Source organism: Hydrogenophaga taeniospiralis, from assembly GCF_020510445.1.
Lineage (GTDB): Bacteria > Pseudomonadota > Gammaproteobacteria > Burkholderiales > Burkholderiaceae_C > Hydrogenophaga.
On record NZ_JAHBAG010000001.1, the window covers coordinates 1 to 57,671 of the forward strand.

The 57,671-nt window shown below is 69.3% G+C and carries 43 protein-coding genes and 1 pseudogene (1 of these 44 running past the window's edge); 19 read left to right on the forward strand and 25 right to left on the reverse strand.

Annotated elements, in window-relative coordinates:
• Positions 1 to 172 (forward strand): annotated as a pseudogene (locus KIH07_RS00005) (aldolase); the annotation flags it as partial.
• Between the two features lie 176 nt (positions 173 to 348).
• Positions 349 to 5,028 (forward strand): Ig-like domain-containing protein, encoded by a 4,680-nt coding sequence (locus KIH07_RS00010; RefSeq protein WP_226490013.1) that lies wholly within the window; start codon positions 349 to 351, stop codon positions 5,026 to 5,028.
• Positions 5,029 to 5,107: 79 nt separating this feature from the next.
• On the opposite strand, the gene KIH07_RS00015 is transcribed toward KIH07_RS00010, so the two are convergent.
• The gene (locus KIH07_RS00015) at positions 5,108 to 8,788 is read right to left on the reverse strand and encodes a hypothetical protein (RefSeq protein WP_226490014.1); all 3,681 of its coding nucleotides are present in this window, start codon (positions 8,786 to 8,788) and stop codon (positions 5,108 to 5,110) included.
• A gap of 41 nt (positions 8,789 to 8,829) precedes the next feature.
• The gene (locus KIH07_RS00020; RefSeq protein WP_226490015.1) at positions 8,830 to 15,591 is read right to left on the reverse strand and encodes a beta strand repeat-containing protein; all 6,762 of its coding nucleotides are present in this window, start codon (positions 15,589 to 15,591) and stop codon (positions 8,830 to 8,832) included.
• 494 nt (positions 15,592 to 16,085) lie between these two features.
• Between KIH07_RS00020 and KIH07_RS00025 the strand changes: the two genes are divergently transcribed.
• From KIH07_RS00025 to KIH07_RS00040, 4 genes are read left to right on the forward strand one after another with little or no spacing between them, the layout of a single operon-like run.
• Positions 16,086 to 16,631, forward strand: coding sequence for a phage tail protein (locus KIH07_RS00025; protein ID WP_319004767.1), 546 nt, complete (start codon positions 16,086 to 16,088; stop codon positions 16,629 to 16,631).
• Between the two features lie 46 nt (positions 16,632 to 16,677).
• Positions 16,678 to 17,208 carry a phage tail protein gene (locus KIH07_RS00030; protein ID WP_226490016.1) on the forward strand — a complete coding sequence of 177 codons (531 nt, stop codon included), beginning with the start codon at positions 16,678 to 16,680 and terminating at the stop codon, positions 17,206 to 17,208.
• A gap of 31 nt (positions 17,209 to 17,239) precedes the next feature.
• Complete coding sequence (locus KIH07_RS00035) at positions 17,240 to 17,779, forward strand: phage tail protein (protein WP_226490017.1); 540 nt, start codon at positions 17,240 to 17,242, stop codon at positions 17,777 to 17,779.
• Between the two features lies 1 nt (position 17,780).
• Positions 17,781 to 18,353 carry a GNAT family N-acetyltransferase gene (locus KIH07_RS00040; protein WP_226490018.1) on the forward strand — a complete coding sequence of 191 codons (573 nt, stop codon included), beginning with the start codon at positions 17,781 to 17,783 and terminating at the stop codon, positions 18,351 to 18,353.
• Here KIH07_RS00040 and KIH07_RS00045 read toward each other — a convergent pair.
• From KIH07_RS00045 to KIH07_RS00100, 12 genes are all read right to left on the reverse strand, one after another.
• Complete coding sequence (locus KIH07_RS00045) at positions 18,346 to 18,636, reverse strand: DUF6916 family protein (protein WP_226490019.1); 291 nt, start codon at positions 18,634 to 18,636, stop codon at positions 18,346 to 18,348. The genes KIH07_RS00040 and KIH07_RS00045 overlap by 8 nt on opposite strands.
• Positions 18,637 to 18,742: 106 nt before the next feature.
• Positions 18,743 to 19,225, reverse strand: coding sequence for a DUF2147 domain-containing protein (locus KIH07_RS00050; protein WP_226490020.1), 483 nt, complete (start codon positions 19,223 to 19,225; stop codon positions 18,743 to 18,745).
• Between the two features lie 16 nt (positions 19,226 to 19,241).
• On the reverse strand, positions 19,242 to 20,678 hold the full coding sequence (locus KIH07_RS00055) for an aldehyde dehydrogenase family protein (RefSeq protein WP_264181774.1): 1,437 nt from the start codon (positions 20,676 to 20,678) through the stop codon (positions 19,242 to 19,244).
• Positions 20,679 to 20,689: 11 nt separating this feature from the next.
• Positions 20,690 to 21,490, reverse strand: coding sequence for an SDR family NAD(P)-dependent oxidoreductase (locus KIH07_RS00060; RefSeq protein ID WP_226490022.1), 801 nt, complete (start codon positions 21,488 to 21,490; stop codon positions 20,690 to 20,692).
• Between the two features lie 12 nt (positions 21,491 to 21,502).
• Entirely contained in the window at positions 21,503 to 22,558 is a 1,056-nt protein-coding gene (locus tag KIH07_RS00065; protein WP_226494595.1) for an NAD-dependent epimerase/dehydratase family protein, read from the reverse strand.
• The gene (locus KIH07_RS00070; RefSeq protein ID WP_226490023.1) at positions 22,555 to 23,724 is read right to left on the reverse strand and encodes an MFS transporter; all 1,170 of its coding nucleotides are present in this window, start codon (positions 23,722 to 23,724) and stop codon (positions 22,555 to 22,557) included. The genes KIH07_RS00065 and KIH07_RS00070 overlap by 4 nt, the downstream gene beginning before the upstream one ends.
• Before the next feature lie 21 nt (positions 23,725 to 23,745).
• Positions 23,746 to 24,378 (reverse strand): hypothetical protein, encoded by a 633-nt coding sequence (locus tag KIH07_RS00075; protein WP_226490024.1) that lies wholly within the window; start codon positions 24,376 to 24,378, stop codon positions 23,746 to 23,748.
• A 4-nt stretch (positions 24,379 to 24,382) separates the two neighbouring features.
• Positions 24,383 to 25,873, reverse strand: coding sequence for an aspartate aminotransferase family protein (locus KIH07_RS00080; protein WP_226490025.1), 1,491 nt, complete (start codon positions 25,871 to 25,873; stop codon positions 24,383 to 24,385).
• A gap of 27 nt (positions 25,874 to 25,900) precedes the next feature.
• The gene (locus KIH07_RS00085) at positions 25,901 to 26,542 is read right to left on the reverse strand and encodes a class II aldolase/adducin family protein (protein ID WP_226490026.1); all 642 of its coding nucleotides are present in this window, start codon (positions 26,540 to 26,542) and stop codon (positions 25,901 to 25,903) included.
• On the reverse strand, positions 26,539 to 28,158 hold the full coding sequence (locus KIH07_RS00090) for a xylulokinase (RefSeq protein WP_226490027.1): 1,620 nt from the start codon (positions 28,156 to 28,158) through the stop codon (positions 26,539 to 26,541). The genes KIH07_RS00085 and KIH07_RS00090 overlap by 4 nt, the downstream gene beginning before the upstream one ends.
• A 139-nt stretch (positions 28,159 to 28,297) precedes the next feature.
• Positions 28,298 to 29,176, reverse strand: a complete 879-nt coding sequence (locus KIH07_RS00095; protein WP_226490028.1) for a TorF family putative porin — start codon at positions 29,174 to 29,176, stop codon at positions 28,298 to 28,300.
• 67 nt (positions 29,177 to 29,243) lie between these two features.
• Positions 29,244 to 29,666: a DUF2147 domain-containing protein gene (locus KIH07_RS00100; RefSeq protein ID WP_226490029.1), complete on the reverse strand. Its 423-nt coding sequence runs from the start codon at positions 29,664 to 29,666 to the stop codon at positions 29,244 to 29,246.
• 106 nt (positions 29,667 to 29,772) lie between these two features.
• Between KIH07_RS00100 and KIH07_RS00105 the strand changes: the two genes are divergently transcribed.
• Complete coding sequence (locus KIH07_RS00105; RefSeq protein WP_226490030.1) at positions 29,773 to 30,480, forward strand: TetR/AcrR family transcriptional regulator; 708 nt, start codon at positions 29,773 to 29,775, stop codon at positions 30,478 to 30,480.
• Between the two features lie 15 nt (positions 30,481 to 30,495).
• Here the strand turns inward: KIH07_RS00105 and KIH07_RS00110 are convergent, their stop codons facing one another.
• Together KIH07_RS00110 and KIH07_RS00115 are read right to left on the reverse strand one after the other, a co-directional pair.
• Positions 30,496 to 31,380, reverse strand: a complete 885-nt coding sequence (locus KIH07_RS00110; protein ID WP_226490031.1) for an SDR family NAD(P)-dependent oxidoreductase — start codon at positions 31,378 to 31,380, stop codon at positions 30,496 to 30,498.
• Positions 31,373 to 32,788 (reverse strand): flavin-containing monooxygenase, encoded by a 1,416-nt coding sequence (locus tag KIH07_RS00115; RefSeq protein WP_226490032.1) that lies wholly within the window; start codon positions 32,786 to 32,788, stop codon positions 31,373 to 31,375. Before KIH07_RS00115 ends, KIH07_RS00110 begins: the two co-directional genes overlap by 8 nt.
• A 173-nt stretch (positions 32,789 to 32,961) precedes the next feature.
• On the opposite strand from KIH07_RS00115, the gene KIH07_RS00120 reads away from it, so the two are divergent.
• Entirely contained in the window at positions 32,962 to 34,011 is a 1,050-nt protein-coding gene (locus KIH07_RS00120; protein ID WP_226490033.1) for an AraC family transcriptional regulator, read from the forward strand.
• A 22-nt stretch (positions 34,012 to 34,033) separates the two neighbouring features.
• Here KIH07_RS00120 and KIH07_RS00125 read toward each other — a convergent pair whose 3' ends face one another.
• The gene (locus KIH07_RS00125) at positions 34,034 to 35,425 is read right to left on the reverse strand and encodes a TolC family protein (RefSeq protein ID WP_226490034.1); all 1,392 of its coding nucleotides are present in this window, start codon (positions 35,423 to 35,425) and stop codon (positions 34,034 to 34,036) included.
• Between the two features lie 79 nt (positions 35,426 to 35,504).
• On the opposite strand from KIH07_RS00125, the gene KIH07_RS00130 reads away from it, so the two are divergent.
• The 5 genes from KIH07_RS00130 (at position 35,505) to KIH07_RS00150 (ending at position 42,302) form a co-directional block, all read left to right on the forward strand.
• Positions 35,505 to 36,059 (forward strand): TetR/AcrR family transcriptional regulator, encoded by a 555-nt coding sequence (locus tag KIH07_RS00130; protein ID WP_226490035.1) that lies wholly within the window; start codon positions 35,505 to 35,507, stop codon positions 36,057 to 36,059.
• 42 nt (positions 36,060 to 36,101) lie between these two features.
• The gene (locus KIH07_RS00135) at positions 36,102 to 37,223 is read left to right on the forward strand and encodes an efflux RND transporter periplasmic adaptor subunit (RefSeq protein WP_226490036.1); all 1,122 of its coding nucleotides are present in this window, start codon (positions 36,102 to 36,104) and stop codon (positions 37,221 to 37,223) included.
• The gene (locus KIH07_RS00140; RefSeq protein ID WP_226490037.1) at positions 37,220 to 40,342 is read left to right on the forward strand and encodes an efflux RND transporter permease subunit; all 3,123 of its coding nucleotides are present in this window, start codon (positions 37,220 to 37,222) and stop codon (positions 40,340 to 40,342) included. The genes KIH07_RS00135 and KIH07_RS00140 overlap by 4 nt, the downstream gene beginning before the upstream one ends.
• A gap of 184 nt (positions 40,343 to 40,526) precedes the next feature.
• Positions 40,527 to 41,546 carry a tRNA 2-thiocytidine(32) synthetase TtcA gene (ttcA, locus tag KIH07_RS00145; protein WP_226490038.1) on the forward strand — a complete coding sequence of 340 codons (1,020 nt, stop codon included), beginning with the start codon at positions 40,527 to 40,529 and terminating at the stop codon, positions 41,544 to 41,546.
• 48 nt (positions 41,547 to 41,594) lie between these two features.
• Positions 41,595 to 42,302, forward strand: coding sequence for a hypothetical protein (locus KIH07_RS00150; RefSeq protein ID WP_226490039.1), 708 nt, complete (start codon positions 41,595 to 41,597; stop codon positions 42,300 to 42,302).
• A 120-nt stretch (positions 42,303 to 42,422) separates the two neighbouring features.
• Here the strand turns inward: KIH07_RS00150 and KIH07_RS00155 are convergent, their stop codons facing one another.
• The gene (locus KIH07_RS00155) at positions 42,423 to 44,783 is read right to left on the reverse strand and encodes a PAS domain-containing protein (protein ID WP_226490040.1); all 2,361 of its coding nucleotides are present in this window, start codon (positions 44,781 to 44,783) and stop codon (positions 42,423 to 42,425) included.
• A gap of 137 nt (positions 44,784 to 44,920) precedes the next feature.
• Here KIH07_RS00155 and KIH07_RS00160 point away from each other — a divergent pair, with 137 nt between their 5' ends.
• Positions 44,921 to 45,571: a histidine phosphatase family protein gene (locus KIH07_RS00160; protein ID WP_226490041.1), complete on the forward strand. Its 651-nt coding sequence runs from the start codon at positions 44,921 to 44,923 to the stop codon at positions 45,569 to 45,571.
• A gap of 9 nt (positions 45,572 to 45,580) precedes the next feature.
• Positions 45,581 to 46,750 carry a DSD1 family PLP-dependent enzyme gene (locus tag KIH07_RS00165; protein WP_226490042.1) on the forward strand — a complete coding sequence of 390 codons (1,170 nt, stop codon included), beginning with the start codon at positions 45,581 to 45,583 and terminating at the stop codon, positions 46,748 to 46,750.
• A 63-nt stretch (positions 46,751 to 46,813) separates the two neighbouring features.
• Here KIH07_RS00165 and KIH07_RS00170 read toward each other — a convergent pair whose 3' ends face one another.
• Positions 46,814 to 47,899, reverse strand: coding sequence for an SPOR domain-containing protein (locus KIH07_RS00170; protein WP_226490043.1), 1,086 nt, complete (start codon positions 47,897 to 47,899; stop codon positions 46,814 to 46,816).
• 104 nt (positions 47,900 to 48,003) lie between these two features.
• Between KIH07_RS00170 and KIH07_RS00175 the strand changes: the two genes are divergently transcribed.
• Positions 48,004 to 49,737 (forward strand): lysoplasmalogenase family protein, encoded by a 1,734-nt coding sequence (locus tag KIH07_RS00175; RefSeq protein ID WP_226490044.1) that lies wholly within the window; start codon positions 48,004 to 48,006, stop codon positions 49,735 to 49,737.
• Here the strand turns inward: KIH07_RS00175 and ruvB are convergent.
• Entirely contained in the window at positions 49,727 to 50,779 is a 1,053-nt protein-coding gene (gene ruvB, locus KIH07_RS00180; RefSeq protein ID WP_226490045.1) for a Holliday junction branch migration DNA helicase RuvB, read from the reverse strand. The genes KIH07_RS00175 and ruvB overlap by 11 nt on opposite strands.
• Before the next feature lie 7 nt (positions 50,780 to 50,786).
• On the reverse strand, positions 50,787 to 51,365 hold the full coding sequence (gene ruvA / locus KIH07_RS00185; protein WP_226490046.1) for a Holliday junction branch migration protein RuvA: 579 nt from the start codon (positions 51,363 to 51,365) through the stop codon (positions 50,787 to 50,789).
• 89 nt (positions 51,366 to 51,454) lie between these two features.
• On the opposite strand from ruvA, the gene KIH07_RS00190 reads away from it, so the two are divergent.
• Both KIH07_RS00190 and ybeY read left to right on the forward strand, forming a co-directional pair.
• A complete protein-coding gene (locus KIH07_RS00190) occupies positions 51,455 to 52,432 on the forward strand; it encodes a PhoH family protein (protein ID WP_226490047.1) in 978 nt (325 codons plus the stop codon).
• A gap of 14 nt (positions 52,433 to 52,446) precedes the next feature.
• Positions 52,447 to 52,908, forward strand: coding sequence for an rRNA maturation RNase YbeY (gene ybeY, locus KIH07_RS00195; protein ID WP_226490048.1), 462 nt, complete (start codon positions 52,447 to 52,449; stop codon positions 52,906 to 52,908).
• Between the two features lie 126 nt (positions 52,909 to 53,034).
• On the opposite strand, the gene KIH07_RS00200 is transcribed toward ybeY, so the two are convergent.
• From KIH07_RS00200 to tyrS, 4 genes are all read right to left on the reverse strand, one after another.
• Entirely contained in the window at positions 53,035 to 54,018 is a 984-nt protein-coding gene (locus KIH07_RS00200; protein WP_226490049.1) for a hypothetical protein, read from the reverse strand.
• A gap of 4 nt (positions 54,019 to 54,022) precedes the next feature.
• Positions 54,023 to 54,484 carry a D-aminoacyl-tRNA deacylase gene (gene dtd, locus KIH07_RS00205; RefSeq protein WP_226490050.1) on the reverse strand — a complete coding sequence of 154 codons (462 nt, stop codon included), beginning with the start codon at positions 54,482 to 54,484 and terminating at the stop codon, positions 54,023 to 54,025.
• Positions 54,481 to 55,401 (reverse strand): cation diffusion facilitator family transporter, encoded by a 921-nt coding sequence (locus KIH07_RS00210; protein ID WP_226490051.1) that lies wholly within the window; start codon positions 55,399 to 55,401, stop codon positions 54,481 to 54,483. The genes dtd and KIH07_RS00210 overlap by 4 nt, the downstream gene beginning before the upstream one ends.
• Positions 55,402 to 55,515: 114 nt before the next feature.
• Entirely contained in the window at positions 55,516 to 56,778 is a 1,263-nt protein-coding gene (gene tyrS / locus KIH07_RS00215; RefSeq protein ID WP_226490052.1) for a tyrosine--tRNA ligase, read from the reverse strand.
• A gap of 201 nt (positions 56,779 to 56,979) precedes the next feature.
• Here tyrS and KIH07_RS00220 point away from each other — a divergent pair, with 201 nt between their 5' ends.
• Positions 56,980 to 57,671, forward strand: the 5' portion of a protein-coding gene (locus KIH07_RS00220) for a M23 family metallopeptidase (RefSeq protein ID WP_226490053.1). The gene runs 670 nt beyond the window's last position; 692 of the gene's 1,362 nt are visible here — the first part of the coding sequence; the start codon lies at positions 56,980 to 56,982; the stop codon falls past the right edge of the window.

Below are 57,671 nucleotides of genomic sequence, written 5' to 3' on the forward strand. Positions count from 1 at the left end.
GCAGGTGTTCGCCCGCTCGCGTGTGCTGATGGACCAGGGCGCCTCGGGCATGGTCTATGGCCGCAACGTGTACCAGCACGCCAACCCCTCGGCGGTGGTGAATGCGCTGATGGCCATGATCCACCGCGGCGCGAGCGCATCCGAGGCCTGGGACATCTACGCGGGAACCTGATCCCGTTCACACGGGGTACGGCGAAAAAAGAAGGAGCGAGGGAGAAAGAGAGAAAGAGCACTGCGGTCGGTGGCGCGAGCCACCGGCTGGGCGTGCCTGCGCGCCCGTGACGGCGGCCTGTCGGACAGATCGAGGAAGAAGGTTCCGAGTGAACCACCCACAACCTGGAGGCGACGATGAAAGTTCGGTATTACCTGATGGCGCTCTTGCTGCCGTTCGTCACGCTGCTGACGCACGCGGCGATCACGGGGATCAGCCCCATGACCACCCTATCAACCATGGCGGATGCGGTCACGCAGGCCGCGGAGGACCCGCTCCCGCTGCAGGGACCGGGTCTGGGCAACCTCACCTATTCCTCGACCGAGCTGTTCAAGCCGGTCTCCATGATCACCCGTGAATCGGGCGACGTGCCGGCCACCTACCCCGGGCGCAAGGCCTACGGGCTGAACGTGGGCATCATGATCAACGGCTACTTCCTGACCTCCTTCGCCCCCGACAGCGGCCTGGGCCCGGGCGGCTTCCTGCTGTACGACGTGTCCGACCCGCGCGCCATCCGGCTCGTCAAGAAGATCTACGAGCCCGAGGGCCGCACCCAGGAGTTCCGAGAGGCGCACGCCTTCGGCGCCGCGAAGATCGGTGGCCGCCAGTACGTGGTGGTGCCCAGCATCAAGGGCGTCGAGTTCTGGGACTTCACCGACATCAACGACATCCAGCAGGTCAAGAAACTGGCGCTGCCCACCGTCAACGGCGGCGACTACGCCAACGTGGCGTGGCAGCTGTGGTGGCAGGCGCCCTACCTGTACGTGGCCTCGGCCAACGACGGCGTCTACATCGTGGACGCGAGCGACCCGGCCAACGCCGTGATCGCCAACCGCGGCGCCGGCAGGCCCAACCCGGTGCCCACCGGTGAGCTCGGGGGCTTTCGCGTCGGGCCCATCTTCACCATGGGCAACCAGATGGTGCTGACCTCGATGGACAACAGCGACGGATTCGCCAGCCTGGACATCTCCGACCCGCTCAACCCCAAGGTGCTGGACACCGTGGGTTCCAACACCTTCTATTACGCCACCTGCTACGACGGCAAGAGCCTGCACGCCTCGGCCCGCGGCGGCGGCGCCAAGATGTACAGCTACAACCTGAGCGACCGCACCCAGTTCGTCGCCGAGGACAACCGGCTGGTCATCGACGAGCAGCTGTACTGCGGCACGCAGGACCAGTACGTGTTCCAGGGCGCGCAGACCAAGGTGCACAAGGTGGACGTGAGCAACCCGCTCAACCATGTCGAAGTGGGCCAGGGCAGCCTGTTCGCGGCCGACGACCCCGAACTCTCGCACTCCGACCACGGCCAGGTCGCACCCTTCGGCAACCTGGTGTTCATCGGCAACGACCACGGCTCGGGCAGTGGCTTCATCGTGCACCAGACGGCGCGCGACACCACGCCACCAGCGGTCAAGCAGACCTCGCCGGCCAACGGCGCCAAACAGCAGGCCCTGAGCTCGCGCATCGGTATAGGCCTCTCGGACAGCATCCTGCCCGAGAGCGTCAACGCCAGCACCTTCGTCGTGCGACCGGTGAACGGCAACACGCTGGCCGGCACCTACAGCGTGCAACTGGGCATCATCAACTTCCACCCCGCTCAGCCCCTGGAGGCCGGCACCAGCTACGAGATCCTGCTGACGGCCGGCGGCGTGAAGGACTATGCGGGCAACGGCATTGCCACCGAGTACCGCGCCGTCTTCACCACCGGCACCGCCAGCGACATCGGCCTGATGAACCACTGGCCCCTGGCGAGCGGGCTGTCCGATGAGATCGGTGCCAACAACGGCACGGCCTCGGCGGCCGACCAGTTCGACAGCATCAGCCTGAACTTCGCGCAGCGCAGCGGCGGCGTGACGCTCAAGAACGACAGCGTGGCCAGCACGCTGGGCGGCACCGCCTCGCTCGCCTTCTACATGAAGACCACACAGGCCGGCTCGGCCAACGCCTGGACGGCCCCCGGCCTCTTCGGGCGCGACCAGGTGGGCGGTGCGGACGATGTGTTCTGGGGCTGGATCGACAACACCGGCCGCCTCAACCTGTCGGTGGGCAACGCGGCGACCAACAACCCCGGCACCCGCTCCACCGCCCCGGTGAACGACGGCAACTGGCACCATGTGGTGATGACGCGCGACGCCGCCACGGGCGCGCAGACGCTGACCGTCGACGGCGTCAAGACCAGCTCCACCGGCCTCACGGGCACCAAGGGCCTGTTCAACCGGTTCACCCTGCTCGGGCAGATGCAGGGCAACGCGGACTTCTTCCGTGGCAGCCTGGCCGACGTGCGGGTCTACGGCCGCGTGCTGAGCGACGCGGAGGTCACGCAGCTCCGGGAACAGCCCCTCATCGGAGACGTGGGTCTGAGCGACGGCCCGCAGATGGTCAACGGGCAACTGACGTTCAACCCGGCCCAGCTGGGCGGCAGCAGCGGCGCCACCTACCGCTGGAACTTCGGCAACGGCACACAGACGGCGTTTTCGACCCAGCTGGGCACCACCTACAGCTACAACCGCCCCGGCCACTACACCGTGACCCTCACGGTGCGCGATGCCTCGGGCCGGGAAACCTACTACACCTACAACGTGACCGTGACCTTCCCGGTGACCGCCACGCCGCCCACGCATTCGAGCAACATCGTGGGCGATGCCAACACCGTCTACGCGGTGAACCCCGACAGCGGCACCGTAGCCGCCATCGACGCCCAGGCGCTGACCAAGCGCTGGGAGGTGCGTGTGGGCGACGAGCCCAAGACCCTCGCGCGCGGCCCCGACGGCCGCATCTGGGTCACGGTGCAGGGTGAGGACAAGCTCGTGGCCCTGAACCCGGCCGATGGCAGCATCTCCGCCACGGTGGCGCTGGCCTACGGCAGCGGCCCCTACGGCGTGGCCTTCACGCCCAACGGTGCCAAGGGCCTGCTGACGCTGGAGAGCAAGTCCACGCTGATCACCTTCGATCCCGCCAGCGGCACCACCACGGGCACACTGGCCCTGGAGGGCGACCTGCGCGGCATCGCGGTGGCGGCCGACTCGCAGACGGCCTACATCACGCGCTTCAAGTCCAAGATGACGGGTGGGCAGCTGCACAAGGTGAGCCTCAACAGCATGGCCCTGGTGTCCACCATCGCTCTGCCGGTGGACACCACCACGGTGGACACAGAGAACAGCGCGCGCGGCGTGGCCAACTACCTGAGCCAGGTGGTGATCTCCCCCGATGGTGGCCGCGCGGTGCTGCCGGGCAAGAAGGACAACATCGTGCGCGGGCGCTTCCGCGATGGCAGCGACCTGGAGCATGACCAGACGGTGCGCTCCATCCTGTCGCAGGTCGAGCTGGCGCAGGGCACGCACCTGCTGGACGAGCAGATCGACTTCGATGACCGGGCCCCGGCACGCGCCGCCCTGTTCTCACCGGCCGGCGACTACCTGTTCGTGGCGCAGATGGAAGGCAACAACATCGCCATCGTCGACGCCTACAGCCACGCCGTGCGCGGCGAGATCAACGCCAGCAGCGCGCCGCACGGCCTGTACCTGGACGCCTCGCGCAAGCGCCTGTTCGTCAACAACTTCCTGGCGCGCTCGGTCACGGCGCACGACGTGGCCGACGTGCTGGCCTCCCGCAGCGCGGCCGCCGTCTTCCTGCAGCACATCTCCACGGTGGCGCAGGAGCCGATGGCGGCCGCGGCGCTGCGCGGCAAGCTGGTGTTCTACAACGCGGCCGACCGGCGCATGAGCAAGGACAACTACATGTCCTGCGCCAGCTGCCACGCCGACGGCGGGGACGACGGCATGGTGTGGGACTTCACCCAGCGCGGCGAGGGCCTGCGCCGCACCATCAGCCTGCAGGGCCGGGCCGGCCTGGGCCACGGCAAGCTGCACTGGAGCGCCAACTTCGACGAGGTGCAGGACTTCGAGAACGACATGCGCAACGCCTTCGGCGGCACCGGCTTCCTGAGCGACGCGGACTTCGCCGCCACGGCCGACCCACTGGGCGCGCCCAAGGCCGGACGCAGCGCGCAGCTCGACGACATGGCCGCCTACCTGAGCTCGCTGACCAAGTACATCCGCAGCCCGGCGCGCGCCGCCGATGGCACCCTCACGGTGGAGGCGGCGCGCGGGCAGACCCTGTTCGCCAGCGCCAACTGCGCGAGTTGCCATACCGGAGGCACCCTGCGCGACGGTCTGCGGCACGACGTGGGCACGATCCAGCCGTCCTCCGGCCTGGGCATGAACCAGCCGCTGGCCGGCGTGGGCTTCGACACGCCCACGCTGATCGGCAGCTGGGCCGCGAAGTCCTACATGCACAACGGCCAGAAGGCCAGCGTGCTGGACGTGATCGCGGGCGGCCATGGCAATGCCTCGGGCCTGCCCGCGGCCGACCAGCAGGCCATCGCCGCGTACGTGCGCTCGCAGGACACCGCCTCGGAGGTCAGCACGCGCCTGCGCTCCAACCACAGCTCGCTGTGCGTCAACATCCGGGGGGTCTCGCAGGCCAGCGGCACGGTCGCCATCCAGTGGCCTTGCGGCACCGCCAGCAACGAGACCTTCGCGGTGCGCAACGTCGCCGATGGCTACGTGCAACTGGTCGCCCAGCACAGCAACCTGTGCCTGGCGCAGGACAGCGCCGTGACCAGCGGCGCCGGGGTGGTGCAGCTGGCCTGCAACACCGGCAACACGGCGCAGTGGAGTCTGGTCGGCTCGACCATCCGCAACCGGGCGTCGGGCGCCTGCCTGGACGTGCCGAACAACTCGACGGCGCAGGACATCCCGCTGATCACCTGGACCTGTCACAGCGGCAACAACCAGAACTGGACCCAGGTGCGCTGAAGAAGAGGCGCTGAAACCAGAGGGCCCGCCGTCGCGGTTAGCGACGGCGGGCCCTGTGCCATGGGGGCCACCCGCCCCCTCAATAGACGCCCACGGCGTTGAGGTACCAGCCCTTGAAGCGGTAGTCGGTGTGGCGCAGGTCGTCGCTGAAGCTGGTGAAGTTGTAGCCCACCCCCAGACGGAAATAGGGGGTGATCTGCTTGTCCACGCCCACCAGCCAGCCCGACTGCGTGTTCTTGTCCTGCACCGTCTTCAGCCAGCGGTGTTCGACCAGGGCGTCCCAGGACTGGAGCATGTGCATGCGCACCTGGCCGGCGGCGAAGTGCCGGGTGTTCTGGTACCAGGCGCCGGTGTTGCGGCCTTCGCGCAACTCGCCGCGGCGGTAGGCGTACTTGCCGCCCACCTCCCACAGCGGGTTGATGCGGTAGAGCAGCTCGTTGGCGAGGATGTGCGCGCGCTGGTCCACCTCGTTGTTGGCCACGCCCGAGGTGGGCGAGACCTGCGTCAGCGCGCCCAGGTCGTACACATAGGTGTACTTGCCCAGCCAGGCCCAGCGGTTGTTGCCCGCGGGGCGGTAGGCCAGGCCGAAATTGGCTTCGGTGAAGCGCGCTTCGTCCACGCTGGAGAGCTTGTCCTGGGTGAGCGAGGTCCTGAGGCGGACCGCCGTGCGCCAGTCTTCGCTGAACTTGTGCTTCAGGCCCACGCTGAGCAGGTACTGGTCGCGCGACTGCGCCCCCCGGTCGCGCCGGACCTCGAAGCGCGGCGTGAAGCTGGTGCGGTTGTCGTTGTAGCTGGCCAGCACGGTGCCAGAGCGGCGCGTGGTCTCGCCCCCCGCGGCGTGCTCGATCCGGCTTTGCGCGTAGCGGAAGCCCAGTTGCCAGTGCCGCGCGACGTTGTAGTCCAGACCCAGGTTCTGGCCCCGCCCGTCTTCATTGGCCCGGTGGCTCAGCTGCGCCTCCTGGAACAGACTCAGGCCGCCGCCCGCGTTCCAGCGCTGCCCCACCGAGAAGGTGCGACCGGCCCCGTCCTCCAGGAACTCGCTGCCGAAGATGTCGCCGGGCTGGTGGGCGTAGGTGTAGCGCGAGTACAGGTTGTAGTCGGGCGTGAGGTAGTAGCTGCCTTCGAGCTTTCCGGCCAGCCCCAGCGTGCCGGTGGAGACCTCGCCGGTGGCGGACGAGCGCTCGCCAAAGCGCCGGGTCGCCCCCACGCCGTAGCGGTCGTTCTTCAGCCCTTCGTCGCTTTGCAGCGTGCTCTGCACAAAGCCATACGCCTCGGTGCGGCCGCTGAGCTTGCGCTTGTAGCGCAGCCCCGCATAGGTCGCGGTGCCCACGCCGGCGCCGGCCTGCGCGTCGGGGTCGGCAAACTCGCCGCTGGCCTCGGAGCTGCGAACCTGGCGCAGCTCCAGGCCCAGGCTCTGTTTGTCGTCCAGGTACCAGTTGCTCACCAGCTGGACCTGGTCGATCCGGTTCTGCCCCTCGACTTCGCGGCGGCTCAGGCGTGCCCCGACGTCCAGATCGGTGCCCACCTCGGCCATCGTCTCGACCCCGGACTCACGGCTGCGCAGCCCACCCGTTTCGGCCCGCGCCGTGGAGTAGCCGGCCTCGCGGTCCTTGTACCAGGCACCGGCGCTCACGTTTTCCCGCGTCCAGCCCAGTTCGTTGAGGTTGACCCTGGCCTCGACCCCCACGGCCTGGCCGGAGCGCGGCCCGGTTTCCAGCTCGGCGGTCCGGTCGGTGTAGGTCAGGCCCCCGTTGTCGGAATAGTGCACGCTGGCCTGGGTCGATTCGCTCTGCGCCACCTCGGCCTTGAGGTAGGTGCCGCGCCCGGCGCGCAAGGTGAGGTCCACCCCATGGAGCTGGTAGTCGTCACCGGCGCGCTCTTCCGACACGTAGGTGCCGCCCACGGCCACGTGGTCGCCGGCCCAGACCTGGCCCCGCCCGCCCGCGACCAGGTTTTCCGAGCCCTCGGGCACGTACTCGTAGTCCACCAGCAGGTGGTTTTCGTAATCGCCGTCGGCGCTCAGGCGCACGATGCCGAAGCCGCTGTCCAATTCGCTGCGCCCCAGCGGGCGACTCAGGATGATGCGGCCCTGGATGTAGTCGATTTCGTAGTCGGTGCCGTACGCCAGGCGACCGCGCTGAACGACCTGACCGGTGACCCGGTCGCGCACCTCGATGCGCAGCTGTTCGGAGCCGCGCAGGATGTCGGTGTGCTTGAGGTAGTACAGGCTGCCCCCGGTGCCCAGCAGCTCGCTGTAGCCCTTGGCGGTCTGGGACTCGGAGGCGAAAACGCTGAGCTGCGACCTGGGGTCGTCGTACGGCGTGGTCTCGTTGCTGCGCCACCTGAGCGCACCGCCATAGAGGGTGCGGTTGTACTGGTTGAACTCGCCACCGCTGATGCCGGTGTTGAAGTTGCCCCACACCGCCTGGTTCTTGTCCCAGTCCAGGCGCAGGTAGAGCTTGCCCTCGCTGTCGGCGTCGCGGTAGCTGGTGGAGTCATCGCCATACACCGGGTAATACTGATCGGGGTCGAGGCGGCGGAAGATGTCCTGCGGCGTGGCCTTGAAGAAGTCGTGGAACAGGTTGTTGAGTTCCTGGTCTTCGGTGTCGGCCTGCGCCGTGAAGAGGTACTTGCCCTGGATCTTGCCCTTCAGGTAGAAGGCCAGGCGCCCTTCCTTGAGCAGCTCCTGGTCGAAGCCATCTTCCGCGGCCGCGGGCACGATGTTGCCCGTGACCTGGGATTTGGAGAGGTAGAAGTCGGCCATGCCGACCATGAAGAAGTACTCGCCACTGATGTTCACGTCGAGATGGCGCGTGAAGACCGGCTGGCCCGGCAGGCCGTTGACGTCGATCGTCAGCGCATGCGCGCCGATCGGGAGCAGGAACTCGGAGACGAAGCGCTGGTTGACGTCGATGGCGGCGCTCTTGCCGTTGATCTTGATGCTGGACTGGTCGGGCATGTCCTGGCCAAAGATGCGCACGATCGACCCCGACAGCGGGATGTTCTGCTTCACCAGGCCGTTGACCAGTTGCGCCTCGCGCGCCAGGCGCTGGTCCAGCGTGAAGCCATCGGCCAGCTCATTGCTCTGGCTGATCAGCTGCTCCCGGGCGACACGCCACTCTTCCTCGGTGTACAGGCGCACCGTGCGCGCCTGGGTTTCGTCGGCCTGTCCACCCCGGCCATAGGCCCGCACCAGATAGACCAGGGTGTCGCCCGGCCGCAGCCGGTGGCCCGCGGGCAACTGGCCGTCCCACTGGATCACCCCTTCCCCGCTCACCGGCACGGGCAGCCGCACCAGCGGCTTGACCAGATCGGTGTCGCGCCCGCTGTAGATGAGCAGCTCCATGCGTTCGATGAAACTGGCGTAGTTGTTGCTAACGTTGAAGCTCAGCCCTTCGACCAGTCGGTCGTCTCGAAGACCCGCGATGCTCTGGCCCGAGACGTTCATCTGCGGACTGAGGTTGGCCGGGTCTTCGGTCGCCCACACCCGGCCTCCGCCGGGCAGGGACAGGACCTGCCCGGGCCTGACCACCGGCTTGGCCGTGGTGGTTGCGGCCACGTCCTGCGGTTGCCCCGCCCCGTGCGCCCCTGCCGCCTGCGCCAGGGGCGCACGCTCCACCGCCTGGGCGCTCGCGGCCAGCGGCGTCAACGCGAAGAGCGCGCCCAGCGGAACCAGGGCGAGGCCATGGAGCCAGCCCGTACCCTGGCTTTGGCTGCGTGCGCACAACAGACGTTCGATGTGATTGGATTGGGTGTTCATCTTGCGGTCATCCGTACTGGGGGCTGCGGGTTTCGGCGCCATCACTTGGCCGCGGGGGCAACGGCAGGCGTCTGCGTGCCGAACCCGACGCCAAAGTCAAAGCGCACCATCAGGCCCCCCGTGAGGCGGCGCACCAGGGGATTCGCCGTGGTTACCCGGGCGCCCGGCGGCAGGCTGACCGGATCGACCTTGAGCACGAAGTTGCGCCCGTGGGCACGTTCCCCAACATCGATGTCTTCCAGGTGGAATCGCCCGTAGCTGTCCGTCTGCACCACCAGGCCTTCGGGGCTGGCCAGACGCACACCGGGAATACCCACTTCGGAGACCCCGTGGTTGGTGATGACGTAGTCGACACGGTGTTTGCCCTCCAGCGGCGTGACCGTGCGCTGCACGCGCAGGTCCTGGAGGTTCAGGCCGGCGGCCACATCGCCCGAGTGTTCGTAGCGCACTTCACCGCTGGGCCTCACGACGATTCGGGTTCCGTCTCCACTGGTGATCACGCTGTCACCGCTGAACACCGGTTCCGTCATCCACTGGCTGATCACCACCCGGCGCAGTGGCACCGTCTCGTCGTCGCCCTCGCGCCCACGGACCGTGCCGATGCGGATGCCGTGCAACAGCGGCGCGTTCGCTTCCGGTTCGGGCTGCGCGCCCTGCCCGCGGTCCACCGTGGTGGAGCCGGCCACGTACACCGCCGGATCGATGCCGCCCTGGATGCGCACATCCTGCGCGTCGGCGCTGTCCTGCCAGCCATCGCCGTCCTGGTCGATGAACACCTTGCCGATGATGGAGGTCTCATCGGCATCGGCGTCAGCGATCACCACCACCACGGCCTTGGCCGTGTTGCCGACCTTCCCGCCCTCGGGATCGGCCGTTCTGCCGGCCTTCCCGCCCACGAGGAATGGATCGGCCGTGTTGACGGCCTCGCCCCGGCGCGCGTTGGCGCCCACCCGCATCAGGTAGCTGATGTACGCCCGGCCGTTGCCCGCCAGGTCGATCTGGCCCAGGGTGATCGGGCCGGTCCCGTCGACCGAGCCGTGCGTGTCCTCGTCCTGGAAGCGCACGCTGCCCGGCACCAGGCTGAAGCCCTGTGGCGGCGTGTCCACGATCCGCAGGCCGTCCACCTCGCCGTCGTTCTCGGTGAGGTTGTCCACCTGCAGGGTGTAGGACACGAAGTCGCCCACGCGGACCTGCTTCGTCTGCGCCGTCTTGATGACCCGGACCTGCACTTGGCACTGCTTGACCGTCACCACGATCCGGGCGCTGTCGCAGTTGTTCGACACGCTGCGCTGGCAGATCCTGTATCCGATGACGTAGGTGCCCCCTGGCGTACCGCCCGGCACCTTCACCTCACCCGTGGCCGTGTTGAGCACAGGCACAGGCTTGCCCGGCTTGGCGGGCTTGGCCGCGGAGGTCACCGTGCCCAGCACGTCGGCGGCACGGATGGGGCGGCCGTTCAGGGTGTCGTTCTTGTAGGCGTTGCCCACCACCACATCCGATTTCGGGCACATGACCTCGCCGAAGTCATCGTCCTTGGCCCGTATCACGGCGGGGACCACCTCCGTCGTCAGCGTGACGCGGCACTGGGCTTCCTGGCTGCCCGAGGCGCACATGTTGTCCGTGACCGTGGCCACGTTCACCACCCGGCGCGCCCGCACGTCCGCCGCGGTGACCGTGTAGGTGCCCTGGAGCACACAGTTCTGGCCCGGCAGCACGCTGGCACAGACCACATTGCCGGGGTTGATCAACGGATCGCTGATCACCACGTCGGTGAGCGCCACGAAGCCCGAGTTGCCCACGGTGATGCGGTAGGTCAGGGTGTCGTTCATCGACACCTGGCCGTTGCCGTCCTGGTCCGCGTTGCTCACCAGCTCTTTCACCAGGGTCTGGCTCGGGTTCGCCGTGACCGCCATGGCAAAGCTGCGACTCGACACCTGGCTGTTGGCGTCGGTGGCGGCCACGGTGAAGTTGAAGGCACCCACCTGCGTGGCGGTGCCCGACAGCAGGCCGGCGGCGCTCAGGCTCAGGCCCGCGGGCAGCGCGCCCCCGGTCAGCGCGAAGCTGTACGGCGCCACGCCGCCGGTGGCGGTGATGAGCTGGCTGTAGGCCTCACCGGCCACCGGCTCAGGCAGCGTGGCCGGCGCCATCACGATGGTCGGCACGGCCACTTCCACCACGTAGTTCTGCGCGACCGCGAAGGGCGACCCCACGCCGGTCAGCACACTGTCGGTCGACGTGATCGTGACCGGATAGCTCCCCGGTGCGGTCGGCGTGCCCGACAGCGTGCTGCCGCTGAAGTTCAGGCCCGTTGGCAGAGCGCCGGTCAGCACGTAGGTATGCGGGCCCGGGCTGCCGCTGGTGGTGAAGCTCTGCGTGTAGGCGCTGCCATAAGGGGCCGTCAGCGTGCCGGCGGCTGGGGACACCGCCAGCGTCGGTGCGCCGACGACCAGGGTGTAGGCACGGCTGCCGACCTGGCTGAAGTTGTCGGTCGTGGTGATCGTGAAGTTGAAGCTGCCGACCTCGGTCGGCGTGCCGGTGAGCCCGCCGCCGCTGCCCAGGGTGAGGCCCGCGGGCAGGCTGCCGCTGGAGAGGGCGAAGCTGTAGGGCGCAATGCCCCCGCTGGCCGTGAGGGTCTGGCTGTAGGCCACACCTGGGGTGGGATTCGGCAGCGTCGCCGGGTTGACCACGACGGTCGGCGCGGCCACCTCGATGGTGTAGTTCTGCGTGATCGAGAACGGCGCGCCGGTGCCGGTCAGGCCAGAGTCGACCATCATGATGCTGATGTTGAAGCTGCCCAACTGCGTCGGCGTGCCCGAGATCGTGTAGCCGCTGATGGTCAGGCCCGTCGGCAGCGAGCCGATCATCACCCGGTTGTACGGGCCCGGGCTGCCGCTGACGACGAAGGTCTGGCTGAAGGGCACGCCGTAGGGGGCGCTGAGCGTGCCCGGGGGCGGCGTCATGGTCAGTGTGGGCGGGTTCACCACCAGGGTGTAGGCGCGGCTGCCGGTCTGGCCGTTGGCGTCCGTCGCGGTCACGGTGATCGAAAAACTGCCGGCCTCGGTCGGCGTGCCGCTCAGCGCGCCCCCCGTGCTCAGGGTCAGGCCGGTGGGCAGGCTGCCGGCGCTCAGGGAGAAGCTGTAGGCGGCCACGCCACCGCTGGCGCTGAGGGTCTGGCTGTAGGCCGTGCCGGCGGTGGCATCCGGCAGGGTCGCCGGACTCACCACGATGGCCGCTGCGGCGACGATCAGCGTGTAGTTCTGCGCGATCGAGAACGGCGCGCCGGTGCCGGTGGAGCCGGTGTCGGTGGCCGTGATGGTGAAGTTGAAGCTGCCCGGCACGGTGGGCGTGCCCGAGACGGTGTTGCCCGAGAAGCTCACGCCGGTCGGCAGGGAGCCCGTCAACGCGTAGCTGTACGGACCGGTGCCGCCACTGGCCGTGAAGCTCTGGCTGTAGGCCGCGGCATAGGGCGTGTTGAAGGTTGTGGCAGCTGGGGTCAGCGCCAGACCGGGCGCCGCCACGCTCAGCACGAAGGCCTGGCCGACCGTGTAGGGGCCGTTGCCGGTGCTGCTGTCGGTGGCCGAGACGTTGAGCGTGAAGCTGCCGGCCTGGGTCGGGGTGCCGGAGACGGTGACGCTGTTGGCCGTGCTGCCGGTGATCGACAGGCCCGCCGGCAGGTTGGTCACCTGGAAGCCGCTCCAGGGCTGGGCGCCGCCGTTCCAGGTGAAGGTCTGGGTGTACGGCGCGCCGACCGTGGCCGCGAAACCGCCGCTGGCGGTGATGGTGATGACCGGGTCGTTCACCGTGACGGTGACCGTGGCCGGCGCCGAGGTGCCGCCGCTGTTGGTCGCGGTGTAGGTGAAGCTGTCCGGGCCGGCGTAGCCGGTGGTCGGCTGGTAGGTGATGCTGGTGCCGCCGGCGATGGCCGTGCCATGGCTCGGAGCGGTGCCCACGGCCACCGAGGTCGGCGCACCGCCGGTGACGTTCAGCGTGACCGGCGTGGCGGCCGCGTTGTAGGCCACGGTGAGCGACACCGCGTTGGCCACCGGCGGAATGTCGATCACGGTGATCGCATACGCCTGGGTCGCGGTGTAGGGGCCGGTGCCGGTGCTGCTGTCGCTCGCGGTGATGCTGAAGTTGAAGGTGCCCGGTGCGCTGGGGGTGCCGGTGATGGCGCCGCTCGCGGCGTTGAGGCTCAGGCCGCCCGGCAGCGCCCCGGCGGTGACCGCGTAGCTGTAGGGTGCCGTGCCGCCCGAGGCCACCGTGATGCCGTCTGCGTAGGCCGTGCCGACCGTGCCACCGGCCAGACTGGTCGCCGGCAGGACGATGGTGGGCGGGGTCACCACGAGCGTGTAGGCGCGACTGCCCGCGAACGGGCCCGGGAAGGGGCTGCTGTCGGTGGCGGTGGCGGTGAAGTTGAAAGTGCCGCCGGCCGTCGGCGTGCCGCTGAGCACGCCCCCCGAGGACAGGCTCAGACCCGCGGGCAAGGCGCCGGCCGTCACCGCGAAGCTGTACGGCGACACGCCGCCGCTGGCGGTGAGGGTCTGGCTGTAGGCCACGGTGACCGCGCCGTTGGGCAGTGTGCTCGGGCTGACGGTCACCGGCACGTCGTCGTTGGTGATGGTGCCGACGCCCTGGTTGTCGGCGATGGTGGCGTTGGTCGCGCCACTGAGGTTGACGAAGAAGGTTTCGTTGGCCTCGGGCACGGTTTCGCCCGCCACCGGCACCGTGATGGTCTGCGTGGTCTGGCCCGGGGTGAAGGTCAGCGTGCCGCTGGCGCTGGTGTAGTCGGCCGGCTGTGTGGCGGTGCCGTCGGCGGTGGCGTAGTTGACGCTGACGGTCTGGCCACTGGCCGCACTCAGGGTGACGGTGAAGACGGCATTGGTGGTGCCGCTGTTGCCCTCGACCACGGTGACATCGTTGATGGACAGGCTCGGCAGGGGATCGTCGTTGACGATGGTGCCCAGGCCCTGGGCGTCCGCGACGACGGCGTTGACCACGTTGGTCACGTTGACGAAGAAGGTCTCGCTGGGTTCGTTGAGCGTGTCGCCGTTGATCAGCACGGTGAAGGTGTAGGTGCTGCTACCGGCGGGGATGGTCTGGCCGGTCAGGCTGTTGGCGACGTAATCCACGCCCGCTGTGGCGGTGCCATTGGCGGTGGCGATGTCGAAGGTCACGCCGCCCGGGCCGGCCGGCTCGCTGAGGCTGACGGTGAAGGTGGCGTTGGTGGTGCCCGCGTTGCCTTCGGCCAGCGTCACGTCGTTGATGGTCAGTGTCGGCAGGTCGTCGTTGAGAATCGTGCCGGTGGCGCTGGTCGGCACGCCGACCGTGTAGCCCGTGCCGGCCGCCAGGGTGATGCTCACCGTCTCGTCGGTTTCGATGGTGGCGTCGGCGGTCGGGTTGACCGTGATGGTGCCGGTGGTGTTGCCCGCCGGGATGACCAGCGGCGAGGTCACGGCCGCGTAATCGGTGCCGGAGGTGGCGGTGCCGCCCACGGTGTAGTTGACCGACAGCGAGGAGAGCGACGCCTGGTCCAGGGTGACGGTGTAGACGAGGTTGGTCGCCCCGTCTTCGGCCACGCTGGCCGGCGAGACCGCGATCGACGCGGTCGGCACGTCGTCGTTGAGGAGGGTGCCGGTGGCGCTGGCCGGCGCACCCACGGTGTAGCCGGTGCCGGCGGCGACGGTCAGGGTGACGGATTCATCGGCCTCGACCGTGCCGTCGACCGTGGGGTTGATGGTGATGGTGGCCGTGGTCGCGCCGCCGGGGATGCTGACGGTGGCGACACCGCCGGTGTAGTCCACGCCCGAGGTGGCGGTGCCACTGGTGGTGATGTTGACCACCGTCGCCGAGGCCAGGTTCAGACTGCGGGTGACGGTGTAGACGAGGTTGGTCGCGCCGTCTTCGGACACGCTGGCCGGGGAAACCGCGATCGACACCGACGGCGGCGGGCTGACGTTGAGCGTGAAGGATTCAAGCTCGAAATAGCTGCCCGGGCCGGTGCTGGCGTCGGTGACGCGCAGCGTGACCGGGTAGGCGCCGGTCGCGGCGGCCGTGGTGCCGCTGATCACGCCAGCACTGGAGATGGAGATGCCCGCCGGGAAGCTGCCGGTTTCGAGCAGGTAGGAATGGGGTGCGACGCCACCGATGGCGGTCAGGGTCTGGGAGAACGCCACGCTCTGGATGGCGGTGGCGCTGGTCGGCGTGATGGACAGCGTCGGGTTCTCCACCGTGCCGGTGTAGCCCTTGTCCACGAAATCGGCGACGCTGTCGGTGGAGCGGACGGTGAAGCTGTAGCTGCCGCGCTCGGTCGGCGTGCCGCTGAGCACCCCGGCACCAGACAGGCTGAGGCCGACCGGCAAGGTGCCGGATTGCAAGGTGTAGGTGTAAGGCGCGGTGCCGCCACTGGAGGTGAGGGTCTGCGAGAACGGCGTGCCGGCGGTCAGGGTCGGCAGCGACGCCGGGGACACCACGATGGCCGAGGCTGGCGGGCTGATGGTGACGTTGAAGGTGAGCAAGTCACCGTTTTCATCTTCCAGCTTGAAGGTATCGGTGGTGGTCGCGCTGCCATTGTGGGTGTAGGTGACCGTTTGATTGCCAGGCCCGGATTGCGGGCCAAGAATCGCGGTGCCATTCACCGGCAGGTCGGGCGCGAAAGGCCCACCCATCCCGAAATTGAACGGACCATCACAATTGATCAGATCGATCGAGGTCACCGACCCGCCATTGCTCACCGAGAGGTTTTGCGTAGGGCAGTAGGGCGACACCCCCTGGGCCATCGCCAGACTCGGCAGGCACAACGCCATGGAAAGCCAGATCCATCGCGTCAGTGACAGCGACCGCGTGCGCAAGCGACACACCCACGAAGACACACCCAGATCCGAAAACCCTGCTGGCATTTTTGCCCTCCCTCGCGGTCGTTTCGACCTGAGCTGTTAACTTGATCAGCGCGCAAAAACGGCCAATAAGGCTGGTCAGTATATTTACAACGGGCTACATAAAAGTTGCAGATTGGCCACGGACCTGCCTGTTTTGCTTTTTTCTTTGGCCGGTTTTCGTGAACATTTTGACGAAAAGACGACCCGGCCGAACAGCCGGCAAGAGGCCATTCACGGGGCGCCGCCCACGGCAGGGGCGCCCTGAACACCTGGAATTCCAGCCCCAGTGGCTCCGGGCAATCCCCTTGGCCCACGCAAACATGGGCCTGGTGCGCGGCCTTGCCTCGACCACTCAAAGCACACAGAATGTAACAAGGCGGTGCCACATCCGCACCGCCGCCAACCACCCAGGGAGGATCGAAGTGAGTGACTTCTTCATTGGCCAGGTCATGATGACCGGCTTCAATTTCGCGCCGAAATTCTGGGCGCAATGCAACGGCCAGTTGCTGCCGATCAGCCAGAACCAGGCGCTGTTCTCCCTGCTGGGAACGCAGTTCGGGGGCAACGGCACCACCAACTTCGCCCTGCCCGACCTGCGCGGACGCTCACCCGTGGGTTATGCCAGCTCGGTGGACCCGAGCTGGCAGCCTCCGGCGGTGCAGATGGGCCAGACGGGCGGCGTCGAGAACGTCACGCTGCTGTCGAGCAACCTGCCGGCGCACACCCACACCATGGCGGCGTCGACCGCAGCGGGCGACAACCGCACCCCCGTGAACGGTCTGCTGGCCACCAGCACCAACTCCGCGACGGCGGCCAACCTGTACGCCCCCTCGAACGGTGCGCTGGTGGCGATGAACACCCAGTCGGTGGCCACGGCCGGCGGCAACCAGCCGCACCCGAACCTGCAGCCCTACACCGCGATCAATTTCTGCATCGCGCTCAGCGGCATCTTCCCCTCGCGCGACTAACGGCCCGACCCCAGGGCACCAGACTGATCATTCGGAGCACCGTTTCATGTCCACACCTTATATCGGCGAAATTCGCATGTTCGGCTTCGGCCGCACCCCCATCGGCTGGCAGGCCTGCGACGGCAGCCTGCTGCCGATTTCCCTCTACGAAACCCTGTTCGTCCTCATCGGCACCACCTACGGCGGCGATGGCCAGAGCACCTTCGCCGTGCCCGACCTGCGCGGCCGCCTGCCCATCCACCAGGGCCAGGGCCCGGGGCTGAGCAACTACGTCATTGGTCAGATGGCCGGCACCGAAAGCGTGACGCTGCTGACAACCCAGATGCCAACGCACACGCACACGATGGTCGTGACCACGGGCGCGGCCACCGCGCTGACACCGGGCAACAACCTGCTGCCTGGCTCGGTCAGCGGCGACGTCTTCTACGCCACCGACGTCACCGGTGCCACACCCGCCCCGATGTCCGCGCAATCCACCACCATCGCTGGCGGCTCGCAACCGCACGAAAACACCATGCCCACACTGACGGTGCAGTACTGCATCGCCACCGAAGGCATCTTCCCGCAGCAGGCCTGAACGCAGAACAACCCCACGAAGGAATCAGATCATGAGCGAACCCTTTATCGGCGAAATCCAGATGTTCGGCTTCTACTTCAACCCGCGCAACTGGGCGTACTGCAACGGCGCCACGCTGCCGATCTCGCAGAACACCGCGCTGTTCGCCCTCATCGGCACCATCTACGGCGGCAACGGGACGACCACGTTCCAGTTGCCCAATTTCGCGGCCCGCGCCGGCTGTGAACAAGGCCAGAGTCCGGGGCTCAGCGAACGCGTGCTGGGCGAGACCTTCGGCGTCAACACGGTCACCCTCATCAGCACCGAGATCCCGGTGCACAACCACGGCGTCAACGCGTTCGCCCAATCCGATCGCGCCAAAAAGAGTGGCACGCCTGGCAACAACAGCGCGCTCTCCACGCTGGGCAGCAATACCGCGAGACCGTTCAATGATGCGTCCCCCAGCACCACCTTTGCCCCGAACATGATCTCGCCGAACCAGGGCGGTGGTTTCCCGCATGAAAACCAGCAACCGTATCTCGGCGTGAATTTCTGCATCGCGCTGCAGGGCGTCTTCCCCTCCTTCCCCTGACGTGGCAACGGCCGCCCTGCAAGGCTTGGCGCCGTTCCCGCCGGAACGTGCCGAACACCGGCCCGAGCCCGCGCTCTTCACCGAGCGCGGGTTTTCTTTGCGCGCACTGCGCGATGCGGACCTGCCCTGGCTATGCGATCTCTATGCCAGCACGCGCAGCGACGAGATGGCCCTGGTGCCGTGGCCGGACCCGGTCAAACGACAGTTCATCGAACAGCAGTTCACGCTGCAGCACAGGCACTATCTGGCGCACTACCCCGAGGCCTGTTTCTGGGCCATCGAACACCGGCACAGCGGTGTGGTGGGCAACTGCTACCTGCTGCGCACACCGCCCGAGCACCTGATCATTCACATCAGCCTGTTTCCGGACGCGCGCAATGGCGGGCTGGGCTCGGCGCTGATCCGGCAATGCCAGGCCGATGCGGCGGCCGTGGGATGTGGTGTGCGCCTGCACGTGCTGCAGACCAACACCGGCGCCCGCCAGCTCTACGAACGCCTGGGGTTTGTCGCCGAAGACGGCGAGGGCTCGCACCTGCTGATGCGCTGGACGCCCCGAGAGACGCCGCTCAGTTGAACACCGCCTGGTACAGGAAGCCGGCCTTCTCGTACGCGATGGGCACCAGAAAGATGCCCACCTCGCCCACCCGCGGGTGGTGCATCGGGTAGATTTTCTGCGGGAACACCACGGCGGCGGTGTTGCGGAACAGCAGGGAAAACGGCTGGCGCACCGGGTGGGGCGCACCGTTCCCCAGGGGCCTGGCTTCGACCAGCACGAACTCCAGGTTCACATCGTCCAGCCGGGTGGCGAAAGGCTCGTTCACGCAGCCCGAAAAGTGTTCCAGCGTCAGCAGTTCCATGAAGTGAGGCTCCCTGCCCCACACACAGAGCAGCCGTTCATTATCGCCGCAGGGCACACCCGTCACTGGCGCCGAGACGCGCGTGGCACGGACCGCCAACCGCGGTTCACCGCCCCGCGCCGTTGACCGATATGGACTCGGGTTTGCGGTCCGCGCAGCCAGGGGGAACCTCTGCCACGCGGGTGAAGATCTCCGTCTCGCCATTGATCTCGCTGCCCACATAGGCGCGCACATGCAGATTGCCGCCTTTCAGGCGCAGTTTGGCGCTGTAGAACTTGCGCTTGCGGGTGTCGAAGGCCCAGCCCTCGCGCCAGACACCGCCGTCGAACTTCGACGCCTCGAAGACCTTGCGGTTGCAGTCCAGCGAGGTGCTGCGCTGGGGGTTGTTGACTTCGGCGTCCCACACGATCACACCGCACAGCGCCGTCGGCGGGGCGTTCTTGTACAGCGGGCAGCGCTGCAACTGAACGATGCCTTCGCCCTGGGCCGTCTTCCAGTAGCCCACGAAGTCGTCCGCACTGTCCTGCGCCTGCGCATGGCCCACGCTGGCGCCGATCAACATCCCTGCGAAAACGGTGCTCATCTTCATGGTGTGTTCCTTCTCGTCAGACCCAGCGCAGCGCCCGCAGCAGCGCCGCGCTGAGCCGGTTCTTGCGCGCGGTGTAAGGCGGGTAGAACAGGCTCAGCACCATCCAGCGGCCTGAAGCGAGGCAGGCGCGCTCGTGCGAAAACGCCTTGAAGCCGAACACGCCGTGCGCACTGCCAATGCCCGAGTGGTTGACGCCGCCAAACGGCAGGCCGCCGTGGGCGTACTGCTGCACACAGTGGTTGAGGCAGATGCCGCCCGAGCTGGTCTGCGCGGTCACTTTCGCCTGGGTCGGCCGGTGGTGGCTGAACAGGTAGAGTGCCAGCGGTTTGGGCTGGGCGTTGATGCGGCGGACCACGTCGTCGATCGCATCGAAGGCCTCGACCGGCAGCACCGGGCCGAAGATTTCCTCGGCGCCGATGCGCGCGTCGGCCGGCACGTCGGCCAGCAGCGTCGGCGCCACATAGCGCGCCGCGGCGTCGTGGCGTCCGCCGGCCAGCAGCCTGGCGCCGCGCGCCAGCGCGTCGTCGATCAGCGCGCCCAGGCGCTCGGTGTGGCGGCGCGTGATCATGCGCGCCAGGTCGGGGCTGGTCGCGACAGCGGCGTCGGTTGCGCCGTAGCGCGCCGCGATCAGTTCCTGGCACAGCCGCACGAAGCGGTCTTTGACACTGCGGTGCACGAACACGTGGTCGGGCGCAACGCAGGTCTGGCCGGCGTTGGTGAACTTGCCCCACAGGATCAGCTCGGCCGCGCGCTGCAGGTCGGCGGTCTCGTCCACGATCACCGGCGACTTGCCGCCCAGCTCCAGCGTCACCGAGGTCAGGTGCTGCGCGGCCGCGCCCATCACGATCTTGCCCACCGCCGGCGAGCCGGTGAAGAACACATGGTCAAAGGGCAGTGCCAGCAGCTGCTGTGCGGTGGCCACCCCGCCCTCCACGAGCGTGATTTCGGCCGGGTCGAACAGCTCGGCGACCAGTTCGGCGACGAGTGCGTTGACATGGGGCGTGAATTCCGAAGGCTTCAGGATCACCGTGTTGCCCGCCGCGATGGCCGACACCAGCGGGCCGAGCAAGGTGTTCACCGGGTAGTTCCAGGGGCCGATGATCAGGCAGCGCCCGCGCGGCTGGACCAGCACCCGCGCGCGCGTGCCCAGCGTGGTGAGCGTGGGCCACACCCGTTGCGGTCGCATCCAGCGCGCCAGGTGCGCGATGGCGTGGCGCGCTTCGTCCACCACCGGGAGCAGCTCGGTCAGGTCGACCTCCAGCGGCGGCTTGCGCAGGTCGGCCGCAAAGGCGGTGTACCAGGCCTCGCGGCGCTTGAGCAGCGCGTCGCGCAGCCGACGGAGTTTGGCCACCCGATCACGGGCGGTGGAGCAGCGCAGCGCCAGCGCGGTGGGGGCCTGCTGCGCAAACAGCGCCGCGATGACGGCCGGGTCTGCGTCGTGGGTGGTGTGCATGGCCAGGGCCTTCATGTGGTGGGCGGGCTACCCGCTGCATGGGCGGGCAGCGCCGGCAGCTCCCTGCGCAGGATGTGTGTGGTCCAGCGCTTGGGCAGCAACAACGCCAGCCGCACCAGCCAACGCATGGTGAAGGGGAACAGGTAATCCAGGGGCTCGCGGCGCAGAGCGTGCACGATGTGCTCGACGGCCTGCGCCTCCGACAACGCCAGCGGCGCGGGCATGCCGTCATTGGCGGTGGCCTCGGTGGCCACGAAGCCGGGGTAGATGGAGACGAAACGGACGCCCAACGGACCGAACTCGATGCGACAGGTGTCGATCAGCAAGCGCAGCGCACCCTTGGCCGCCGAGTACGGGCCTTGCAGCGGCACCCCCAGCCAGCCGGCCAGCGAGTTGGTCACCGCCACCAGACCGTGCCCCTGGCGCACCATCTGGTGCAGCACCGGGAACAGGACGTTCACCGCCACGTCGTAGTTGGAACGCATGCAGGCGGTGACTTCGCGGGCACCCATGGTGCGCATGTCCAGGGCGGGCGCGCCACCGGCGTTGAGCACCACCAGGTCGATGCGGCCGAACCGGCGCACCACCTCTTTCACCACCTGCTCGGCAGCGTCCGGGTCCTGGGCGTCCGCGGCCAGCGCCAGCCCCAGGTCGCCGCGTTGCGCCATCTCGTCCACCAGGGCATCGAGCCGCTCCTGGCGCCGGGCGGTGACGGTCACGACCGCGCCCTCGCCGGCCAGCCGCAGCGCCAGCACCCGGCCGATCCCGGACGACGCACCGACGATCAGGACCACCTTGTTCTTGAATTCCACCGTGACGCTCCCTCACGTTGCCGAGGCGCTGCGGCGCTGGCGCAGCCACTCGATCGCATGCTCGGTCAGGGTCTCACGGATCGGCCGGTAGGTGATGCCCAGCTCCTCGATGCTGCGCCGGTTGTCGACCGGGAACCGGATGCCCAGGTGGTTGCGGATGTACTCGGGCGTGAGGCCGAACGCGGGACCGATCAGCCGGACCAGCCAGTCGGGGATGGTGTGGCGCGGCAGCAGCCAGGGCCGGGGGTGCACGCTGCGCAGGATCTTCGAGATCTCGACGAAGGAGATCATCTCCTTCTCGGCCAGGATGTAGCGCCCGTGCGCTTCCTGCCGCTCGGCCGCGCGGAGATGGGCCAGGGCGACCTCGCGCACGTCCACCGTGGTCAGGCTCAGGTCGGGCATGCCGTAGAACAGCACGCCGCGCAGCATCTCGTCGAGCAGGAACAGGCTGCCGGACACCGATTCGGGTGTGAGTGAGGGGCCGAGGATCAGGCCGGGGTTGATCGTCACCAGGCTCCAGCGCTGCTGCTGCCCGTGCAGCCGCCAGGCCTCCTTTTCGGCCTCGACCTTGGACAGGTGGTAGGGGTTGTTCTCCAGCGTGCTGCTGGTGTTGAAGTAGGCCTCGGAGAGCACACCGCCCTTCATCTGCCGCACGTCGATGTAGTCGCCGAAGATCGCGCCGACGGTCGAGGTCATCACCACGCGCTGCACACTGGGGGTGCGCTCGACGCTGCCCAGCACGTTGCGCGTGCCCTGCAGCGCCGGTTCGAGCATCTGGCGGCGCCCGTCGGTGATCTTCTCCGGCAGCAGGAACGGCGAGGCCACGTGGTGCACCACCGAGCAGCCCGCCATCGCCTCGTCGAACGAACCGGGTTTGAGCAGGTCCGCCTCGAACAGGACCAGGCGCCCCGGGAACTGCTGCTGCAGGGCGTGCAGGGGGCGCAGCTTGGCCGCGTGGCCCAGGCTGCGCACCGTGGCGTGCACGGTGTACCCGGCTTCCAGCAGCAGGCGCGTGAGGTGCGCGGCGACAAAACCGCTGGCACCCGTGACCAGGTGAATGGTGTTCAAGGCAAGATCCTCACAGGTTGCGCGCCGCGGCGCGTTCGGGTCAGCAGCGCCAGTGTGGCCGCAGCCATGGCAAACGCCACGCTGAGCAGGGGAACGGCGCTGGCGTCGTTCCCCTCGACCATGAACGAGGCCGTGAGCGGCCCCAGGGCGCTGCCCAGCAGCTGCGCCGCCGGCACCAGGCCCGCCAGGCGGCCGCTGGGGTCGGCGCGGAACGCCAGGCCGATGTGGAACGGCAGCATGAACAGCCACACAAAACCGAACGCCGCACAGGCGATGGAGAAGCTGCGCACGCCGCCTGCGGGCAGCTGGTGGACGGTGGCGGTGACCGCGGCCAGCGCCATCGAACAGAACACCAGGGTGGGCACCAGCGGCAGGCGGCGCACCGCCAGCGCCGCCACGATGCCGCCCACCACCTGCATCACCAGCACCGCGGCGACCAGAGTCTGCGCGGCGCGTGCGTCCAGCCCCACGGCCTGGCCCAGCGGCTCCAGGTAGGCCCAGAACGAGCCCAGCGCCGCCAGCTGCAGGAACACCACGGCCAGGGGCTGCAGGGTGGCGGCCGACCATCGGAAGCCCGAGATGGCGGGCGGGGCCAGGGGCGACAGGCGCGCGGGCTGCACGAACGCCAGCAGACAGGGCAGCAGCGCCAGCAGGCCCAGCGCCGCGAAGCCGCCCGGCCAGCCCCAGCGCGGAATGATGGCGTTGGCCAGCGCCAGCCCCAGCAGGGCCTGGGCAATGGTCTGCAGCACGAAGAACACGCCGCCGATGCGCGCCGGCTGGGCCGTGCGCACGATCACGCCGGTGGTGCCCCAGATCAGTACTCCCTCGGCCAGGCCCGCGCCCGCCCGCACGGCCGCCATGCCGCCGTCGCCCACGGCCTGCAGGGTGAGCAGGTCCAGCGCCGCGGCGCACAGCGCGGCGAGGATGGTGATCAGCCGCAGCCGCGCGACGGGCAGCAGGGTGTCGCCGAGCACCACGCCCAGCCCCAGCATGATGATCTCGGCCATGGCCACGATGCCCACACCCTCCAGGCTGACGTGGCCGGCCTCGACCAGGGCACCGAGCAGGATGGGCTGCACGCCCACCATGAGCACGGCGATGGTGCCGATGGCCAGCGCACCGGCCAGCTGCACAAGGGAAACGCTCGTATCGGGTCGGGATGACATGGCAGGCCCCTCCAGGGTGGGTCAGTAACCGTTGCTCTCTTCGGGCAGGTGCCCTTGCACAAACCGCGCCGCCGCGCGCTGGCGGTCTTTCGCCAGGCGCCGGTTGGCCACCAGGCGAACGATCCAGGGCAGCGGGCGCACGCGCCCGTTGCCGGCCACGGCCAGCACATAGGCCTTGGCGCACTTCTCGAACAGCTCTGCGTTGAGCGCCAGGCGCAGCGCGGTCATGCCCAGGCAAACCGGTCGACCCCGCAGCAGCAGCACATTGCCGCCTTGCCGCAGCACCGCCGGGACATCGCCCACGCTCGCGCTCGGCGGCCCCATCGGTCCCAGATGGCGCGCCTGCTCGTCAAACACCTGCGGCATCGCCCCCCCGAAATCCGCCAGGCAGCGCCCGAAGCGGCCACCGCCTTGGGCGATGACGCCCACATCGCTCCGCGCGGCGTAGACCGCGGCATGCGCCTCTGCGTCACGGTGTGCCGCACGCCAGACCAGTCGCTGCGGTACGCTGTCGTGGGCGAGCCCGAACCACATCGCCTCGGTACCAGGGATGCGCAAGGACAGGCTGGCGTCCTCGCCTTCGAGCAGGCGCTTGGCCTGCAGCCGGTCGCGCAGCCCGGGCCATTGCGCGCGCAGGTCTTGTTCGTTGTTCATGGGTTCAGACCAGCTTGAAGACGTCTTCGAAGCGGTTGAGCGCATCGTCGATCACCTCGTCGGTGTCGGCCAGACTCGTGTAGATGCGGCTGCCCGCCAGCGTGATCAGGCCGTGGGCCGTGTAGGCCGCGCCCATCTCTTCCATCATGTGCTTGCGGCGCTTGGCTTCGTCCTTCACCTTGAACAGCTTCCACAGGCTGCTGGTGTCCAGCAGCAGCACGCCCGAGGTCTGCAGGTGCACGATGGAGCCCATGTTGTAGGTCACATAGGGCAGGCCCAGGCGGTTGATGATGCCCTCCAGCCCCTGGCGCAGCCGGTCGCCCGCGCGGCCCGCCACACCGGCGGCGTCGGTGCGCTGGGCCTCCAGCAGCGCGTAATACCCGGCCACGCACGAGAGCGGATTGGCCGAGAGCGTGCCGCCCACGAAGGCGCGCTTGGTGGTGGCACCGATGCCACCCACCAGCATCATCATGATGTCCTTGCGCCCGCCAATGGCCCCCGCCATGGGGTAGCCGCCGGTGAGGCACTTGCCGAGCACGGTGAGGTCGGGCGTGACGCCGAAGTAGGCCTGCGCGCCGCCCATGCCAACGCGGAAACCCGTGACCACCTCGTCGAAGATCAGCAGCGCACCGAACTCGTCGCACAGCGCCCGCACCTGGCGGTTGTAGTCGGGGTGCACCGGGCGGGTGCCGCTCTCGGGGCCCAGGGGCTCCAGCAGCACCGCCGCCGTGCCACCGCGCAGGCGGTTCCAGCGCAGCTGGCTGCGCAGCGCGTCCAGGTCGTTGGGGTTGCACTCCTGCGTGTTGCCGGTGGCGCCAGTCGGAATGCCCACTGCCTCCATGCGGCCGGTCTTGGGCAGGCGCATGCCGTACACCAGCTGGTCGCTCCAGCCGTGGTAGGCGCCGCCCACCTTGATGATGCGTTTCTTGCCGGTGTAGGCGCGCGCCAGGCGCACGGCGCCCATCACCGCCTCGGTGCCCGAACCCAGCAGGCGCACCATGTCCACGCCGGGCATGCTCTGGCACACCAGCTCGGCCAGCTTGACCTCGTACTCGTGCAGCAGGCCGGTGACGGGGCCGCACGTGTCCAGCACCTCGTTCACCTTCTGCCGCACCACCGGATGGTTGGAGCCCAGCAGCGTGGGGCCACCGGCCTGCAGGAAGTCGATGTAGCGGTTGCCGTCCACATCGGTCATGTGGGCGCCGTCGGCCTGGGTGATGGCCAGCGGGAACGGGTGGTTGAAGGCCAGGTTGTGCTGCACACCGCCGGGGATCACGGCCTTGGCGCGCTCGGACAGGCGCTTGGAGCCCTGGCAGCGCTCGTCGAAGTAGCGCATCACCTGCGGCATCTTGTCGCTGCGGATGGGCCGCATGGGCTGCTTCACCAGGTCGGCGAAGCGGCGGTAGAGGCTGTCCACATCGGGCCAGGCCGAGATGGCGGGACGGGGGGCGGTGGTGGCCGCGGCGGCGGTGTGAACGGAGGACAGGTTGCTCATGGTGGGTGGGCCGGGAACAGGGAGGGATCAGGCGGTGAGCGCGTCGGCCACGCGCCGCAGGGCCGCCTGCATGAAGGGCTCCCGCTCGCCGCGCGCCGCGATGCGCTGCAGCAGCAGGGATTTGCACAGGGTTTCGAGGTCTTCCACCGCCTGCAGGGCTGCGTCGGACGTGGCGCCGCAGCAGAGCACGCCGTGGTTGAGCATCAGGTAGGCGTTGGTGTCCGGGCGCAACTGGCGGGCCAGTTTGGACGACAGCCAGCCGCTGCCCGAGGGGGCGTAGCCCGCCACGGGAATGCGCTCGCCCAGCAGCCTTCGCAGGGGGCCGGGCGGCACCTCCAGCGGCCGGCCCAGCAGGGCGCAGGCGCTGGCCACGGGCTGGTGCGTGTGCACGCTGGCCTGCACGTCGGGCCGGGCGCGCAGCACCTGCGCGTGCAGGCCGCTCTCGACCGACGGCGACTTGCTCCCTTCGACCTGCCGCAGGTCGGCCAGACGCAGCACGCACACGTCGGCCGCGGTCATCGTCAGGTAATCGGTGGCCGAGGGTGTGACGGCGATGTGCTCCGCATCGATGCGCAGCGCGATGTTGCCGCCGGTGCCCGAGAAGTGGCCCCGGTGCGAGAGTTCGATGCACAGCTCGACCACGGTCTGGCGGATGTTCTGCGTGTTCATGCGGCGGCCCCCTGCGGTGCGTTGATGCGGTGGTACAGCGGCGCCAGGCGGGTGCGCACTTCCTTGAAGGTTTCGAACTGGTCGCCGTACAGGCGGCGCAGCGCGCTGGAAGGCTCGTAGACGGCCCGCGTGCGCCGCAGGTGACCCAGGTCGGCAAACGACAGCGCGCCCATGCCCACCCCGGCGATGAAGGTGGCGCCGATCGCATTGGTCTGGATCGGGTTCTCCAGCTGGCGGATCGGCTGGCCGGTCACGTCGGCCATGATCTGGCACCACACGTCCGACTGTGCACCGCCGCCCACGGCGGTGATGGTGCCGGCGTTGCGCCCCAGCAAGCGCGCAAAGGGTTCGAGCATCCAGCGTGTGTTCAGCGCCACGCCTTCCAGGAAGGCCCGGAAGATGTCCTCGCGGGTGTGCTCCAGCGACATGTTGAGCAGGCCGGCACGCAGGCGCGGGTCGTCCACCGGCGTGCGCTCGCCGAGCAGCCACGGCGTGTAGATCAGGCCGCGTGCACCCGGCGGCACGCGCGCGGCGATTCGGTTGAGCACCTCGTAGACGGCGGGGTGTTCCTCGTCGCTGGCGAGTTCGTCGGGGTGGTAGAGGATGCGGTCGCGCAGGAACGAGAGGTTGGCCCCGGCCGTGGACTGCAGCGCCATCGCGAGGTAGCGCCCGTCCACCGCGCTGGGCACGGCGGCGATCTTGTGGCGCACGTCGGTCTTCATGAACGGCACGTGCGCGCCCAGCCAGGACGAGGTGCCCAGGTACAGATGGGTTTCGAAGTCGCCCACGGCCGCGCCCACGGCAACGGCGGAGTTGTCCACGGCGCCGGCGACCACCACCGTCTTCGGGGCCAGGCCCAGGGCCTGCGCGACGCCAGGCAACAGCGGCCCCAGCACGTCGGTGGAGTGCACGATCTCCGGCAGCTTGGCTGCATCGATGCCCAGCATGCGGATCAGGCTTGCGTCATAGCGGATCCGGTGCGGGTCCCGGTTGTTGGTCACCCAGGAGGTGACGGTTGAATCCTGCGTGGCGCAGAAGCGGCCGGACAGGCGCAGGTTCAGGTAGTCCAGCACGTTGAGGAACTTGTGGGTGCGCTCGTAGCGCTCGGGCTCTTCGTCGCGGAGGTAGGCCATGTGCCCGGCCGAGTCGCGCCCCGAGAGCGACGGCGCACCGCCGGTCAGCCGCAGCCAGCGCCACAGCTTGATCGGCCCGTAGCCTTCGATGCTCAGGCCGCGCCCGCGCACGCGGCGCGCCATCGCCGCCGCGCCGCGCGAGTCGAGCCAGGTCAGCGCCCGCCCGATCGCCTGACCGTTGCGATCGACGCACACCGTGCCTTCGGTCTGTGTCGAGCAACACACCGCGACCACGCGGCTGCGCAGGCCAGCATCGGCCCCGAGGATCTCGCCCGCGCTGTCGATAAAGGCCGACCACCAGTCCTGCGGCTCCTGCTCGGCCAGGGAGCCCTGCACGTGCAGCTTCACCGCCCGGAAAGCCCATGCGAGCACGGCGCCATCGAGCGACACCAGGGCGCACTTGCAGCCCGAGGTGCCCAGGTCGACGGCGAGCACGAGGCGCGTGTCGGCCTGGCCGATGGGTTTGTCGAGCAATGGGGGCATTTCAGTGGCTCCACCGCACGGCGCGCAATCCGCGATGCATGAAACGGTCCAACCGGGGACACCGCCGGGCCGGCTTCGCCGGACGGCTGGTGTCGCCCCCTTGGGGGTAGCGCGAAGCGCTGCGGGGGTATTCCATCTTTCAGAAGCTGCGTGCGACCGAGACGACGAGGCGGCTGTTGTCCGTGGCGCGTGCCTTGTCACCATCGAGCGCGATGTAGAGCTCGCGCACCTTGGTGCGGGTGGTCATCCATTCGGCGCTCCAGTTGAAGCCCCAGCGCTTGTGCGTGATGCCCACCGAGTAGTCGGCGAAGTTCGCTTCCTTGAAGTTGGCGATCTTCTGGTAGCCGCCGTGCAGGTTCAGCGCGGTGGTCGGGTTCAGATCGATCTTGTAGCCCAGGTCGAACAGCCAGCTGCCGCGCGAGCCGTGGTCGCCGCGCGCATAGCAGGCCAGGCCCGGCATGGGGTCGGCCATCAGCGAGAGCATGGTGCCGCACACACCGCCGGTGTTGGCGCCGCGGTAGGTCTTGGAGATCACGTTCATGGCGCGCGCTTCCAGTGCGCCGTAGCCGATCTCGGCGACGGCGAACGCGCTGTCGTACTTGGTGCTGCGCCAGTCCGTGGGCGTGCCGGTGCTCATGTCGAAGCCGTGGGGCGCTTCAAACTGCGCGCCCGGGAACAGCTCGGTGGCCAGGCCCACGCCGTAATGCCAGCCCTCGGGGTCGCCAAAACGGTAGCCGCCAGCGAGCGTGACGCCCAGGCCTTCGCCGCCGAGGAACTGCTTCTTGCTGACCGTGGCGAACTCCGCCAGGCCGACGAAGCCGCTTTCGTGCGCGGCCTGCACGCTGAGCTTCGCACCCGGCCGGTTGAACGAGTCGGAGACGCCGCGACTGCGCTGGTCGGAGGTGACTTTCAGCTCCGTGGTCACGGCGAAACTGGCCGTTTCCTGGGCGAACGAGGGCACGGCCGCGCCGGCCAGCAAGCTGGCGATGGCGACCGACAGGGGGCGGATCGGATTCATGGGGGACTCTCCTTGGGCGGTGGTTGGGAGGGGGGACGGGGGGGGGGGGGGAACGCAGGGGACGGGATCAGGATTTGCAGACCGGCGTGGCGGGCAAGGTGGCCACGCGCTTGAGCTGTTCGGTCTGGCCGAGGATTTCCACGCCCACGAAGGCCCGGATGCGCAGTTCGTCGGCCTTGGCGCGCACGGCGCCCTTGTATTTCTTGCCGTCGCGCGGGTCGTAGACCCAGCCGTCGCGCCAGGCGTCCTTGTCGTAGCGCGCGAGCTGCGCGATGCGCACACCGCAGGTGTCGACCGGGGTGCCGGCGTCCTTGTCCCAGACGATGGTTCCGCACAACGCGCCGGGCAGCTCGGCGCAGGGCGCGAAGCGGATCACCGCGTCGTTCTCCGCGGTCATCCACAAGCCTTGGGCGTCCTCGGGTCCGGCGGCTTGCGCCGACATGGCCAGCGACCAGCAGACAACGGCGATCAGGCGGGTCAGGGTCTTCATGGCGTGCACCTTTCTTGCGTTAGGACAAGGAATATTTAGATAGTGATGACTAGTATATAGTGATGACTATTGTTTTTGGTGAAAAAAATTACTGGGAGAATCCCTGATGCCAACCCTGCTCCGCCCCATGCCACCGACGCGCAAACCCCAGCCTTCCCTGGTCACCAAGAAGCAGCCCGCACAGCAGCGCGCCACCGAGACCTACGAGCGCATCCTGGAAGTGACGGCGCAGACGCTGGCCGACGTGGGGATCGAGCGGCTGTCGACCAACCTGGTGTGCGAGCGCGCCGGGCTCACACCGCCGGCGCTCTACCGCTACTTCCCCAACAAGTACGCGCTGCTGTCCGAACTGGGGCAGCGCCTGATGCAGGCCCAGAACGAGCGCGTGGACCGCTGGATCACGCTGGAGGTGTTCAACGGGGGCGTCGAGAGCCTGGAGCGGGCGGTCGAGGGGCTGATCATCGACACCTACGAAGCCACGGTGCAGACCGTGGGCGGGGTCTGGATCATGCGGGCCCTGCGCGCCGTGCCCGCCCTGCAGCAGGTGCGGCTGGCCTCGCACACCGCCGTCACGCAAGAGCAAACCCGGCTGCTCGCGATGGCCCTGCCCGAGGCCGACGCGGCCGAGTTGCAGCTCGTCAGCCGCATCGTGGTGGAGCTGATCTACGCCACCGTCGAGATGATTTTTGACGAGCCGCTGGACGTGAAGGCCGTGGCCCGCACCGTGGCCGGCATGATCGCCAGCCACCTGACCCGCGTGCGGCCGGACGCCGCACCGCCGCGCAAGGCTGCCGGCAAGTCCGCGGCCCGCTGACGCCAGAGGCCACCCTCACGGACCCGGCGGCGGCCCGAGCTGCCAGACGCCGTCCTGCTGGCGGATCATGCCGCGCCGTTCCAGTGAGGCCAGGTAGCGGCGGTGCCCCGCATCGCCCTGGCGCCGGAACAGCGGAATCAGCCGCCCGAGCAGGTTGGGCACCAGCATGGCCAGCCGCACGGTCCAGGACTCGCTGGGCCGCACATACCGTTCGAGGCAGGGATCGTCCAGCATGCGCAGCACCTGCAGCGCCACCTCGTCTGGCTGCTGAGGCGGGTCGATGAACTGCAGCTTGTTGCCGCCGTCGATGGCCTCGCGCATCAGCATGGGCGTCTCGGTCGCCGACGGGTTGATGATCCCGAACTTCACGCCCAGGCGCGGCCCGTCCAGGCCCAGGCAGAGCATGGCGCCGCGCAGGCCGAACTTGGTGGCCGAATAGACGCTGGTCTCGGGCAGCGGGAAGATGCCGCCGAGCGAGACGATGGAGATCACCCGGGCGTCCACCGCCTGGCGCAGCTGCGGCAGCAGGCTGTGCGTGAGCAGCACCGGCGCCAGCAGGTTGATGCTGAACTCGCCCCGGATGGACGCCAGGCTGCGCTGCTCGAACGGCTGCGTGTCCGCCACCGCGGCGTTGTTCACCAGGATGTCGAGCCGCCCGATGCCGTCGCGCACATGGGCCACCAGGCGCTGCACCGCGTCGGCGTCGGTCAGGTCGGCCACATGCGCCGTGGCCAGCGGCCCGAGCGCGCGCACCGCCTGCTCCAGGCCGGCCGCGTTCACGTCCACCAGTAGGCAGCGCACGCCGCGCTGAATCAGCCGCGCGGCGATGGCCCGGCCCAGACCGCCCGCGCCGCCGGTGATCAGCGCCACCCAGCCGGAACAGGACAGCGGCTCAGCCATGGGACACCACCTCCCGCACGGGCGCCTGCAAGCCGGGAACGGCGGCCGAGGACGCGACCCGCACGCGGTCGTAGAACGCCTCGCTCAGTTCGTTCCAGCCCATGCGGGCGCGCAGCTTGCGCAGGTAAGTCTTGAAGGAATGCGCGTCGATGTAGACCTGGTGGCGCGGCGAGTCGACGAAGCGGATGCCACCCGAGAGGTCGGGCTGGTCGCGCTGGATCAGTTGCTCGAAGCGGGCCGCGCTGGCGTCGTGGTCCCGTTGCGCCTTCAGGTAGGCGGCGATCATGAAGGCCTGGGTGTCGAACAGCTTGTAGGCGCTGGAGTTGTTCTCCAGGTAGCCGATGCCGAACAGGTTGCGGTGGTCGCGGCTGAACATCGAGAGGTAGAGCTGCGGGCGCCCGCCCCGCCACTCGAAGTACTCGGCCGCGTAGCGGCAGCTCCAGCGGTAGCCGGTGGCGCACAGCACGAGGTCGACCTCTTCGCGCGAGCCGTCCTTGAACACCACGGCGTGGCCGTCCAGGTGCGAGATGTCGGGCTTGACCGCGATGTTGCCGTGCTGCAGGTGGTGCAGCAGCTGCGAGTTCATCAGCGGGTGGCTTTCGAACAGGCGGTGGTCAGGCCGGGGCAGACCGAAGCGGGTGAGGTCGCCGGTCATCAGGCGCAGCAGCCCGGTCATGATGGGCCGGGCCAGCCACAGCGGCAGGTGCGGCCCCGACTCGCCGAACTCGTCCGCCGGCATGCCGAAGATGTGCTTGGGGATGAAGTGGTAGCCGCGCCGCACGCTGATGAAGGCCTGGTCCGCGTGGGTGGCTGCGTCGCAGGCGATGTCGGCCCCCGAGTTGCCCGCCCCCACCACCAGCACCCGCTTGCCGCGGAATTCGTCGCCGGACCGGTAGGTGACCGAGTGGCGGAGTTCGCCGCTGAACCGGCCTTCAAATTTCGGCAGGTTCGGGTCCCAGTTGCAGCCGGTGGCGCAGATGACGGCCTTGTAGCGTCGGCGCGTGCCGTCGCTCAGTTCAACCACCCAGTGGCCCGCCGCATCCTTGCGCACCTGGTTCACGCCGGTGCCCAGTCGGATCGCTGCGCGCAAACCGTAGGCGTCGGCAAAGCTGCGCACGTAGGACAGGATCTGCCGGTGCGAGGGATAGTCCGGGAAGTGTTTGGGCATCGGAAAACCCATGAACCCGGACAGGTCGCGCGACGAGATGAAATGCGCCGACTCGTAGATGGGCGAGCCCGGGTTGTCCATGTCCCAGAGGCCGCCCACGTCGTGGTGGCGCTCGAACTGTTCGTAGGGCAGCCCCTGGGCCTTGAGCGCCCGGGCCGCGCTCAGGCCGCCGGGGCCGGCGCCGATGATGCAGGTGGCCTCGCCGCAGTCGACGACGCCGGGTTCGGTGGTGGGGGTCATGGTGTCTCCTTCGTGGCTGGATGGGGTGTCTGGTGCCGGGGCTGGTGCGAAACAGCTGGCGTGAATCTAGAGGCGACCCCGCCTTCGACCGGAGACCCATCCGGCCAGACAGGGGACCATTGCGGCCACGCATCGGTCACACTCCGGTCACGCCACGGCCTCCTCCAAACCCCATGACCCCACCACGCCCAGCCCCCGCACCCAGCGGCGACGCCCACCACCTCACCGACGCCACGGTGGTGCCCAACATCGCGCGCTCCCTGCTCGGCCTGCTGCGCGAGCGCGGGCTGCCGCCCGGGCGGGTCTGCCGGGGGCTGGGTTTTGGCTACCGCGACCTGTTCGACCTCGGCATGCGGCTGTCGTACCGGCAGACCCGGCTGCTCATCGTGCGCAGCTACCAGGCCCTGCAAGACCCGGCGCTCGGCCTGTCCGCCGGGGCGCGGCAGACCCCGGTGTCCTGGGGGCTGCCGGGGCTGGCCATGCTGACCTGCGAAACCCTGGGCGAGGCCATCGCATACGGTCTGGCGCACCAGGGCGACGTGGGCGCCCTGCTGGAGCATCACTCGTCCATCCAGCGCGACGAGACGGTGCTGGAGGTCCGGCCCAAGCAGTTCGACGTCGCCATCGAACCCTTTCTGGTGGAAGAGGCGTTTTCCAGCGCTGTGGCCGTGGTGCGTTGCCTGGTCGGCACCGGCTTCAGCCCGCGCCGGGTGGAACTGGCCTACGCCCGGCCCGCCCACGCCCGCGCCTACACCCAGTTCTTCCGCGGCCCGGTGCACTTTGGCGCCGGGGCGAACCGGCTGGTCAGCGATGTGAAGTGGCTGGGCAGCCCGCTGCCCGGCTACGACGAGATCACCTGCGCGCCGTTGCGCGCCCAGCTCGACGGCTTTCTGCGGCGACCGGAGCGCCGCAGCGATCTGGTCGAGTCCATCGCCAGCCGTCTGCGCGCCCACCTGGACCAGCCCCAACCCCTGCACACCGTGGCGCAGGAGCTGAACATGAGCGAACGCACGCTGCGACGCCGCCTGACCGAACAGCGGCTGTCCTACCAGGGCCTGCTGGACGACATCCGGCACGAGCGTGCACGCGACCTGCTGCAGCACGCGGGCCTGCCCGTGGCCGAGGTGGCCCTGGCCTGCGGGTTCTCCGACGCCCGCAGCTTCCGGCGCGCATTCAAGCGCTGGTCGGGTGCGCTGCCCGGCGAGCACCGCAACGCGCCATGAGTCGCGGCGTTCGCGGGCCGGCTCACACCCGGCCGGCAAACGCGCGGCGCACCGACACGCCCGCCACCCACTGGGCGCCGCGCGCCTGCAGCAGGGCATCCTGCGCGCGCAGGTGGCTGCGCCGCACGTCCAGCACGGTGTCCAGGCCCACCAGGCCGGCCTCGTACAGCCGCTGGCTGCGCGCGGCTGCTTCGGCCGCCGCGCGCTGTGCCCGTTCCAGCTCGGCCACGGTGGTCTCGGCCGCGGCCAGTTGCACCAGTGCGGTTTCGGCATCGGCCAGCGCGCCGATCATGGCCTTTTCGTAGCCGGCCATGGCCTCCTGGGTGCGCGCCTCGTGCACGGCGATGTTGGCGCGGATGCGGCCACCGTCGAAGACCGGCAGCGCCAGCGACACCCCGTAGCCGACCACCAGCGTGGGCGATGCGCTCGCCCCGCCCACGCTCAGGCGCTCCTTGCGGCCGGCCCAGTCCAGCTGGATGCGCGGGTAGAGGTCGCGCCGTGCCACGCCCAGCCGCGCGGCGGCGGCCTCCAGCGCCCGGGCCTGCAGCTGCACGTCGGGACGGCGCTCCAGCAGCTCCGCCGGCAGCAGCCCGGCCGGTGCGGCGATGCCAGCCGCGCCGGTGTCCGCGAAAACCAGCGCGGGGTCGGGCTGTGCGGCGCCGGTGAGCACCGCCAGCTGGCGCTGGCGCGCGCGTTGCGCGCCCTGCAACTGCGCGAGGGCGGCCCGCTCCTGCCCCCGTTCGGCCAGCAGGCGGTCCACGTCCAGCGCGCTCGACTGGCCCGCGCCGAAGCGCCGTCGGGCCACCTCAATCTGGCGCTCCAGGGTGGTCAGTGCGTCGCGCGCCACGGCCTCGCGGCGGCGCAGCGCCTGGATCTCGAACCAGGCCGTGCCCACGTCGGCCGCGATGGCCACCCGCATCGCCTGTTGCGCCAGCTCGGCACCTTGTGCGTCGACGGTCGCCGCCTGGCTGGCCAGGCCCTGCGCGCCGAACAGGTCGGGTTCCCAGCTCGCGCGCAGGCCGCCCGACACCACACTGGCCTTGGGGTTGGCGCTGGAATCGCGCCCCCGCTGCGCGCCGGCCGCCAGGCCCAGTTGCGGCAGCTGTTGGGCATCGACCGCCTCGACACCGGCGCGCGCCTGCAGCACGCGGGCCGCGGCAATGTGCAGGTCGCGGTTGGCGCGCAGCGCCGCCTCCACCAGCGCGTTGAGTTCGGCACTGCCGGCCGACGCCCACCAGGCATCGGACGCCGGTGCAGCCGCCTGGGCGGTGGGCGCCGCCAGGGGGGCGTCCGCACTCCAGCCAGCGGGAGCCTTCCAGGAAGCGGTGGGTGCGGCCACCGGCGCAGCGCAGCCCGCCAGCGCCAACAGCGCGGCGGTGGCCAGGGCCAGACGGGCCGTGGAAAAACAGGACATGAACGATCTCCTTGTTGACAGACGGTGTTCGTAACTTTACTATACGTGCAGTATAGTTTCAACCACTTCAGGAGCCCCCATGGCCAACCCACCCGGACGCAGCAGTTCACGCGAGAAGCTGCTGGACGCCGCCGCCGAACTGATCGCCACCCACAGTGTTCAGGAGCTGACGCTGGAGGGCGTGGCCGCCGCCGCCGGCGTCACCAAGGCCGGCCTGATCTACCACTTCAAGACCAAGGACGATCTGCTCGGCGCCCTGGTCGAGCGCATGAGTCTGGAACTCGACCAGCGCAGCCGGGCCAAGGCCGCACAGCGCGGCGCCACCACCAGCGCCCGGCTGATGGCCCTGGTGGACGACACCTTCGACATGCCGCCCGGCGAAAAACGCCTGCAGGCCAACCTGCTGGCCGCGGCCACCAGCTACCCGCACCTGCTGGGTCCGGTGCAGCAGCTCTTTGACCGCACCTACGGCGAGCTGTCCGGCGCCGGGCCCGAGGCGGGCCTGGCACTGGTGGTGGCCGCCGCCCTGGACGGCATCTCGCTGTTGGAGCTGCTGAACCTGCACCCCTTCAGCCCGCAACAGCACGCCGCCATGCGCGAGGCCTTGCAGCAGCTCGCCCAGCGCTTCGACTGACTTCCCCGCTTTCCCATTCCCCCTGAACCGGACACCCTGCCCATGCCCTCGCCCCGTCGCAAGACCATCGCCACCGCCACCCTGCTGGCCGCGCTGCTCGCCGGCTGCACCGAAGCGCCACCGCCCGCCGCCACCGCGCCCCGCCCCGTCAAGCTGGAACGTGTGACCGCTGCCGCAGCCAACACCACACAAACCTTCATCGGCACCCTGCGCGCGCGCCAGCGCGCCGAACTGGGCTTTGAACAGCCAGGGCGCATCGCCGCCATCCTGGTGGACGTGGGCGACCGCGTGCGCGCCGGCCAGGTGCTGGCCCGGCTGGACGCGGCGCCCGCGCAGTGGCGGCTGGACAAGGCACAGGCCGACCGCAGCGCCGCGGCCGCCGCGCTGGCCGAGCGCACGACCCAGCTGCAGCAGCACGATGCCCTGGCCAGGGACCAGATCATCTCGGCCACCGCGCTGGAAGCGGTCCAGACGCAACACCGCCTCGCACTCAGCCAGCTGCAGGCCGCCGACGCCGCGCGGGCCATGGCGCGCCGCGATCTGGCGCTCGCGGACATCAAGGCGCCCTTCGACGGCGAAATCGTCGCCCGCGCCACCCAGCCCCACAGCGACGTGGGCGCCGGCCAGACGGTTCTGCAGATCGAGGCCGGACAGGCGCTGGAGGTGGTGAGCATGCTGCCCGAGGCGACCGCCGCGCACCTGCAGCCTGGGCAAACCGCGACCGCCCGCCTCGGCAACACCGCTGGGGATGCCGGCACCCGGCCGCTGAGGCTGGAACGGCTGTCCACGCACAGCGACAACGGCTCCCTGGTGCAGGCGGTGTTCCGCCTGGAAGGCGCCGCGCCCGGCCTGCGCAGCGGCTCGGTGGTGTCGGTGGAACTGCCGCAGCCCCGGGCCGCCGGCGTGACCGTGCCCGCCCCCGCCCTGCTGCCGGCCTCCGCGCCCGGCGCGGCCAGCGTGTTCCTGTTCGACGCGACCCGGGGCACGCTCGTGCGCCGCGCGGTGCAGATCGGCAACGAAGTCCTGCCCGGCGGCCGCATTCCCGTCGCCTCGGGGCTGCAGGCGGGTGACCAGGTGGTGGTCGCGGGCGCCGCCTTCCTCACCGAAGGCCAGGCCGCCGTGCCCCACGCGCCGACCACCTTGCTGCACGGAGCGCAACCATGAAGCTGACGGAATCCGCGCTCGGCTCCAACCGACTCACCTTCTTCGTGGCCGCGCTGGTGCTGCTGGCCGGTGTGTTCGCGTTCCTGAAGTTCCCCTCGCAGGAAGAGCCGTCCACCACCATCCGCGACGCGATGATCTTCGTCGCCAACCCCGGCCTGCCGGTGGAGCGCATGGAACAGCTGATTGCGCGCCCGCTGGAGGAGCGGCTGCGTGAGCTGCCCGAAATCAAGCACGTGGTCAGCACCGTGCGCACCGGCTTGTCCATCGTGCAGGTCACGGTCCATGAGAACCAGGCCGACCTGCAGCCGATCTGGCAGAAGGTGCGCGCCAAGGTGGCCGAGGTCTCGCCGCAGTTCCCCGACGGCACGCTGCCGGTGCAGGTGAACGACGACTTCGGGCGCGTCGCGGTGGCCTCCATCGCCGTCACCGCGCCGGGCTTTGCCATGAGCGAGATGCGCGAACCGCTCAAGCGCCTGCGCGACCGGCTCTACGAACTGCCCGGCGTGCAAAGCGTGAGCTTCCACGGCCTGCAAGACGAGCGCGTCTACATCGAGTTCGACCGCGCGCGCCTGGCCGGCCTGGGCCTGGGCGCCCCGGCCGTGCTGCAGCAGCTGCAGCAGCAAAACGTGGTGCTTTCGGGCGGTCAGGTGGTGCTCGGCGGGCTCAACAGCGCCCTGGTCTCCTCCGGCGAAATCGTCTCGCTGGAGGCGCTGCGGCAGTTCGTGCTCAGCGTGCCGCAGCGCAGCGGCAGCACCGATGCCACCGTGCGCCTGGGTGACATCGCGCGCATCCAGGTGCTGCCCGCCGACCCGCCGGATTCGGCCGCCATCTACCAGGGCGAGCCGGCGGTGGTGCTGGGCGTGTCCATGCGCGCCGGCCAGAACATCGAGGCGTTTGGCGAGTCCCTGAAAGCGCGCGTGGCCGAACTGCAGCAGCAGTTGCCGGCCGGCTTCGCGCTCGACTACGTGACCTTCCAGGCCGACGTGGTGGACCGCGAAATGGGCAAGATGAACCGCGTGATGGGCGAGACCATCGTCATCGTGATGGCGGTCGTCGTGCTGTTCCTGGGCTGGCGCGCCGGCCTCGTGGTCGGCAGCATCGTGCCGCTGACCATTCTGGGCACGCTGATCGCGATGCAGATGTTGTCGATCGAGCTGCACAACGTGTCGATGGCCGCCATCATCATTGCGCTGGGCCTGCTGGTGGACAACGGCATCGTGATCGCCGAAGACATCGAACGCAGACTGGCTGACGGGGAAGACCGCCGCGACGCCTGCATCCGCGCCGGCCAGACGCTGGCGATTCCGCTGCTCACCTCGTCGCTGGTGATCATCTTCGCGTTCTCGCCCTTCTTCTTCGGCAACACCTCCATCAACGAGTACCTGCGCCCGCTGGTGATCGTGCTCGCGCTGGCGCTGCTGGGTTCGTGGCTGTTCTGCCTGACGGTGACGCCGCTGCTGTGCTACTACTTCCTCAAGCCGTCGCAGCACGCCGCGCAGCCCGATCCCAACGCCGAGTCGAGGTTCTACCGCACCTACCGGCGCGCCATCGGCACGGTGCTCGACCACAAGGCGATCTTCCTCGGGGCGATGGCGCTGCTGTTCACGCTGGCGATGCTGCTGCTGTCGAGCGTGCCGGCGGGCTTTCTGCCGCCGTCGGACCGGCCGCAGTACCAGATCACCCTCGAACTGCAGCCCGGCAGCGACTCGCGCGCCACGCTGTCCACGGTGCAGGCCGTCAGCCGCTGGCTGAGCGACAAGGAAGCCAACCCCGAGGTGACGACCAGCATCGGCTACGTGGCCGACGGCGGGCCGCGCATCATCCTCGGGCTCAACCCGCCGCTGCCGGCGTCGCACATCGGCTATTTCACCGTGGGCGTGAACGACAAGGACGCACTCGACCCGATGATCGAGCGCACCCGCGCCTGGCTGGCCAGCCACCACCCCGAGCTGCGCGCCGACGTGAAGCGCTTCTCGCTGGGCGCGACCGACTCCGGCACCGTGGCCTACCGCATTGCAGGCCCCGACGAAGGCGAGCTGCGCCGCCTGGGTGAGCAGCTGCAAACCGCCCTGCGCGGCGTGCCCGGCGTGGTGGGTGTGCGCGACGACTGGGACGGCCGCGTGCCGCGCCTCGACGTGCAGATCGACCAGCGCAAGGCACGCCGCCTGGGCATCACCAGCGAAGACGTGGCCACCTCGCTGGGTGCGCGCTTCAGCGGCCTCATCGTCTCTGCACTGCGCGATGGCGACACGCTGGTGCCGCTGGTCGTGCGCGGTTCGTTGGCCGAGCGCCAGCAGCCCGAGGACGTGGCGAACAGCCTGATCTACCCGGCCACCGGCGCCGCGCCGGTGCCGCTGTCGGCGGTGGCGACGGTCTCGGTGAACTCGGAGCCTTCGGTCATCCGCCGCCGCGACCTGTCGCGCACGCTGACCGTGCAGGGCCGCAGCGAAACGCAGACCGCGCAGCAGGTGGTGGACCAGCTCGCCCCGGCCGTGGCGGCGCTGGCGTTGCCACCGGGCTACCGCATCGAGCTCGGTGCCGAGATCGAAGAGGCGGCCGAGGCCAACGCGGCGCTCAGCGAGTACCTGCCGCACGCGGCGGTGGCGATGCTGATCCTTTTCGTCTGGCAGTTCGGTTCGTTCCGCAAGCTGGCGCTGATCCTTGCCATCATCCCGTTCGCGTTGATCGGCGTGGCCCCCGCGCTGAAGATCGCCGGCGAGCCGCTGGGCTTCATGGCCAACTTCGGCCTGCTGTCGCTGGCCGGCATCATCGTCAACAACGCCGTGCTGCTGCTCGAGCGCATCGAGGCCGAGCTGCATGCCGGCCGGCCGCTGCGCGAAGCGGTGGTGGTTTCGGCGGTGCAGCGGCTGCGCCCGATCGTCATGACCAAACTCACCTGCGTCGCGGGCCTGGTGCCGCTGCTGCTGTTCGGCGGGCCGCTGTGGTCAGGCATGGCGGTCACCATCATCGGCGGCCTCGCGCTGGGCACGCTGGTCACGCTCGGGCTGGTGCCGGTGCTGTACGAGTTGCTGTTCGGCGGGCGGCTGGCGCGCTGGTTGGCGCGGACGTCCACCTCCCGGCGGGGTGGGCATGTCTGCATGAGACAAACGCGTTCATGATCTGAGGCGCTCAATCCTCGCGCAGGGGCGTTCATGGGCACACCGACCGCAACTGCACAGCCCCGCCCGTACCCGGTACGATTCGCGGTACCGCATTCGCCACCGGGCGCGGGCGCCGGCCACTGCGGCCCGCCCACACCGGCCCCCCGTTTTTCCCGCCAGCCCCAGGGCTGGCCACCACACCATGAACCACACGCTCCAACCCGCCGGCTGGGTCGAACCCCTCATCGACGACAGCGCGGCCCCGGCCCCGGTGGCCGAACACGGCGCCGCCGGCAGACAGCTGCGCGAGAACCACAAACTGGAAAAACGCCTGTGCCGCGAAGTCGGCCGCGCCATCGTGGACTACAACATGATTGAGGAAGGCGACCGCGTGATGGTCTGCCTCTCGGGCGGCAAGGACAGCTACGGCATGCTCGACATCCTGCAGAAACTGCAGGCGCGCGCGCCGGTGCGCTTCGAGCTGATCGTGGTCAACCTCGACCAGAAGCAGCCCGGTTTCCCCGACCACATCCTGCCGGCCTACCTGACCAAACTCGGCGTGAAGTTCCACATCGAGAACCAGGACACGTACTCCATCGTCAAGCGCGTGATCCCCGAGGGCAAGACCATGTGCAGCCTGTGCAGCCGGCTGCGCCGCGGCATCCTGTACCGCGTGGCCAGCGAACTGGGCGCGACCAAGATCGCGCTCGGCCACCACCGCGACGACATCCTGCAGACCCTGCTGCTCAACATGTTCTTCGGCGCCAAGCTCAAGGGCATGCCGCCCAAGCTGGTGAGCGACGACGGGCAGCACGTGGTGATCCGCCCCATGGCCTACGTGGCCGAAAAGGACCTGACCCGCTGGGCCGAGGTGCGGCAGTTCCCCATCATTCCCTGCACGCTGTGCGGCAGCCAGGAAAACCTGCAGCGCAAGCAGGTCGGTAACTTGTTGAAAGAGTGGGAAAAGAAGTTTCCGGGCCGCGTCGAGAACATGGCCTCGGCGCTGCAGAACGTGGTGCCCAGCCACCTGATGGACCGCGCGCTCTTCCCCTTCCAGACCATCCGCGCCACCGGCCAGGCCAGCGAAGACGGCGACAAGGCGTTCGACGACGAACCCCTGCCCATGCCCGCCGCCCCACCGGCGGACGCCTGGCCCGAAGCCGAGGCCGCCGGGAACGCGGCGGTGGGCAAAGCGGTCATACCGATTGCGTCGGCGCACTGACCCAACCCGGTCCACCGCCGGACCGCGCCGCCCCCCGCAGGAGACCCCATGACCGTTCGACCTTCGACCACCCGAACCACCGCATCACGCCCCGGCCTCGCTCGTGGCCTGCGCAGCGCCCTGGTCGCGCTCACGCTGCTGGCCCTGAGCGGCTGCGCCAGCGTGTACCTGGTGGACAACCAGGTGCAGAGCTTCGCGCGCTGGGGCGACCGGCCCGCCGCGGCCCCGGCGCCCGCCGCCGTGCCCCAGGCACCGCAAAACTACCGCTTCGAGCGCCTGCCTTCGCAGCGCGAGGGCCGGTCCGCCGCCGCACAGGACGAGCTGGAGAATCTGGCCCGCCCGGCCCTGTCGCGGCTCGGCTGGTCACCGGCCGAGACGGCCTCGTCGGCCCCCTGGACGGTGCAGGTCGCCGCGGACACCCTGCGCCTGTCCCGCTCGCCCTGGGACGACCCATGGCACGGACCCTGGGGCGGCTTTGGCCTGTCGGGGCATCGCGGCCACGTGGTCAACGTCCATGGCCAGATCGTCTGGGCGCCGATGTTCATGCACCTGGACCCGCCCTACTACAAGCGCGAGGTGTCGCTGGTGATCCGCCACGCGGCCAGCGGCCAGGTGGTGTACGAAACCCACGCCGCCCACGAAGGCCCCTGGAACAGCACGCCCGGGCTGTGGTCGGCCATGATCGACGCGGCGCTGCGCGATTTCCCGACCCCACCCAGCGGCGTGCGGCAGGTCAACATCGAAGTCCCGCGCTAACGTGACCCGCCACGCATGAAGCTGCGCAACCCAGAGACACCGAGGAACCGGCTTTGCCGGGCCTCTGGTGTCGCCCCCCTTCCAGGGGGGAGGCGCCGAAGGCGACGCAGGGGGTAGCCTTCAGTCCAGGAACGCCCGGATCGCGTCGCCCAGCGCGTCCATGCTGTCCTGCTTGCCCATCACGTCGCACACGCCGGCTTCGGCGGCCTCGGCGATCAGGCGGTCGTTCACATGGCCCGAGACGATGGCCACCCGCAGGCCCGGGCGCAGCTGCCGCAGCTCGCGCGCCACCTCCACCCCGGAGAGCCCGGGCATGTTCTGGTCCGTCACCACCAGGTCCACCGCGTCCTGCGGGTGCGCGCGCAGCCACTCCAGCGCCGCCTCCCCCGACTCGAAGGTGCTCGCCCGGTAGCCCTGCTTGCGCAGCAGGCGCCCCACCAGGAACACCATGGCCTCGTAGTCGTCGATGTAGATCACGTGTTTGCCCGGGTTCACCGGCGCGGCCGTGGGGGCGGCGGCGTCCGGCGGCGCGTCCTGTGCCTCTGGCGGCAACGCGCCGGTGGCCAGCGGCAGGTAGACGTCAAAACGCGCGCCGGCACCCGGGCGGCTGTGCAGCGCGATGGCGCCGCGGTGCGCCTTGACGATGCCGTGCACCACCGCCAGCCCCAGCCCGGTGCCCGCGCCCGGGGCCTTGGTGGTGAAAAAGGGCTCGAAGATGCGGCGCTGTGTCTCCTCGTCCATGCCCGGCCCGTTGTCGGCCACGCTCAGGCAGGCGTAGGCGCCGCTGGGCAGTTCGCCGAGCTGCAACGCCTGCGACGCGTCGAGGCACACCTCGCGCAGCGCCACCGTGATGTCGCCCGAGCGGCCCTCCATCGCCTGCCAGGCGTTGGTGCACAGGTTCATCAGCACCTGCTGCATCTGAGTGGCGTCGGCCAGCACCGGCAGCGCGGTGGCCGGCAGCCGCGTGACCAGCCGGAACCCGGCGGGCAGCAGCGAACGCATCAGGCCCAGCGCCTCCTCGACCAGCGGCGTGAGCGGCTGGCGCTGCATTTCCTGCGTCTGGCGGCGGCTGAAGGTCAGGATCTGCTGCACCAGCTGGCGCGCGCGGATGGCGGCCCGGCTGATCTCGGCCAGGCTTTCCTGCGCCGGGTGGTGCGCGCCCACGTCTTCGCGCGCCAGCGCCAGGTTGCCCAGGATGGCGGCGAGCAGGTTGTTGAAATCGTGCGCCACGCCCCCGGCCAGGGTGCCGATGGCTTCCATCTTCTGCGACTCGCGCAGCTGCGTCTCCAGCGCGCGCTGATGGGCCTCGGCCTGCTTGTGTTCGGTGATGTCGGTGTGGGTGCCCACCATGCGCAGCGGCTGGCCGTCGTCGTCGCGCCCGATCACCATGCCGCGCGAGAGCACCCACTTCCAGCGGCCGTCCTTGCAGCGCACCCGATGTTCGTTGCGGTACACCGGGGCGCGCCCCTCGAAATGCGCCTGCCGGTCGGCCCGCATCTGCTCCACGTCGTCGGGGTGGGTCCGGCTGTCGAGCTCGGCGGCCAGGTTGCACAGCTCGTCGTCTTCGTAGCCGAACATGCGCTTGATGCTCCGGGACAGAAACTCCTCGCCGGTTTTCAGGTTCCAGTCCCAGACCCCGTCGCCCGCGCTCTCCAGCGCCAGCTTCCACAGCGCCTCGTTCGAGTGCAGGGCGGCCTCGACGCGTTTGCGGTCGGTCACGTCGAGCAACACGCCCACCCGCAGAAAGCCCTGCTCGTCCGACGACACCGTGCAGGAGCGGCGAAACACCCACTTGATCTGGCCATCGGGCAGGACGATGCGGAACTCACCGCCCAGGTCCACCGGCCCCTGGCCGATGGCCTGCAGATCCTGCCGGAGCAGGTGCACGTCGTCGGGATGGCGGTAGCGCGCGATCAGCTCGGGGTCGCGCATCAGGTCTTCGGGGCCAAAGCCGTAGATGTCGCGCACGCCCGGGCTCACGTAGCGGTATTCGCGCCCGCCGTCGCGGCGCACGTAGACCACGAACACCAGGCCCGGCACCTGCGCGGTGATCTGCCGCAGGCGCTCTTCGCTCTGCACCAGCGCCTCCTGGGCCTGGATGCGTTCGGTGATGTCTTCCACCGTGCCCTCGTAGAACAGGATGCGCCTGGCCGCATCGCGCACCACGTGGGCGTTTTCGTTGATCCAGATCCGCTCGCCCGTCTTGTGGCGCCGGATCTCGGAAACGAAGCCCCGCACGAAGCCGTCGCGCTCCAGCAGGCGTTTGAACTCGTCGCGCCGCCGCGGATCCACATACCACTCCAGGGCGATGTCTTTCACACTGGCCAGGTGTTCGGCCTCGCTGCTGTAGCCATTGAGCGCCACCAGCGCCGGGTTGGAACGCAGCATCCGGCCCTCGGGCGAGCTGCGGTAGGCCCCGATGGGCAGAAAGCTGAACAAAGAGGAGAAATCCTCGTCCGGGACACGGGCGTCTGGCGTCATGGGCCGATTCTGGCCGAAAGCCCGCCCATCCATGCGTGAAAAACAGCCCGGTTTTCGCGCTCGGCCGCGCCGTTTGCAGCCAGCGGCCAAACCGCTACAGTGCGTGTTTGCACCGACAAACCCACAGGACGCCCCCTTTGCAGATCACCCGCATCCTGGCCGTGCGCCACGGTGAAACCGCCTGGAACCGCGACACCCGCATCCAGGGCCACACCGACATCGACCTCAACCCACATGGCCGCTGGCAGGCCCAGCGGCTGGCGCGCGCACTGGCCGACGAAACGATCCACGCCATCTACGCCAGCGACCTGAGCCGCGCCCGGGAAACGGCGCAGGCCGTGGCGAGCCGGCACGGCAAGCCGGTGCACACCCACACCGGCCTGCGCGAGCGCCACTTTGGCAGCTTCGAAGGCCGCACCTGGGCCGAGCTCGAAGCCCACCACCCCGCGGAAAGCCTGGCCTGGCGCAAGCGTGTGCCCGACTTCGCCCCCCCGGGTGGCGAGTCGCTGCGGCAGCTGCAGGCGCGCGTGGTGCACACGGTGGTCGAACTGGCCGCGCGCCACCCCGGCGAACAGGTGCTGATGGTGGCGCACGGCGGCGTGCTCGATATCCTCTACCGCGCCGCCACCCGGCTCGAACTGCAGGCGCCACGCAGCTGGGAACTGACCAACACCGCCATCAACCGCCTGCTGTGGTCGCCCGAGGGCCTGACCCTGGTGGGCTGGGCCGACACCACCCACCTGCAGGCCGCCGAGGGCAACGACGCGCTGGACGAACGCCACGCCTGACGGAGCCGCATGACCAAGACCTTTGCATCCCTCCGATGGCAGCGTGCGCTGGACTGGGTCGGCCACAGCGTCGAGGCCATCGACACCCCGGCGCTGGTGATCGACCTTGACGCCATGGACCGCAACCTGGCGCGCATGGCCGCCTTCGCCGCCGAACGCGGCCTGCGGCTGCGCCCCCACGCCAAGCTGCACAAGAGCGCCGAGCTGGCGCGGCTGCAGATGGCGCACGGCGCCGTGGGCGTGTGCGTGCAGAAGACCGACGAAGCGCTGGCCCTCGCCCAAGGCGGTGTGGGCGACATCTTCATCAGCAACGAAGTGATCGCGCCGGCCAAGCTGGCTCGGCTGGCGCAGGCGGTGCGCGAGCTGCCCACGCGGTTCGCCATCGCGGTGGACAGCGCCCTGGGCATCGCGCGGCTGGCCACTGCGCTGGCCCACGCCGGCGTGGAGCGCCCCCAGGCCATCGACGTGTTCATCGAAATCGACGTCGGCCAGGGTCGCTGCGGCCTGCCACCGGGCGAAGCGGCGCTGGCGCTGGCGCGCCAGATCGCCGACCACCCCGCGCTGCGCTTCGCGGGCCTTCAGGCCTACCACGGCCGGGCGCAGCACCTGCGCACGCTGGCCGAACGCCAGCGCGCGATCGAAGGCGCCACCCAGGCCGTGGCCACCACCCGCGACGCGCTGGCCTCGGCCGGCATCGCCGTGCCGCTGGTCACCGGCGCGGGCACCGGCAGCTTCGCGCTGGAGGCCGCCAGCGGCGTCTGGGACGAGCTGCAGACCGGCTCCTACCTGTTCATGGACGCCGACTACGCCGCCAATCAACCGCACCCCGAGGCACCGGTCTTCGAACACGCCCTGTTCGTCAAGACCCAGGTCATGAGCCGCAGTGCGCACCACGCCGTGTGCGACGCCGGCCACAAGAGCCACGCCATCGACAGCGGCCTGCCCCAGGTGAGCTTCCCCGGCGGGCTGCTGTACGCCAACGGCGGCGACGAACACGGCCTGCTGCGTGCCGAGGGCGACACACCGCTGCCCGGGCTGGGCGAGACGGTCTGGCTGATCCCCGGCCACTGCGACCCCACGGTCAACCTGCACGACGCCATGGTGGGCGTGCGCGGCGGCCTGGCGGCCGGGCGGGTGGAGCGCATCGTGCGCGTCGACGCACGGGGCGCCGCGGGGTAAAGAAACGCGGAACAGGCCCCTCGCGGCGCGCGCCTCCGCAAGGGCCCGTTCAGCGTTTGCGCGCTACGGCAGCGGAAAGACCCGCGCCTCCAGCCCCAGCGCGCGGATGCGCTCGGCGGCGGCTTCGGCCTGTGGCCCGGTGGTGAACGGGCCGGCGCGCACCCGGACGCGCGGGCCCTTGGCCATCGCCACCGTCTGCGTGAACGCGGGCAGGCCCGCCTCGATCAACCGGTCGTGGGCTTTCCGGGCGTTGGCGGGGTCGGCGAACAGACCCACGTTGATGGCAAAGCCAGCGGAAGACGGCGCGGCGGGCTGGGCTTCGGCAGCGGCAGCGGCAGCGATGGAGGTGGAGGTGGAGGCCAGGACGGGTGGCGGCGTCGGCGCCACCTGGGGCACGCGCCGCGCGGCGGGCGCTGGCGGTTCAAGCGGGGCTTCCATTTCCGGCCCCGCCACGGCCGCTGGCACAGGCTGGATCTTGGGCGCGGACGTGGAAACAGGCGCTGGCGCCAACGCCGGCCCGGGCACAGCGGCGGGCACGGCCGCCGTTGCCACCGGCGCCACAGGCGGGGGCGCTGGCGACGGCGTGTTGACCGACCCCACAGCCGGCACTACCGACCAGGCCACATAACCCCCCACCAGCGCCACCACCAGCACGCCATTGATCGCCACCAGCCCCCACAGCCGGCGCCGCGTGCTGGCCTGCCGCTCCAGCGCGGCACAGGCTTCGCGCACGGTGCGGGCCTCGCGCACGGCGCGCGTGATGCGGCGTCGGGTCTCGGCGTGCAGCCAGGCACTGCCATAGGCGCCCGGCATGGCGATGCTCAACACCAGCAGGGCGCCCAGCACGCCCCACTCCACCGCGGCGGGCCACTGCAGCCAACGCCGGCCCACGCCCAGGACCAGCAGCGACAGCCCTTCCGCGCAGGCCACGTACCCCAGCGCGGCGATCCAGAGCTGGCGGAACACCAGCCAGTTCAGCGTGAGAAAACCCGCGGCCCAGTTCCACGCCGGGCCGGCCCGCCCCGCCTCGTTGAAACGCGCGAACAGCGCGAGGTAGTGCGCCGTGTTCACCGGCCCGATGGCGGCGCGGTACAGCGCGGTCGTGGCGCTCTCCGGGGCGTTCGCGGCGGGCGGCGGGGTGGCGGGCATGCCGGATTCTGGCACGGTAACTGCGGGTTGATGCCAGCGCCACGCGGTGGCGAAACTCGCCACAATGCCCGCATGCCCCGACCCCACCACCGCGCCTTTTCCCCATGAGTCCCAGCCAGATCATCGTGCTGGCCACGCCGGTTTTCCTCGCGCTCATCGCCATCGAATTCGTGATCGGCCTGCGCCGCGGCCGCAACACCTACCGGCTCGACGACGCCATCAACAGCGTCTCGCTGGGCATGCTGAGCCAGGCCAGCGCGGTGTTCACGCCGCTGCTCAGGATCGGCGTCTACACCGCCGTGTACAGCAGCCTGGCGCTGGTGCCCGACGCCGGTTTCTGGACCACGCTGCCCGGCTGGCTGCTGGCCCTGCTGTTCTACGACTTCCTCTATTACTGGAACCACCGCCTGGGCCACACCGTGGGCATCTTCTGGGCCACGCACGTGGTGCACCACCAGAGCCAGGACTACAACCTCTCCACCGCCCTGCGCCAGCCCAGCAGCTACCCGCTGCTGGGCTGGGTGTTCTACCTGCCGATGGCGCTGGCCGGCGTGCCGCCACTGGTGTTCGTGGTGGTGGGGCTGGTCGATCTGCTCTACCAGTTCTGGATCCACACCGAACACGTGGGGCGCCTGGGCTGGTTCGACCGCGTGTTCGCCTCGCCCTCCAACCACCGCGTGCACCACGCCGTGAACGAGCGCTACCTGGACAAGAACTACGGCGGCATCCTGATCCTGTGGGACCGGTTGTTCGGCAGTTTTCAGGCAGAAGACCCGCGCGAACCCTGCGTCTACGGCACGCGCAGCCCGCTGGCCAGTTGGGACCCGCTGTGGGCCAACGCCGAGGTCTACTGGGCGCTGGGCCAGGATGCCTGGCGCACGCGCCGCTGGGCCGACAAGCTGCGCCTCTGGTTCAAACCACCGGGCTGGCGGCCGGCCGACGTGGCGGCGCACCACCCCAAGCCGGCGTTCGACATCACCGCCGTGACCCCCTACGCACCCCCCGTTGCCCGCCCGGTGGCGGTCTTCGCGGCCCTGCAGTTCGTGGCCTTGCTGGCTGGTGTGGCGGCGTTTCTCTGGCAGGCCGACACCGCCCCGCTGGCGCACAACATTGCCGGGTTCGCCGCGCTGCTGGCCGGGCTGTGGGCCGTGGGCGCACTGCTGCAAGGCCGCATCACCATGGGCGAGGTGCTGCTGATCGAATGCGCCGCCTTGTCCATGGCCAGCGCCACCATCGGCTGGCCCACGGTGCACCTGGTCTTCAAGCCCCTGAGCATGCTGGTGGCGCTGGGCCTGGTGCTGCGGGCCATGCGCGCGCCCTCAGCCCGCCTGCGGGGCGCCCCCTGGCTGCTGGCCGCGCTCGCCGCTTCGCTGGCGGGCGATGTGTTCCTGATGCTCGACGGCCTGTTCATTCCCGGGCTGGCGGCCTTCCTGCTCGCCCACATCGCCTACACCGTGCTGTTCCGCCAGGGTGTGCCCTGGCTGGCGAACCGCCAGGCGCTGGGCGCGGTGGCCGCCGTGGGGCTGGGCATGTATGCCGTGCTGTGGTTCGGCGGCCTGCCCACCGGGCTGCGCGGGCCCGTGGCGGCCTATGTGCTGGCCATCGGCCTGATGGCCGCGCAGGCCATGGGCCGCGCCAGTGTGCTGCGCGACGGCCCGTCGGTGATGGTGGCGGTGGGCGCCGCGTGTTTCATGGCGAGCGACGCGCTGCTGGCCCTCAACCGCTTCGTGAGCCCGCTGCCGATGTCGGCCTTCTGGGTGCTGGGCAGCTACTACGCCGCGCAGTGCCTGATGGTGATGGGCGTGCTGCGCGGCAGCGCCCCAGGGCTCACTCGCTGAACAGCGCGCCCTCGTTCGCTGGTGGCGCCACCCCCAGGTGGCGGTAGGCCGCCAGCGTGGCGATGCGCCCGCGCGGCGTGCGCTGCAGAAACCCCTGCTGGATCAGGTAAGGCTCGATCACGTCCTCGATGGTGTCGCGCTCTTCGCCGATGCTGGCCGCGATGTTGTCCAGCCCCACCGGCCCGCCGTCGAAGCGGTGGATCACGGCTTCGAGCAGCTTGCGGTCCATCAGGTCGAAGCCCTGCGGGTCCACGTCGAGCATGGCCAGCGCGCGGTTGGCGATGTCCAGCGTGATGGTGCCGCGGCCCTTCACGTCGGCGAAGTCGCGCACGCGGCGCAGCAGCCGGTTCGCGATGCGCGGCGTGCCGCGTGAGCGGCGCGCGATCTCGAAACCGCCCTCTTCGTCCATGGGCGCGTTCAGCAGGCCCGCGCTGCGCTTGACGATGCGCGCCAGCTCTTCGGCGGTGTAGAACTCCAGCCGCGCGACGATGCCGAAGCGGTCGCGCAGGGGGTTGGTCAACATGCCCGCGCGCGTGGTCGCGCCGACCAAAGTAAAGGGCTGCAGGTCCAGTTTGATGCTGCGCGCCGCCGGGCCTTCGCCGATCATGATGTCGATCTGGTAGTCCTCCAGCGCGGGGTACAGGATTTCCTCGACGACCGGGCTGAGCCGGTGGATTTCGTCGATGAACAGCACGTCGTTGGCTTCCAGATTGGTCAGCAGCGCGGCCAGATCGCGCGGTTTTTCCAGCACCGGGCCGCTGGTCTGGCGCAGGTTCACGCCCAGCTCCTGCGCAATGATGTGCGAGAGCGTGGTCTTGCCCAGGCCCGGCGGGCCGAACAGCAAGACGTGGTCCAGCGCCTCGCTGCGCTTCTTGGCCGCGCCGATGAAGATTTCGAGCTGTTCGCGCACCTTCACCTGGCCCACGTATTCGTCGAGCAGCTTGGGGCGCAGCGCGCGCTCGATCGCTTCCTCTTTGGGCGACGCGGGCGCGGCGGACACCACGCGGGGCGCGGGGGCGAAATCGTCGGTCTGGATGCTCATGGGGTGCTCACTTCGCCAGCGCTTTCAGCGCCAGTTTGATGCCGTCGCTCACGCCCACATCGGCCGGCAGGGCCTTGAGGGCGGCGGCGGCGTCTTTTTCGCTGTAACCCAGCGCCATCAGGGCCTGCTGGATGTCGCTCTGCACGTCGCTTTGCACCGGGCCCCCGCTGGCCAGGTTCAGGTCGGCGCCGAGCTTGCCTTTGAGTTCGAGCAGCAGGCGTTCGGCGGTCTTCTTGCCGATACCGGGCACCTTGACGATGCGTCCGCTGTCCTGCGCGCTGATGGCCTGGGACAGATCGGCCACGCTCATGCCCGACAACACCGACAGCGCCGTGCGCGGCCCCACGCCGCTGATCTTGATGAGCTGGCGGAAGGCCTCGCGTTCGGGCGCGCTGCCAAAGCCGTACAAGATCTGCGCATCCTCGCGCACCACGAAGTGCGTCAGCAGCGACACTTTTTCGCCCGCGCCCGGCAGGTTGTAGAAAGTGCTCATGGGCACGTCCACCTCGTAGCCCACGCCGTGGCAGTCGATCAGGATCTGCGGCGGATTCTTTTCCAGCAGGGTGCCGGTCAACTTGCCTATCATTGGGAACTTTCCTTTGTAAGTCGTTCGCCAGGCCGCCCCGGGAACGACCGCACCCCCTCGGGGGGCTATCAACTTCACGGATTATCGGTTTGATTCTCAGACACACCTTCTCCCCGCCCGACAACCTGCGCATGGGCCATTTGTGCGGACCGATGGACAGCCACATTCGCAGCATCGAGGCGGCGCTGCAGGTCAAGGTGGCGCACCGCTTCGAGCAGTTCCGCGTCGAGGGCCCCAAGGCCAAGGCCAGCCAGGCGATGGAGACACTGCAGGCGCTGTACGAGATGGCGAAGAAGCCGATCCCCGCCGAAACGGTGCAACTCATGCTCAGCGGCGACACCGCGCTACCGGCCACGGGCGACGACGCCCTGGCGATGCAGACGCGCCGTGGCGAGGTGCGCGGGCGCACGCCGGCCCAGGCGCGCTACCTGGAAAACATGGCCACGCACGACATCACCTTCGGCATCGGCCCAGCCGGCACCGGCAAGACCTACCTGGCCGTGGCCTGCGCGGTGGACGCGCTGGAGCGCAGCGCCGTGCAGCGCATCGTGCTCACGCGCCCGGCGGTGGAGGCCGGCGAAAAACTCGGTTTCCTGCCCGGCGACCTGGGCCAGAAGGTGGACCCGTACCTGCGCCCGCTGTACGACGCGCTGCACGACCTGATGGGTTTCGACAAGGTGCAGAAGGCCTTCGAGCGCCAGCAGATCGAGATCGCGCCGCTGGCCTTCATGCGCGGGCGCACGCTCAACCACGCCTTCGTGATCCTGGACGAAGCGCAGAACACCACGGTCGAGCAGATGAAGATGTTCCTCACCCGCATCGGTTTCGGCAGCAAGGCGGTGGTGACGGGCGACGTGAGCCAGATCGACCTGCCGCGCACCGAACTCAGCGGCCTGATCGACGCCGAGCGCGTGTTGAAACGCGTGCAGGGCATCGCCATCACGCGCCTGAGCAGCGCCGACGTGGTGCGCCACCCGCTGGTGGCTCGCATCGTGGACGCCTACGAAGCGCGCCACCCCAGCACCGACGTGGCCCCCGCCAAACGCGCGCGCCGCACGGCCGCCTGAACCCCTTTCCCGCCATGGCCCTGCCCTCCCTGAGCCTCTCCCTGCAATTCGGCGCGCTGCAAGACGCCGCCCCCCACCGCGCCGCGCTGCCCCGCCACAAGGTGATGCGCTGGATCCGCCACGCGCTCGACACCGACGCCGAGATCACGGTGCGCATCGTCGACGCCGAAGAAGGCCAGGCGCTCAACCGCGACTACCGGCACAAGGACTACGCCACCAACGTGCTCACCTTCGACTACGCCACCGAACCGGTGGTGATGGCCGACCTGGTGCTGTGCGCACCGGTGGTCGCGCGCGAGGCCGCCGACCTGGGCAAACCATTGGCCGAGCACTACGCGCACCTGCTGGTGCACGGCGCGTTGCACGCCCAGGGCTGGGACCACGAAACCGGCGAAGAGGACGCGCAGGCGATGGAAGCGCGCGAGACCCAGATCCTGGCCGGGCTCGGCGAGCCGGACCCGTACCGGCGCGACTGAACCGGCAGCGCCGGGCCGCCCCCAGAGCAAGTTGAGCCACCAAGAGACACCGCGGAACCGGCTTTGCCGGGCCGCAGGTGTCGCCCCCTTGAGGGGGTCGCGCGAAGCGCGGCAGGGGTGTTTCACCTACACAGGCTGCGCGCCCATCGCCTCGACTTCCATCAACAGCTCGCTCCGGCAGATGTCGGCCCGCAGGCACACCAGGGGCGCCGCGCCGATGCGCTGCTCCAGCACGGCCTGCACCACGGCCTGGTCCGCCGCGTGGCGGATGTACACCCGGTAGCTCAACGCAGGCAGGGTGAAAGCGCCGCCGCGCGCATGGCGGTTGGCCTCGGCGACCACGGCGGCGATGTTGTCCATCGCCTCCAGGCTCTGCGCCCGCACGTCGCCGAGGTGCACGCTGCGGTGGCCGACGATGCTGGCCGTGCCCGAGATGAACAGCAGCTCCTGCCCCGGCGGGTAGGCCAGCGCGGCGCGCGAAAACGTGGGGCTGCGCGGCCCGTAGTCGGCCGGGTAGTGGTAGGCGCTGACCTGGCGCGGGTTCTCGACCGGCACCACGGGCGTGGCGCCCGCCAGGAAGGCGATCGACAAGGGCCCGCCGGCCAGGCCGAGGGCGCAGGCGGCCGGCACCTGGCCCTCCACGCCGCGGGCGCTCTGCACGAACGCCTCGCCGCGCCCCAGGTTGAACAGCCGGTAGCGTTCGAGCTCGCCAGCCTGGCCGGTGATGTCGGCCATGTAGTTCCAGACCCGCCACAGATGCGGCAAGCCCTGTGCGTCGAGCAGGCGAAACAGGCTGGCATAGGCCTGCTCGCTGAGGGCTTGCAGGGCGTCCGGATCGGCCGGCGGTTCGTCGAGGTCGATCTGGCCGAACAGCACGTCGCCGCTGCGCCGCCAGTGGATGCCTTCGGTGTGGCCCTGCAGCGTGGGCGCATCCGCCACCCAGGTTTCGTGCAGCGCGCCCGGCCCGGCGCCCAGCAGCGGCGCCTCCAGGCGCTGCACCGGCCAGCCTGGCCGGCTGGCGGGCAAGGGCCGGCCCAGCAGGCTGGCGCCCAACACGCGGGCGCCGTCGCCGGTGAACGGGGAATCGGTGGAAATCAACTCAAGCGTCATGGGTTCACAGCGGGGAAGAAGTAGGTGGCGTCATGCGCAGCGGGATCGTCACCGGGCCATCGTTGACGAGGTGCACCCGCATGTCGGCGCCGAAGCGGCCGGTCTGCACAACGGGATGCGCCGCGCGGGCTCTCTGAACGAAGTCGTCGTAGAGCGCCTCACCCAGCGCCGGCGGCGCCGCGTTGCTGAAGCCGGGCCGGTTGCCGCCCGTCGTGTCGGCCGCCAGCGTGAACTGGCTGACGATGAGCAGGGCACCGCCCACGTCCTGCACGCTGCGGTTCATCTTGCCCTGCTCGTCGGAAAAAATGCGCAGCTTCAGGATCTTGGCCAGCAGCTTATCGCCCACGGCCCCGGTGTCACCGGGTTCGGCGCAGACCAGCACCAGCAGGCCCGGGCCGATCTCGCCCACCGTCTCGCCCGCGATCACCACGCGGGCCTCGCTCACGCGCTGCAGCAAAGCGATCAAATCAAGTCCCTTTCGTCTTCAAAATGCGCTTCCACGTCGCTGGGCAGCAGCTGGATGCTGGCGCGCAAGCCGGGCACCGCGCTCATCAGCGCCTGCTCCACGCTGCCCCGCACCGCGGCCGCGCGCCCGAGCGACCAGGCCGCGGGCATGTGCATGTGCAGATCCACGAAGCGGCGTTGCCCGGCCTTGCGGGTGCTCACGTGGTCGAAGCGGATGATGGCGGTTTCGCCGCGCTGACTCGCGAATCCGTCCAGCGTCTGCTGGATCGTGGCCATCACCTCGGGCTCCACCGCTTCGTCCATCAACCCCTGTGACGAACGCCAGAGCAGATGAAAACCTTCTTTCAGGATGTTCAACGCCACGCCGATGGCCACCACAGGGTCCAGCCAGAGCCAGCCCGTGAAATGCACCAGTGCGATGCCGATCACCACACCGGCCGAGGTCCAGACGTCGGTGATCAGGTGCTTCGCATCGGCTTCGAGCGCGATCGAACGGTGTTGCTTGGCCGCGCCGAACATCACCCAGGCCAGCAGACCATTGAGTGCCGAGCTGGCCACCGACAGCGCCAGACCCCAGCCCACCTGCTCGATGGGTTGTGGATCGAGCAAACGGTGCACCGCCGTCCAGACGATGCCCAGCGCGGCCACGATGATCAGGATGCCTTCGAAGCCGGAGGAGAAATACTCGGCCTTGTGGTGGCCGTAGGGGTGGTCTTCGTCGGCCGGTCGCGCGGCGATCGTCACCATCACCAGCCCGAAGACGGCGCTGGCCAGATTCACCAGCGACTCCATGGCGTCGGACAGCAGGCCCACCGAATCGGTGACCACCCAGGCCAGGGTCTTGAGGGTGATGGTGATCACGGCCACCGCCACGGAGGCCATCAACAGGCGCCGGGGCGTCAGAAATCGCATGATCATGGGCGGCACCACTTGTGAATCAGAAAAGTCCGGCCGGATCTCGGAGGTTCAGCGGCTGCGGCGTGAAGCGTGCTGCGCCCGGGCGGCCGGCCCAGCGGAGCGGCCCGCGCCGCGTCACAGCAGTCCGACGCGAGCGAACTTGCGTTTGCCCACCTGGACGACGTACGTCCCCACGTCGAGCTTGAGCCCCTTGTCACTGACGACCGCGCCGTCGATGCGCACGCCGCCGCCGTCGATCAGGCGGTTGCCCTCGCTGGACGATGCCGCCAGACCGGCCGCCTTCAACAGCGCACCAATGCCCATGGGCGCGCCCGACAGCGACACCTCGGGAATCTCGTCGGGCACACCGCCCTTGCTGCGGTTGATGAAGTCCTGCTCGGCCGCTTCGGCGGCCGCCGCGCTGTGGAACCGGGTGGTGATTTCCTTGGCCAGCATCACCTTGGCGTCCTTGGGGTTGCGCCCGCCGTCAATCTCCCGCTTCAGCGCCTCGATCTCGGCCAGCGTCCTGAAGGACAGCAGCGTGTACCAGCGCCACATCAGCGTGTCCGAGATGCTCAGCACCTTGGCAAACATGGTGTTGGCTTCTTCGGTGATGCCGATGTAGTTGTTCTTGGACTTGGACATCTTCTCGATGCCATCCAGACCTTCGAGCAGCGGCATGGTCAGGATGCACTGCGGCTCCTGACCGTACTCCTGCTGCAGATGCCGCCCCATGAGCAGGTTGAACTTCTGGTCGGTGCCACCGAGCTCCAGGTCGCTCTTGAGCGCCACCGAGTCGTAACCCTGCATCAGCGGGTACAGGAACTCGTGCACGCTGATCGGCGTGCCGGCCTTGAAACGGTCGTGGAAATCGTTGCGCTCCATCATGCGCGCCACGGTGTACTTGGCCGCGAGCTGGATCATGCCCATGGAGCCCAGCGGCAGGCTCCATTCGCTGTTGTAGCGGATCTCGGTCCTTGCCGGGTCCAGCACCAGACTGGCCTGCCGGTAGTAGGTTTCGGCGTTGGCCTTGATCTGCTCGGGGGTCAGCGGTGGGCGCGTGTTGTTGCGCCCCGATGGGTCGCCGATCAGGCTGGTGAAATCGCCGATCAGGAAGATCACCTGGTGGCCCAGGTCCTGGAGCTGGCGCATCTTGTTGAGCACCACCGTGTGGCCGATGTGGATGTCGGGCGCTGTCGGATCCAGCCCCAATTTGATGCGCAGCGGCACGCCGGTGGCCTCCGACCTCGCCAGCTTCTTTACCCAGTCGTCCTGCGGGATCAGCTCTTCGCAGCCGCGCAGCGTCACGGCCAGGGCCTCGCGCACGCCTTCTGTCGGTTCACCCGGCCCAAAGGCCTGTTTTTGAGAACTTTTACCGTCTTTTTGGGAGGTGTTCATACGGGTTTTTTCAGATGCTGCAGCCCTGGATCTGGCTATACTTTTGGTCGACAGAACCGTGGATTCTAGTTGGCATGATTCATGCCAACACAAAGTGTGTCCCTTGCCGTTGATCGGCCAGCGGGAACCACAATCCCCAACGCTGAATCTTTCCCCCATTTTTGTGCGCCGTTCACGCGGCGTGCCCGCTGGACCTGTATCTTGAAACCATCCACCTTGGACACGCTGAGCCTGACGGCGCGCACCGCACCGCAGCGTCTGGCCGCCAGTCTCGGTCGCCACCCGCGCCGCGTCATGGCCGGCATCGGCCTGCTGCTGCTGGGCACCGGCGTCACCGCATTCGGTCTCGCCCCGCTGGCCCCCGATGCCGCCACGCTGCCGGTGCATCAGGTGATCGAAGCCCTGGCCGCCGAGCCGCTGGCGCTGGAACTGCCCGCCGCTGCCGTCCCCTTCACCCTGTACCGCAGCGACACCGTGCGCCGGGACGACACCGCCCAAAGCCTGTTGCAACGCCTGGGCGTGCTGGATGCGGCCGCATCCGAATTCCTGCGCAACGATCCCACCGCGCGCCAGCTCTTTGGCGGGCGCACCGGCAAACTGGTGACCGTCGAGACCAGCGACCGCCAGGAACTGTTGCGCCTGAGCGCGCGCTGGTTACCCGACGAAGGACAGGTGTTCCACCGCCTGGTGGTCGAGCCTGGCGTCGATGGCCTGTCCGCCCGGGTGGAAACCGGCGCGCTGGTCGCCAGCAACAAGCTCGCCGGTGGCGTCATCCACAGTTCGCTGTTTGCCGCCACCGATGAAGCCGGCCTGCCCGACAACGTCGCCGCGCAACTGGCCGAGATCTTTGCCTCCGACATCGATTTCCGGCGCGATCTGCGCCAGGGCGACCG

Bases quoted from the DNA above. Each gene is read 5' to 3' on its own strand.
- KIH07_RS00010 (WP_226490013.1), top strand. From the start codon at position 349: ATGAAAGTTCGGTATTACCTGATGGCGCTCTTGCTGCCGTTCGTCACG.
- KIH07_RS00015 (WP_226490014.1), bottom strand. From the start codon at position 8,788: ATGAACACCCAATCCAATCACATCGAACGTCTGTTGTGCGCACGCAGC.
- KIH07_RS00020 (WP_226490015.1), bottom strand. From the start codon at position 15,591: ATGGCGTTGTGCCTGCCGAGTCTGGCGATGGCCCAGGGGGTGTCGCCC.
- KIH07_RS00030 (WP_226490016.1), top strand. From the start codon at position 16,678: ATGTCCACACCTTATATCGGCGAAATTCGCATGTTCGGCTTCGGCCGC.
- KIH07_RS00035 (WP_226490017.1), top strand. From the start codon at position 17,240: ATGAGCGAACCCTTTATCGGCGAAATCCAGATGTTCGGCTTCTACTTC.
- KIH07_RS00045 (WP_226490019.1), bottom strand. From the start codon at position 18,636: ATGGAACTGCTGACGCTGGAACACTTTTCGGGCTGCGTGAACGAGCCT.
- KIH07_RS00050 (WP_226490020.1), bottom strand. From the start codon at position 19,225: ATGAAGATGAGCACCGTTTTCGCAGGGATGTTGATCGGCGCCAGCGTG.
- KIH07_RS00055 (WP_264181774.1), bottom strand. From the start codon at position 20,678: ATGCACACCACCCACGACGCAGACCCGGCCGTCATCGCGGCGCTGTTT.
- KIH07_RS00070 (WP_226490023.1), bottom strand. From the start codon at position 23,724: ATGTCATCCCGACCCGATACGAGCGTTTCCCTTGTGCAGCTGGCCGGT.
- KIH07_RS00075 (WP_226490024.1), bottom strand. From the start codon at position 24,378: ATGAACAACGAACAAGACCTGCGCGCGCAATGGCCCGGGCTGCGCGAC.
- KIH07_RS00080 (WP_226490025.1), bottom strand. From the start codon at position 25,873: ATGAGCAACCTGTCCTCCGTTCACACCGCCGCCGCGGCCACCACCGCC.
- KIH07_RS00085 (WP_226490026.1), bottom strand. From the start codon at position 26,542: ATGAACACGCAGAACATCCGCCAGACCGTGGTCGAGCTGTGCATCGAA.
- KIH07_RS00090 (WP_226490027.1), bottom strand. From the start codon at position 28,158: ATGCCCCCATTGCTCGACAAACCCATCGGCCAGGCCGACACGCGCCTC.
- KIH07_RS00095 (WP_226490028.1), bottom strand. From the start codon at position 29,176: ATGAATCCGATCCGCCCCCTGTCGGTCGCCATCGCCAGCTTGCTGGCC.
- KIH07_RS00100 (WP_226490029.1), bottom strand. From the start codon at position 29,666: ATGAAGACCCTGACCCGCCTGATCGCCGTTGTCTGCTGGTCGCTGGCC.
- KIH07_RS00105 (WP_226490030.1), top strand. From the start codon at position 29,773: ATGCCAACCCTGCTCCGCCCCATGCCACCGACGCGCAAACCCCAGCCT.
- KIH07_RS00110 (WP_226490031.1), bottom strand. From the start codon at position 31,380: ATGGCTGAGCCGCTGTCCTGTTCCGGCTGGGTGGCGCTGATCACCGGC.
- KIH07_RS00115 (WP_226490032.1), bottom strand. From the start codon at position 32,788: ATGACCCCCACCACCGAACCCGGCGTCGTCGACTGCGGCGAGGCCACC.
- KIH07_RS00120 (WP_226490033.1), top strand. From the start codon at position 32,962: ATGACCCCACCACGCCCAGCCCCCGCACCCAGCGGCGACGCCCACCAC.
- KIH07_RS00125 (WP_226490034.1), bottom strand. From the start codon at position 35,425: ATGTCCTGTTTTTCCACGGCCCGTCTGGCCCTGGCCACCGCCGCGCTG.
- KIH07_RS00130 (WP_226490035.1), top strand. From the start codon at position 35,505: ATGGCCAACCCACCCGGACGCAGCAGTTCACGCGAGAAGCTGCTGGAC.
- KIH07_RS00135 (WP_226490036.1), top strand. From the start codon at position 36,102: ATGCCCTCGCCCCGTCGCAAGACCATCGCCACCGCCACCCTGCTGGCC.
- KIH07_RS00140 (WP_226490037.1), top strand. From the start codon at position 37,220: ATGAAGCTGACGGAATCCGCGCTCGGCTCCAACCGACTCACCTTCTTC.
- ttcA (WP_226490038.1), top strand. From the start codon at position 40,527: ATGAACCACACGCTCCAACCCGCCGGCTGGGTCGAACCCCTCATCGAC.
- KIH07_RS00150 (WP_226490039.1), top strand. From the start codon at position 41,595: ATGACCGTTCGACCTTCGACCACCCGAACCACCGCATCACGCCCCGGC.
- KIH07_RS00155 (WP_226490040.1), bottom strand. From the start codon at position 44,783: ATGACGCCAGACGCCCGTGTCCCGGACGAGGATTTCTCCTCTTTGTTC.
- KIH07_RS00165 (WP_226490042.1), top strand. From the start codon at position 45,581: ATGACCAAGACCTTTGCATCCCTCCGATGGCAGCGTGCGCTGGACTGG.
- KIH07_RS00170 (WP_226490043.1), bottom strand. From the start codon at position 47,899: ATGCCCGCCACCCCGCCGCCCGCCGCGAACGCCCCGGAGAGCGCCACG.
- KIH07_RS00175 (WP_226490044.1), top strand. From the start codon at position 48,004: ATGAGTCCCAGCCAGATCATCGTGCTGGCCACGCCGGTTTTCCTCGCG.
- ruvB (WP_226490045.1), bottom strand. From the start codon at position 50,779: ATGAGCATCCAGACCGACGATTTCGCCCCCGCGCCCCGCGTGGTGTCC.
- ruvA (WP_226490046.1), bottom strand. From the start codon at position 51,365: ATGATAGGCAAGTTGACCGGCACCCTGCTGGAAAAGAATCCGCCGCAG.
- ybeY (WP_226490048.1), top strand. From the start codon at position 52,447: ATGGCCCTGCCCTCCCTGAGCCTCTCCCTGCAATTCGGCGCGCTGCAA.
- KIH07_RS00200 (WP_226490049.1), bottom strand. From the start codon at position 54,018: ATGACGCTTGAGTTGATTTCCACCGATTCCCCGTTCACCGGCGACGGC.
- KIH07_RS00210 (WP_226490051.1), bottom strand. From the start codon at position 55,401: ATGATCATGCGATTTCTGACGCCCCGGCGCCTGTTGATGGCCTCCGTG.
- tyrS (WP_226490052.1), bottom strand. From the start codon at position 56,778: ATGAACACCTCCCAAAAAGACGGTAAAAGTTCTCAAAAACAGGCCTTT.